Annotated in this window: 37 protein-coding genes and 2 pseudogenes (1 of these 39 running past the window's edge); 26 read left to right on the forward strand and 13 right to left on the reverse strand. The window is 52.0% G+C overall.

What is annotated here, in order from left to right:
• The 6 genes from ACLJRU_RS15050 to ACLJRU_RS15075 all read left to right on the forward strand — a co-directional run.
• Positions 1 to 494 carry the end of a nicotinamide mononucleotide deamidase-related protein YfaY gene (locus ACLJRU_RS15050; protein WP_000935689.1) on the forward strand. 703 nt of this gene lie to the left of the window's left edge, so only the last 494 of its 1,197 coding nucleotides appear in the window; its start codon lies beyond the left edge, outside the window; it ends in the stop codon at positions 492 to 494.
• A gap of 249 nt (positions 495 to 743) precedes the next feature.
• Positions 744 to 1,526 (forward strand): IclR family transcriptional regulator, encoded by a 783-nt coding sequence (locus ACLJRU_RS15055; RefSeq protein ID WP_023235090.1) that lies wholly within the window; start codon positions 744 to 746, stop codon positions 1,524 to 1,526.
• A 13-nt stretch (positions 1,527 to 1,539) separates the two neighbouring features.
• Positions 1,540 to 2,745, forward strand: coding sequence for an L-rhamnonate dehydratase (rhmD, locus tag ACLJRU_RS15060; protein WP_001530644.1), 1,206 nt, complete (start codon positions 1,540 to 1,542; stop codon positions 2,743 to 2,745).
• A gap of 55 nt (positions 2,746 to 2,800) precedes the next feature.
• Positions 2,801 to 4,090: an MFS transporter gene (locus ACLJRU_RS15065; protein WP_001540494.1), complete on the forward strand. Its 1,290-nt coding sequence runs from the start codon at positions 2,801 to 2,803 to the stop codon at positions 4,088 to 4,090.
• 25 nt (positions 4,091 to 4,115) lie between these two features.
• Positions 4,116 to 4,919, forward strand: a complete 804-nt coding sequence (gene yfaU, locus ACLJRU_RS15070) for a 2-keto-3-deoxy-L-rhamnonate aldolase (RefSeq protein WP_023235089.1) — start codon at positions 4,116 to 4,118, stop codon at positions 4,917 to 4,919.
• A gap of 5 nt (positions 4,920 to 4,924) precedes the next feature.
• On the forward strand, positions 4,925 to 5,101 hold the full coding sequence (locus ACLJRU_RS15075) for a hypothetical protein (protein ID WP_001112764.1): 177 nt from the start codon (positions 4,925 to 4,927) through the stop codon (positions 5,099 to 5,101).
• Between the two features lie 109 nt (positions 5,102 to 5,210).
• Here the strand turns inward: ACLJRU_RS15075 and sseL are convergent, their stop codons facing one another.
• From sseL to glpA, 4 genes are all read right to left on the reverse strand, one after another.
• The gene (sseL, locus tag ACLJRU_RS15080) at positions 5,211 to 6,233 is read right to left on the reverse strand and encodes an SPI-2 type III secretion system effector deubiquitinase SseL (protein ID WP_038394022.1); all 1,023 of its coding nucleotides are present in this window, start codon (positions 6,231 to 6,233) and stop codon (positions 5,211 to 5,213) included.
• A gap of 425 nt (positions 6,234 to 6,658) precedes the next feature.
• Positions 6,659 to 7,849 (reverse strand): anaerobic glycerol-3-phosphate dehydrogenase subunit GlpC, encoded by a 1,191-nt coding sequence (glpC, locus tag ACLJRU_RS15085; protein ID WP_001285726.1) that lies wholly within the window; start codon positions 7,847 to 7,849, stop codon positions 6,659 to 6,661.
• The gene (gene glpB / locus ACLJRU_RS15090; RefSeq protein ID WP_000667145.1) at positions 7,846 to 9,105 is read right to left on the reverse strand and encodes a glycerol-3-phosphate dehydrogenase subunit GlpB; all 1,260 of its coding nucleotides are present in this window, start codon (positions 9,103 to 9,105) and stop codon (positions 7,846 to 7,848) included. Before glpB ends, glpC begins: the two co-directional genes overlap by 4 nt.
• The gene (glpA, locus tag ACLJRU_RS15095) at positions 9,095 to 10,723 is read right to left on the reverse strand and encodes an anaerobic glycerol-3-phosphate dehydrogenase subunit A (RefSeq protein ID WP_023235087.1); all 1,629 of its coding nucleotides are present in this window, start codon (positions 10,721 to 10,723) and stop codon (positions 9,095 to 9,097) included. Before glpA ends, glpB begins: the two co-directional genes overlap by 11 nt.
• Before the next feature lie 272 nt (positions 10,724 to 10,995).
• Between glpA and glpT the strand changes: the two genes are divergently transcribed.
• Both glpT and glpQ read left to right on the forward strand, forming a co-directional pair.
• Positions 10,996 to 12,354, forward strand: a complete 1,359-nt coding sequence (gene glpT, locus ACLJRU_RS15100) for a glycerol-3-phosphate transporter (protein ID WP_000948739.1) — start codon at positions 10,996 to 10,998, stop codon at positions 12,352 to 12,354.
• A 4-nt stretch (positions 12,355 to 12,358) separates the two neighbouring features.
• Positions 12,359 to 13,429 carry a glycerophosphodiester phosphodiesterase gene (glpQ, locus tag ACLJRU_RS15105; protein ID WP_001195118.1) on the forward strand — a complete coding sequence of 357 codons (1,071 nt, stop codon included), beginning with the start codon at positions 12,359 to 12,361 and terminating at the stop codon, positions 13,427 to 13,429.
• A 115-nt stretch (positions 13,430 to 13,544) separates the two neighbouring features.
• Here the strand turns inward: glpQ and ACLJRU_RS15110 are convergent, their stop codons facing one another.
• Positions 13,545 to 14,423 carry a LysR family transcriptional regulator gene (locus ACLJRU_RS15110; protein ID WP_001540489.1) on the reverse strand — a complete coding sequence of 293 codons (879 nt, stop codon included), beginning with the start codon at positions 14,421 to 14,423 and terminating at the stop codon, positions 13,545 to 13,547.
• Positions 14,424 to 14,584: 161 nt separating this feature from the next.
• Here ACLJRU_RS15110 and ACLJRU_RS15115 point away from each other — a divergent pair, with 161 nt between their 5' ends.
• On the forward strand, positions 14,585 to 15,775 hold the full coding sequence (locus ACLJRU_RS15115) for an MFS transporter (RefSeq protein ID WP_023235086.1): 1,191 nt from the start codon (positions 14,585 to 14,587) through the stop codon (positions 15,773 to 15,775).
• A 1-nt stretch (position 15,776) separates the two neighbouring features.
• Here ACLJRU_RS15115 and yfaE read toward each other — a convergent pair whose 3' ends face one another.
• From yfaE to ACLJRU_RS15140, 5 genes are all read right to left on the reverse strand, one after another.
• Positions 15,777 to 16,031 carry a ferredoxin-like diferric-tyrosyl radical cofactor maintenance protein YfaE gene (gene yfaE, locus ACLJRU_RS15120; RefSeq protein WP_000533921.1) on the reverse strand — a complete coding sequence of 85 codons (255 nt, stop codon included), beginning with the start codon at positions 16,029 to 16,031 and terminating at the stop codon, positions 15,777 to 15,779.
• On the reverse strand, positions 16,031 to 17,161 hold the full coding sequence (gene nrdB / locus ACLJRU_RS15125; protein ID WP_000332026.1) for a class Ia ribonucleoside-diphosphate reductase subunit beta: 1,131 nt from the start codon (positions 17,159 to 17,161) through the stop codon (positions 16,031 to 16,033). The genes yfaE and nrdB overlap by 1 nt, the downstream gene beginning before the upstream one ends.
• A 112-nt stretch (positions 17,162 to 17,273) precedes the next feature.
• Entirely contained in the window at positions 17,274 to 19,559 is a 2,286-nt protein-coding gene (nrdA, locus tag ACLJRU_RS15130; protein WP_001076494.1) for a class 1a ribonucleoside-diphosphate reductase subunit alpha, read from the reverse strand.
• Between the two features lie 355 nt (positions 19,560 to 19,914).
• Positions 19,915 to 20,643 carry a bifunctional 2-polyprenyl-6-hydroxyphenol methylase/3-demethylubiquinol 3-O-methyltransferase UbiG gene (ubiG, locus tag ACLJRU_RS15135; RefSeq protein ID WP_001091008.1) on the reverse strand — a complete coding sequence of 243 codons (729 nt, stop codon included), beginning with the start codon at positions 20,641 to 20,643 and terminating at the stop codon, positions 19,915 to 19,917.
• Positions 20,644 to 20,725: 82 nt separating this feature from the next.
• Positions 20,726 to 21,610 (reverse strand): GntR family transcriptional regulator, encoded by an 885-nt coding sequence (locus ACLJRU_RS15140; protein WP_000944714.1) that lies wholly within the window; start codon positions 21,608 to 21,610, stop codon positions 20,726 to 20,728.
• Between the two features lie 178 nt (positions 21,611 to 21,788).
• Here ACLJRU_RS15140 and ACLJRU_RS15145 point away from each other — a divergent pair.
• From ACLJRU_RS15145 to rcsC, 4 genes and pseudogenes are all read left to right on the forward strand, one after another.
• Positions 21,789 to 22,984 (forward strand): annotated as a pseudogene (locus ACLJRU_RS15145) (MFS transporter).
• Positions 22,985 to 22,998: 14 nt separating this feature from the next.
• A complete protein-coding gene (locus ACLJRU_RS15150; protein ID WP_023235085.1) occupies positions 22,999 to 24,201 on the forward strand; it encodes a mandelate racemase/muconate lactonizing enzyme family protein in 1,203 nt (400 codons plus the stop codon).
• A 409-nt stretch (positions 24,202 to 24,610) separates the two neighbouring features.
• On the forward strand, positions 24,611 to 27,247 hold the full coding sequence (gyrA, locus tag ACLJRU_RS15155) for a DNA topoisomerase (ATP-hydrolyzing) subunit A (protein ID WP_038993193.1): 2,637 nt from the start codon (positions 24,611 to 24,613) through the stop codon (positions 27,245 to 27,247).
• Positions 27,248 to 27,364: 117 nt separating this feature from the next.
• A complete protein-coding gene (gene rcsC, locus ACLJRU_RS15160; RefSeq protein WP_000876086.1) occupies positions 27,365 to 30,211 on the forward strand; it encodes a two-component system sensor histidine kinase RcsC in 2,847 nt (948 codons plus the stop codon).
• Between the two features lie 101 nt (positions 30,212 to 30,312).
• Here the strand turns inward: rcsC and rcsB are convergent, their stop codons facing one another.
• Together rcsB and rcsD are read right to left on the reverse strand one after the other, a co-directional pair.
• Positions 30,313 to 30,963, reverse strand: coding sequence for a response regulator transcription factor RcsB (rcsB, locus tag ACLJRU_RS15165; protein WP_001061919.1), 651 nt, complete (start codon positions 30,961 to 30,963; stop codon positions 30,313 to 30,315).
• Between the two features lie 16 nt (positions 30,964 to 30,979).
• On the reverse strand, positions 30,980 to 33,649 hold the full coding sequence (gene rcsD, locus ACLJRU_RS15170) for a phosphotransferase RcsD (protein WP_038394020.1): 2,670 nt from the start codon (positions 33,647 to 33,649) through the stop codon (positions 30,980 to 30,982).
• Between the two features lie 728 nt (positions 33,650 to 34,377).
• Between rcsD and ACLJRU_RS15175 the strand changes: the two genes are divergently transcribed.
• From ACLJRU_RS15175 to ACLJRU_RS15195, 5 genes are all read left to right on the forward strand, one after another.
• Positions 34,378 to 35,514: a porin OmpC gene (locus tag ACLJRU_RS15175; protein ID WP_000865521.1), complete on the forward strand. Its 1,137-nt coding sequence runs from the start codon at positions 34,378 to 34,380 to the stop codon at positions 35,512 to 35,514.
• 114 nt (positions 35,515 to 35,628) lie between these two features.
• Positions 35,629 to 36,681, forward strand: coding sequence for an FAD:protein FMN transferase ApbE (gene apbE / locus ACLJRU_RS15180; RefSeq protein WP_000784293.1), 1,053 nt, complete (start codon positions 35,629 to 35,631; stop codon positions 36,679 to 36,681).
• Between the two features lie 80 nt (positions 36,682 to 36,761).
• Positions 36,762 to 37,823: a bifunctional DNA-binding transcriptional regulator/O6-methylguanine-DNA methyltransferase Ada gene (ada, locus tag ACLJRU_RS15185; protein WP_031606614.1), complete on the forward strand. Its 1,062-nt coding sequence runs from the start codon at positions 36,762 to 36,764 to the stop codon at positions 37,821 to 37,823.
• Between the two features lie 2 nt (positions 37,824 to 37,825).
• Positions 37,826 to 38,476, forward strand: coding sequence for a DNA oxidative demethylase AlkB (gene alkB / locus ACLJRU_RS15190; RefSeq protein ID WP_000884990.1), 651 nt, complete (start codon positions 37,826 to 37,828; stop codon positions 38,474 to 38,476).
• 75 nt (positions 38,477 to 38,551) lie between these two features.
• The gene (locus tag ACLJRU_RS15195) at positions 38,552 to 40,195 is read left to right on the forward strand and encodes a multidrug ABC transporter permease/ATP-binding protein (protein WP_023235081.1); all 1,644 of its coding nucleotides are present in this window, start codon (positions 38,552 to 38,554) and stop codon (positions 40,193 to 40,195) included.
• 208 nt (positions 40,196 to 40,403) lie between these two features.
• On the opposite strand, the gene eco is transcribed toward ACLJRU_RS15195, so the two are convergent.
• Positions 40,404 to 40,898: a serine protease inhibitor ecotin gene (gene eco / locus ACLJRU_RS15200; RefSeq protein ID WP_023235080.1), complete on the reverse strand. Its 495-nt coding sequence runs from the start codon at positions 40,896 to 40,898 to the stop codon at positions 40,404 to 40,406.
• Between the two features lie 413 nt (positions 40,899 to 41,311).
• On the opposite strand from eco, the gene napF reads away from it, so the two are divergent.
• The 8 genes and pseudogenes from napF to ACLJRU_RS15240 form a co-directional block, all read left to right on the forward strand.
• Positions 41,312 to 41,803 carry a ferredoxin-type protein NapF gene (gene napF / locus ACLJRU_RS15205; protein WP_000228074.1) on the forward strand — a complete coding sequence of 164 codons (492 nt, stop codon included), beginning with the start codon at positions 41,312 to 41,314 and terminating at the stop codon, positions 41,801 to 41,803.
• On the forward strand, positions 41,793 to 42,056 hold the full coding sequence (napD, locus tag ACLJRU_RS15210) for a chaperone NapD (protein ID WP_001260058.1): 264 nt from the start codon (positions 41,793 to 41,795) through the stop codon (positions 42,054 to 42,056). Before napF ends, napD begins: the two co-directional genes overlap by 11 nt.
• On the forward strand, positions 42,053 to 44,539 hold the full coding sequence (gene napA / locus ACLJRU_RS15215) for a nitrate reductase catalytic subunit NapA (protein ID WP_000778097.1): 2,487 nt from the start codon (positions 42,053 to 42,055) through the stop codon (positions 44,537 to 44,539). The genes napD and napA overlap by 4 nt, the downstream gene beginning before the upstream one ends.
• A 6-nt stretch (positions 44,540 to 44,545) precedes the next feature.
• Positions 44,546 to 45,241, forward strand: coding sequence for a ferredoxin-type protein NapG (gene napG, locus ACLJRU_RS15220; protein WP_000091679.1), 696 nt, complete (start codon positions 44,546 to 44,548; stop codon positions 45,239 to 45,241).
• A complete protein-coding gene (gene napH / locus ACLJRU_RS15225) occupies positions 45,228 to 46,097 on the forward strand; it encodes a quinol dehydrogenase ferredoxin subunit NapH (RefSeq protein ID WP_000013537.1) in 870 nt (289 codons plus the stop codon). The genes napG and napH overlap by 14 nt, the downstream gene beginning before the upstream one ends.
• Before the next feature lie 115 nt (positions 46,098 to 46,212).
• Positions 46,213 to 46,662 carry a nitrate reductase cytochrome c-type subunit gene (napB, locus tag ACLJRU_RS15230; RefSeq protein ID WP_000835182.1) on the forward strand — a complete coding sequence of 150 codons (450 nt, stop codon included), beginning with the start codon at positions 46,213 to 46,215 and terminating at the stop codon, positions 46,660 to 46,662.
• 9 nt (positions 46,663 to 46,671) lie between these two features.
• The gene (napC, locus tag ACLJRU_RS15235; protein WP_000431778.1) at positions 46,672 to 47,274 is read left to right on the forward strand and encodes a cytochrome c-type protein NapC; all 603 of its coding nucleotides are present in this window, start codon (positions 46,672 to 46,674) and stop codon (positions 47,272 to 47,274) included.
• A gap of 20 nt (positions 47,275 to 47,294) precedes the next feature.
• Positions 47,295 to 47,371: pseudogene (locus tag ACLJRU_RS15240) on the forward strand (heme ABC transporter ATP-binding protein CcmA); the annotation flags it as partial.

A 47,371-nucleotide genomic window follows, 5' to 3' on the forward strand; every position in this document is an offset into this window, starting at 1 on the left:
TATGGCCAGAGGTCAAACGGGTTGCCGGGCAGAGTCTGATTTTTGAAGGTACGGAAAATCTGCCGGCGCAAATAGCCCGCCGCCTGCAGGAAAGGCAGTTGAGTCTGACGTTGAGCGAGCAATACACCAGCGGCTTACTGGCGCTACAGCTTTCCCGCGCCGGGGCGCCTGTTCTTGCCAGCGAAGTCGTTCCTTCTCAGGAAGAGACGCTGGCGCAAACGGCGCACTGGACGACAGAACGACGCAGCAATCATTATGCCGGTCTGGCGCTGGCCGTGTCGGGGCTGGAAAACGAACATCTTAATTTCGCGCTGGCGACGCCGGATGGCACGTATGCCTTACGCGTGCGTTTTAGCGCCAATCGGTATAGTCTGGCAATACGTCAGGAGGTCTGCGCGATGATGGCGCTAAATATGCTGCGCCGCTGGCTTAATGGCGAGGACATTATCAGCGAGCATGGCTGGATAGACGTGGTTGAATCATTGACATCATAATCCCTTTCTCTTATCTGCGATGGGAACGACATCGTGAGCCGGATAAGGCCGCTATGCCATTATCCGGCAATATTATCTGCTTTTTTGTCCAGCCAATTGTACTGAATACAAAGTAATACGTGCGTTAATTCACATTTATATGGTTAACCCTTCCACTCCGTTGGAAGGCGGATAAGCTTTGACGCGCTTCACAATTTTTTCCCTACTGACCTTTCACACTGATTCCAGTGTCTCAGACTGGAGTCCAATATGTTGGAATCAAGTAAAGTCCCGGCTCTTACTCGCGCAATCGACATCCTCAATTTGATCGCGCGTATTGGCCCATGCAGCGCGGCAATCATTATTGAAACGCTGCGTATTCCAAAAAGCACCGCGTACCTGCTGTTGAATGAATTAAAACGTCAGCGATTTATTAGCCTCGATCATCAGGATAACTACTGCCTGTGGACTAAGCTCGTTGAATTGTCGGGTCATGCGCTCAGCAAGATGGATCTGCGGGAGCTGGCGCGTCCTCGTCTAACACAACTGATGGATGAAACCGGGCTGCTGTGTCACTTGGGGATCATCGACCACGAAAATGCGTATTACATACTGAAAGTGGAATCCTCATCCACTATCAGCGTGCGCTCGCATGAGGGGAAAAGCCTCTCTCTTTATCGTTCCGGCATCGGCAAATGCCTGCTGGCATGGCAGCCGGCCGCCGTACGCAAAGCCATTATTGAACAACTGGTATGGGAGCGAGCCACGCTGACCACCATCACCGAGCCGCAACAATTGAATGATGAGCTGGAACGCATTCGCCAGCGAGGATGGAGCTTTGATAACGGGGAGGATTATCCGGATGTCCGCTGCGTTGCCGCACCGGTATTTAATGCCAGAAACGAACGGACCGCGGCAATTTCAGTGGTCGGCACGCGCCTGCAAATCAACGAAGAGAATCTAGATTATTTGGCCGGTAAAGCTATTGCCTGTGCCAAAGATATTTCACGCCTGTTGGGATGGAAAAGTCCCTTCGACTCACTCGCATCTTAAAATGGAGAATATTATGACTCTTCCTAAAATTAAACACGTTCGAGCCTGGTTTATTGGGGGCGCTACCGCAGAGAAAGGGGCTGGCGGCGGGGATTATCACGACCAGGGAGGAAATCACTGGATTGATGACCATATCGCCACTCCCATGAGCAAATATCGCGACTATGAGCAGTCTCGTCAGTCTTTTGGGATCAACGTGTTAGGGACGCTGATTGTCGAAGTAGAGGCGGAAAATGGGCAGACGGGGTTCGCCGTTTCGACAGCAGGGGAGATGGGCTGTTTTATCGTAGAAAAACATCTTAACCGGTTTATTGAAGGCAAATGCGTAAGCGATATCAAACTTATTCACGATCAGATGCTCGGCGCGACCATGTACTACTCCGGTTCCGGCGGTCTGGTGATGAACACGATTTCCTGTGTGGATCTGGCGCTGTGGGATCTGTTTGGCAAGGTGGTTGGGCTGCCGGTTTATAAATTGCTGGGCGGAGCGGTGCGCGATGAAATTCAGTTTTACGCCACCGGCGCACGCCCGGATCTGGCTAAAGAAATGGGCTTTATCGGCGGTAAAATGCCGACTCACTGGGGGCCGCACGATGGTGATGCGGGGATCCGTAAAGATGCCGCGATGGTGGCGGATATGCGTGAAAAGTGCGGGCCGGATTTCTGGCTGATGCTCGACTGCTGGATGAGTCAGGATGTGAACTATGCGACTAAACTGGCTCACGCCTGTGCGCCATTTAATCTCAAATGGATTGAAGAGTGTCTGCCGCCGCAGCAGTATGAAGGCTATCGCGAATTAAAACGCAACGCGCCTGCAGGGATGATGGTTACCAGCGGCGAACACCATGGTACGCTGCAATCCTTCCGCACTCTGGCAGAAACCGGCATTGATATTATGCAGCCGGATGTTGGTTGGTGCGGCGGATTAACCACGCTGGTTGAGATCGCCGCGCTTGCCAAATCGCGCGGGCAACTGGTGGTGCCGCACGGTTCGTCTGTCTATTCGCACCATGCAGTTATTACTTTCACTAATACCCCTTTCAGCGAGTTCCTGATGACCAGCCCGGACTGTTCCACCCTGCGTCCGCAATTTGACCCGATTCTCCTGGATGAGCCGGTGCCGGTGAATGGACGCATCCATAAATCAGTGCTGGATAAGCCGGGCTTCGGCGTCGAGCTTAACCGTGACTGTCACTTGAAACGCCCTTATAGCCACTAATAACTCGTGCGTTGCCTTTGTACGGCAACGCCCTTATCCTGTTGAGGATATTGCTATGAGCATCACTTTACTTGACGGCGTAGTGAAGAAAAACCGCGCACGTTTAATTCCTTTTATGTTGGCACTGTATGTTCTGGCGTTTCTGGATCGTTCAAATATTGGTTTTGCCAAAGAGACCTATCAGATAGATACCGGGCTAAGTAATGAAGCCTACGCGCTAGGGGCCGGTATTTTCTTTGTGGTTTACGCTTTCCTTGGCGTACCGGCTAACCTGCTGATGCGCAAATTTGGCGCAAGAACCTGGATCGGCACGACTACCCTGCTGTGGGGCTTTCTCTCTGCTGCGATGGCCTGGGCGGATAGTGAAGCAAAATTTCTGATAATCCGCACGCTATTGGGCGCGGCGGAGGCTGGATTTTTCCCCGGCATGATCTATCTAACTTCACAATGGTTCCCGCAGCGTAACCGTGCCAGCATTATGGGGCTATTTTATATGGGGGCGCCGCTGGCGTTAACGTTGGGTTCGCCGCTCTCCGGCGCTCTGCTGGAGATGCATGGTTTTATGGGGCACCCGGGATGGTTCTGGATGTTCGTTATCGAAGGCCTACTGGCGATTGGCGCAGGGATATTCACCTTTTTCTGGCTTGATGACACTCCGCAGCAGGCGCGTTTTCTTAGCCTGGAAGAAAAGAACGCGCTTATCAGGCAACTGGCGAGCGAAGAAGAAAAAAAGGTCACGTCAAGGCTTGCGGATGCGCTGCGTAATGGACGCGTCTGGCAACTGGCTATTATTTATCTGACGATTCAGGTGGCGGTATACGGACTCATCTTTTTCCTGCCGACCCAGGTTGCCGCGCTATTGGGCACTAAAGTGGGCTTTACCGCTTCGGTGGTAACAGCGGTTCCCTGGGTGGCGGCTTTGCTTGGCACATGGCTTATTCCTCGCTACTCCGACCGTACCGGCGATCGCCGTAACGTTGTGGCAGTGACGCTACTGGCTGCGGGCATTGGCATTGGCCTGTCAGGTCTGGTTTCTCCGGTGCTCGCTATTCTGGCGCTCTGTGTTGCAGCAGTAGGATTTATTGCCGTTCAGCCCGTATTCTGGACCATGCCAACGCAGCTACTTTCCGGTACGGCTCTGGCGGCAGGAATTGGTTTCGTTAATCTGTTTGGCGCTGTGGGCGGTTTTATTGCCCCAATTCTGCGCGTAAAAGCGGAAACGTTGTTTGCCAGCGATGCGGCGGGCCTGCTGACGCTGGCCGGAGTCGCCATCATTGGCTCATTAATTATCTTCACGCTGAGCGTTAATCGTCCGGTGGCGCAATCCGGCGCTGCGCATCATTAATCTTATCTACGTTGTAAGGATCGCTATGAACGCATTGTTATCAAATCCTTTTAAAGAAGGATTACGTAAAAGGGATACGCAAATTGGTTTGTGGCTCAGTTCAACCACCTCTTATATGGCGGAGATTGCGGCGACGTCGGGTTATGACTGGTTGTTAATAGATGGCGAGCACGCGCCTAATACGGTGCAGGACTTGTATCATCAGTTACAGGCCATCGCCCCATACGCCAGCCAGCCGGTGATTCGCCCGATCGAGGGAAGTAAAGCGCTCATTAAACAGGTACTGGACATCGGGGCGCAAACGCTACTGATCCCGATGGTTGACACCGCAGAACAGGCGCGCCAGGTCGTTTCCGCTACCCGATACCCGCCGTTGGGGCAACGAGGCGTTGGCGCGAGCGTGGCGCGTGCGGCGCGCTGGGGGAGAATCGACAACTATATGGCACAGGCCAATGAGTCGCTCTGCCTGTTGGTGCAGGTTGAAAGCAAAGTGGCGCTGGAAAACCTTGACGCGATTCTGGAGGTTGAAGGCATTGATGGCGTCTTTATCGGTCCGGCAGATCTCTCTGCTTCATTGGGTTACCCCGATAATGCCGGACACCCGGAAGTGCAGCGGATCATTGAAGCGTGTATTTATCGTATTCGCGCCGCCGGAAAAGCGGCGGGTTTTTTGGCGGTCGATCCGGCAATGGCGCAGAAATGTCTGGCGTGGGGCGCGAATTTTGTCGCGGTCGGGGTAGATACGATGCTCTACACCGAGGCGCTGGACAGCAGGTTGGCGATGTTTAAATCTGTTCAGTCAGTAAGCACGGCAAAACGTAGTTATTGAGAAAAATGCCGGATGGCACGTATGCCTTACGCATGCGTCTTAGCGCCTATCGGTATAGTCTGGCAATACGTCAGGAGGTTTGTGCGGTGATGGCGCTAAATATGCTGCGCCGTTGGCTTAATGGCGAGGACATTACCAGCGAGCATGGCTGGATAGACGTGGTTGAATCATTGACGGCATAGAACTTTTAGTGGGAAGGCTTGGCCTTCCCATCCTTATATACTTATAAATTCTTGGCAGAGCATCATTTCAGGATAAGAGCCTAATGGGATAGGCTCTAAGTACTCACCATTACTGGAGACTGTATTCATATATTTGCCGCCGGGTTTGGGTGTTAAATAGTGCTTGTTCTTCTACTGAAAGCGTTAAGAATTTTTCCGCAAATTCTCGTAGTGTGGTAACAGGATCGTTTTGTCCGGCATTCGATAAGAGTTGAATTGTATGGTAACAAAATAGACCACAGCCGTTGGGTACATTGTTCTGTAAATTCATTTCAATAAAATTAACCTCATCGCTTTCTGATATGCCTGCAATTTTTGCTGCTTCTATAATCTCTTGCTTAGTATTTTCATTTAAATTATAATAAGTATTAAATATAAGGCATTTTATTTTTTCTGCAAGTTTATAAAATAAACATATAAGCCAGTGATCTCCTGTATTTATCAGAAAGACTTCATTTTCAGATAATCCTGATTGAGCCATCTTTTCAAGTAGCTGAGTGCTTAATATATTTTCTTTGGTGGTAGGATGAATCAGCCCAATAGGATAGTTTACCGAGAGAAAAGGTGATTCTTGAACCAGACCTTGCGTTGCAGCTGCCAGCTCATCTGACGACAACATTCGCGCACTACACCAAAGATTTTCAACTCCTACCTGTTCTTGATCTGTCTGAGCGAACTGGTCGCCCATAATTTTATGTGCTATTCCTATTTTTTTAGAAAGGTCGGTTGTCGCGGAACCGGCCATATAAAGTAATCTGGAAGGGGCATGTAGCTTTTTCCACTCAGTGTTATTTTTTGTTATATCGTTATTGGCGATTTGATGTAATACAAGGCAAGCCTGATTGATTTTTTTGTCTATATCTGGTGATCCCGATCTTTTTCCGCTAAAGAGATCAAAAAGTAATTTCTCAACTTTATGTCCCAGGTCATCGTTGCGTAACGCAAGATTGCATAACAGATCAATACAATTCTGATTACCGTTCTCTACTTCGCCAATCAACAACGCAAGCACCTCATCGCTCACATCTTCTGAATATAAACTGTGAAATTGCGGTGTGCTCAATCGGTAAAGTGAATTTACACATATATTCATTTTGCTCTGTTTCCTGGTAGGTGAAAGTAACGAATATGATGTCATATATAATTATTTGTAAAAATATTATTGTTAGTGGGAGATATATTAAATCAGGCATAGACCTGATTTTATTATTATTCACATAACACTCAATTATTATTGGAGATATTCAGTTATCCCCCTCTTTAAAGGAGGCTGGTAACGCGGCGATACAAAAGATATTGCTCTATAAACAGTAACGTCGTTATCTGTCATGCCACCGTGGGTTAGCGGTCATGGTTAACCAAATAGGGCAGGTTATTGCAAAGAGACATCCGCGTTTATACCCAAAATAATCCGTAGCCAACACATAAGCAACTTGAAGTATGAAGGGTATATGTCTGATGGAAAATCGTCCCTGGTGAGTAGGGTAATAGCGCCGGAGGGGCTCCGGCGCTTTTTACTTAGCCGAGCGCCTGGGCCAGTAGCGTAATGGGGTGTTCGCAGCGTTTGCTTGTAGACATCTCAATTTGCCACTTACAGGTTTCACAATCGGTGACGACAATGTCGGCGCCGCTCTCTTCAATCTGGCGGAACAGCGGCGCGCCGATGGACTGTGATGTCGGATAGTTTTCCTTTTTAAATCCATACGTACCGGCAATGCCGCAGCACTGTGAATCAAGTACCGTCAATTCAAGCCCCGGAATTTGCCGCAACAGTTCAAGCGTGTAAAGCGTCCAGCCCATTTTTTCCATATGACACGGCGTATGGTAGACCACTTTCAGCGGCAAAGGATTAAGCGGCAGCGTTTTCCCGGCATCCAGTTTGCGCCATAGCCAGCGGGTGGCCAGCTCGATATGTTCGCGCAGCCCGGCGTTGTCCACGTCCAGCACTTCAGGATATTCATCGCGCAACGCAAACGTACAGGTGGATGACGTGGCGATGACCGGAATACCTTTGACGGCAATCGCCTCGCGTAGCGACTCCACATTGCTGATAGCCTGTTTGCGAGCTTTATCCGTAAAACCGTTAGCGATCAGCGGTACGCCGCAACACTTCTCTTTACTCAGTAACTGTACGCCAGTACCCATTGCGTTCAGCACCTTAATCAGATCTTTTCCGAGCTGCGGATGGTTGTAATTCACAAAACAGCCATGGAAAAAGGCGACCTGATCTTTGTATTTAGCCTGCTGCGCCGCCACGCTACGATACCAGCGGCGGAAGGTGCCGAAAGAGTATTTTGGTAAGGTGCGGCGATGATCGATTTTGAGCGCGTAATCAAGCAACTGGCGCACTGGCTTTAATGCGGTGGCGGTATTGACCACCGGCGCGAACGGCGTTGAAACGCTGCCCATCAGATCGGTATGGCTGAGAATAAAATTACGCAATGACGGGCGCGTCGTATCGTATTTCGCGCGGGCGCGCTGGATGATATCGCCAATCTTCACGTCCGACGGACAGGCGACCTCACACCGTTTGCAGTTAATGCAATATTTCAGCGCCTCATCATACAGTGCGCCGTCTTTCAGACGCAGGCGCTCGCCATCCGGTCCGGCCTGTTTAGGGCCAGGGTAGCCAGGATTAACGCGGCTGACCGGGCACGCGGTGGTGCACACCGTACATTTAATACAACTTTCAAAACGTGTGTCGCTCATTGCTGTTCTCCTGCACGCTCAGCGATATGGTGCGCGGCCTGGAGGGCGCTGACTGCGCAGACACCGCCGCCGCATCCCTCAGCTATAGGATCGAATCCCGCCAGCACAGAACCTATTGCATACAGATTTTCTACCGTGTTGCCCGCAAGGGAGGGGCGGAAGGCGTCATCCGTCACGACGCCAAACTGCTGCCAGGGCTGTGGGTCGAAGAAATGTTGTTGATACCATTCGGCGCGGGTGGCCGTTTGCTGTACGTCGAGCCCTAAAATAGGTTCGCGGATCCCTTCGCGCTCGGCAACCAGACCGCTACTAAAGAAGCTACCGCTGGCAAGTACGGCAAAACGCGGGCGCAGTGGGATATCAGCATGGTTGCGGGTCCATATTTCGCTCACGATACCGTGACGGCAGGTGACTTTCTTCACTTCATCGCCCGGCATCCAGATGCCGCCCTGACGGACAAACTGGCGCTGGAGCTGATTGTGCAGACGAATACCGAGCACCGATGGCGGCAGCGTCGGCAGCAGCGTGAGCGCGCAGGGCAGACGTTCGTTAAGCCAGCGCCACAGCGTATCGTTCGCTAGCCCGAAACAGGCGGGCATGATGATCATGTCGCAGTTTGTCGCTATTGGCGACAGCGCGTCGTACAGCAGTGGCCATTTTTCTTCGTTATCAAGCAGACGCGCAATATTGACCGCGCGAAATTCCGTCGGGTTATCACGCAGTACGTCCAGTTCCGGAAGGTCGATTTCTGCGGTTTCCACGTTGAGGTCGCGTTGGCGCAGCGACGCTGCCGCAAGGTGCGCCTGGAAATCCAGTAATCCGCTAACGCCGACGACGCAAATTCGCTGTGCGGATAACGGCCAGACCGGTACTTCCGGCGAGCTAAGCCAGGTTGAACGCAATGTGCCAAGCGGCGTGACACGCTGGTGCGCCTGCTGTACGTCGCCGTATAACTGCGCGCCGCTGGCGTTAAGTAGCGTTTGCGCCTGTTGCGCCAGCGTAAGGACTTTTTGCGCGCCCAAACGCGAATAAGGATGTTCAGGCGCCTGGCGGCACAGCGCATCAAGCCCGGCGGTAATGTCGGTCACCGGTTGGCCGTCGGGCAGGGCGCTGAGTAGATCCAGCGAGCCGGAGGAAAAATGCAGCGCGCTTTGTCCGCGGGTGACGATGGCGCAGCGTAATCCATGCTGCTGGAGTTGCAGTCCGCATAGCAAACCGGCGAGACCGCCGCCCATAATAACCGTATCAAATTTCATCCTGGTGCTCCTTCTCCAGACCGCATAATCCCTGATAAACCCAGCGCGTGAATTCGCTTTCGCGCAGCGCGTCTCCCCAGGCGACAGGTTGTACGCCTTTCCAGCGCTCATTCAGAAATTCAGAGAGTTGCGTAATAGATTGCGCCGCGGTCGTCACATTAAAACGCTGCAATAGCCCGGCTGCGCGGCAGGCGCATAGCTCGCCCTGGCAAGTGCCCATCCCTACGCGGGTGCGACGGCGCAGATCCAGCAGGCTATTCACGGTTAAGTTTTCGACGGCATACTGCACTTCCCCCGCCGTGACGGCCTCGCATTCACAGACCAGGCTACGGTGTTGGCGGCCTTCACTCAGCCACCCCGGCGTGCGATCGCCATGCCGATAAACCGCCGATCCGCGTAGCGGCGCGGGAAGCGAGATAATGCGTTTCAGCGTATGTTCTGTAGACTCTTTTGAGCCAGGCAACGGCGTATCCGCCGTGATGCAGGGGCGAGTATTGCCCAACTTGCGGCACACGGCATCGGTCGCCCATTCCGCCATCAGGCGGTAAGTCATTAGCTTCCCGCCGGTAATGGTAATGAAGCCTTCAAGCCCGTCGCGCTCGGCGTGGTCGAACAACACAATACCGCGGCTGACGTTACGACCACTGGGATCGTCATCGCTGGCCACCAGCGGGCGGACGCCGGAATACGCGCGCAGAATACGCGTCTTCGCCATGACAGGGGCCAGTTTTTCCCCTTCACGCAGCAGGATATCGACTTCATCTGCGGTGACGCGGTTGTTGTCTATCTCATTGTAATCAATATGGGTAGAGGTGGTGCCGATCAGTGAAATCGTATCGCCAGGTACCAGAATGTCGGCATCCGATGGTTTCCGGCAGCGGTTAATGACATGCTGGTTGATCCGATGGTCCATGATCAACAGCGAGCCTTTCGCCGGGAACATGCGAATACTCAGGTCGGCGTATTCGGCGATCCGTTGCCCCCAGATACCTGCCGCATTGACCACCACCGGCGCGTGAAGCGTCTGGGTTTCGCCAGTGAGATGGTTGCGCACATGGACGCCGCAGACCGTTGCGCCTTCACGAATGAGCCCGGTCACTTCATGCGCCGTTAACACGATTGCGCCATGTTCTCTGGCATCCAGCATATTGGCGGCGGTAAGGCGGAAAGGGTCCACGGTGCCATCCGGCACTTTTACCGCACCGATGAGCGCAGGGTTAACGGAAGATTCGATGATGCGAGCCTGCTGCGGATCGATGGCTTCAGCGCGAATGCCCGCCGCTTCACAGGCGCGAATAAAGGTGGCCTGAAACGCAAGATCATCTTCCGGCAACGTAATAAACAGACCATCCGTCGGTTCGACGCAATGGCGGGCGATCCGTTTTAAAATCTGGTTTTCACTAATGCACTCGCGCGCGGATTCCGCGTCGGTAACCGCATAACGAGCGCCGCTGTGCAGCAGTCCGTGGTTACGCCCGGTCGCGCCGGTCGCTATATCATGCCGTTCCACCAGAATGACACGTAAACCGCGCAGCGCGCAGTCGCGGGCGATCCCTGCGCCTGTTGCTCCACCGCCAATGATAATCACGTCACTTGCTTGCGAGTCGCGAGTTTTCATTGTTTTTCCTCACAGTTCGTTTTTTATCATTTAGCCATACAAATCATATGGAATGTTTGATTTCGCGCATAATCGCTCACTATTCGAAAATGAAACGTGATTTCGTGCGCCTTTCTGAACATTGGTCATAAAACTGTAACAATATGTGCTGTAATTCACATTAACGTGACGTATCTTTACTTAACATCGCGGCCACACTGGGAGCAGCGGGGTTGTTTGAACAAACTGCGGTGTTTACCTCTAAATAAAATACGGGCCACGGAGGCTACAATATGTTGAGTATTTTTAAACCAGCGCCGCATAAAGCGCGCTTGCCAGCGGCGGAGATTGATCCGACCTATCGCCGATTACGCTGGCAGATTTTCCTGGGGATATTCTTTGGCTATGCCGCGTATTATCTGGTGCGCAAGAACTTTGCCCTCGCGATGCCCTACCTGGTAGAACAGGGTTTTTCACGCGGCGATCTGGGCTTTGCGCTGTCCGGGATTTCCATCGCTTATGGTTTTTCGAAATTTATAATGGGTTCGGTGTCCGATCGCTCGAATCCGCGCGTTTTTCTGCCGGCAGGGTTGATTCTGGCCGCAGCAGTCATGTTGTTTATGGGCTTTGTGCCTTGGGCGACATCCAGCATCGCCGTGATGTTTGTGCTGTTGTTCCTTTGCGGCTGGTTCCAGGGGATGGGGTGGCCGCCGTGCGGACGTACGATGGTTCACTGGTGGTCGCAGAAAGAACGCGGCGGCATTGTGTCGGTCTGGAACTGTGCGCATAACGTCGGCGGCGGGATCCCGCCACTGCTGTTCCTGCTGGGGATGGCGTGGTTTAACGACTGGAAAGCGGCGCTCTATATGCCAGCCTTTGGCGCGATTGTGGTGGCGCTGTTCGCTTTCGCAATGATGCGCGATACGCCGCAATCCTGCGGTCTGCCGCCTATCGAAGAGTATAAAAACGACTATCCGGACGACTACAACGAAAAAGCGGAAGAAGAGCTGACTGCGAAGCAGATCTTCATGCAGTACGTACTGCCAAACAAACTGTTGTGGTACATCGCTATCGCCAACGTGTTCGTCTACCTGCTGCGCTACGGTATCCTCGACTGGTCGCCGACCTACCTGAAAGAAGTGAAGCATTTCGCACTGGATAAATCCTCCTGGGCCTACTTCCTGTATGAATACGCGGGTATTCCGGGCACGCTGCTGTGTGGCTGGATGTCGGATAAAGTTTTCCGCGGCAACCGTGGCGCGACGGGCGTATTCTTTATGACCCTGGTCACTATCGCGACCATCGTTTACTGGATGAACCCGGCAGGCAACCCGAACGTTGATATGGCTTGTATGATTATCATCGGCTTCCTGATCTACGGCCCGGTAATGTTGATCGGTCTGCACGCGCTGGAGCTGGCGCCGAAAAAAGCGGCGGGTACGGCGGCGGGCTTTACCGGTCTGTTTGGTTACCTGGGCGGTTCTGTCGCTGCAAGCGCCATTGTGGGTTATACCGTTGACTTCTTCGGTTGGGATGGCGGCTTTATGGTGATGATTGGCGGCAGCATTCTGGCGGTAATCCTGCTGGTGGTCGTGATGATTGGCGAAAAACGCCATCATGATGAGCTGCAGTTAAAACGCAACGGAGGCTAATAACATGCAAACCACACTGAAAAACCTTAGCGTGGCGTTAATGTTGGCAGGAATGACCATCGGAAGCGGCGCCGTGGCGGCTGAAAAAGTCGTTATCGCCCACCGTGGCGCCAGCGGTTATCTGCCGGAGCATACGCTACCGGCGAAAGCGATGGCGTATGCGCAAGGGGCAGATTATCTGGAACAGGATTTAGTGATGACAAAGGACGACCATCTGGTCGTCCTCCATGACCACTACCTTGACCGGGTGACTGACGTCGCTGACCGTTTTCCGGACCGGGCGCGTAAAGATGGGCGCTATTACGCTATCGATTTTACGCTGGATGAAATTAAATCCCTGAAGTTTACCGAAGGGTTTGATATTGAAAACGGCAAAAAAGTACAAACTTATCCGGGCCGTTTCCCGATGGGAAAATCTGATTTCCGCGTTCATACCTTTGAAGAGGAAATTGAATTCGTTCAGGGATTAAATCACTCTACCGGTAAAAATATCGGTATTTATCCGGAAATTAAAACACCGTGGTTCCATCATCAGGAAGGGAAAGATATTGCCGCGAAAACGCTGGAAGTGCTGAAGAAGTATGGTTACACCGGCAAGCAGGACAATGTCTATTTGCAGTGTTTTGATGTCGCTGAGCTGAAACGTATTAAGAATGAACTGGAACCCAAAATGGGGATGGATCTCAATCTGGTTCAACTTATTGCGTATACCGACTGGAATGAAACACAGCAGAAACAGCCGGACGGTCGTTGGGTAAATTACAACTACGACTGGATGTTTAAGCCGGGCGCTATGAAGCAGGTGGCGGAATATGCGGACGGTATTGGTCCGGATTACCATATGCTGGTCGCGGAAGGCTCAACGAAAGGGAATATCAAGCTGACTGGAATGGTGCAAGACGCGCATCAGAATAAGATGGTAGTGCATCCTTACACTGTGCGTGCCGATCAATTGCCGGACTATGCCACAGACGTCAATCAGTTGTACGACATCCTGTATAACAAGGCGGGCGTCGACGGGCTGTTCACTGACTTCCCGGATAAGGCGGTCATGTTCCTGCAAAAAAATGACTAAAGGTTTGACATAGTCGAAGTGACGCGCCGGATGAGGGCATAAACGCCTCATCCGACCTGGCGCAACGTTTGCCAGAGTAAGTCTGGTAAACACAATGCCATCAGGCGGGGTTGTTTTATAGCAACCCCTCATCGGTCAGTGTTTCCATACATTTTTGTAATAAAAATAGCGGACTTCCTTCTACCGGCGGTTTTTTTGCTAACAGGGAAATTTGTCGATAAAAGGTGGGTTCCAGCGCCACGGAGCATAATTTTCCTGTCGTGGCTTTTAAGGTTAATTCTGGCAATAAGGCGATACCTAATCCCTGGCGAATAAAATTCAGCGCAGTATCGGGATGGTTAAATTCATATTTAAATATCGGCTCAATACCCTTTTCTTTAAACAACGCCATAATGCTTAATTCATAACGACCTTTACTGACAATAAGTGGTTCGTCCATCAGTTCTTCGACCGTTACTGTACTATTGGCCGCCAGGGGATGATTTTCAGGCACCACTACGGTGAATTTATCCCGGTAAATGGGGACGCAATACATACCGTTGACCGGAAAAGGAACGAAACCGGCATCAATACTTCCGTCCTGCAGCGAATCAATAATAGCCGTACTGTTCTCTTCATAGGGGATAATTTTTACATTTGGATGATGGCTTTCAAAATAGCGAATGACGCCGGGTAAAATGCAGGCGCAGGCGCTGGGAAAACAGCCAATCCGTAGCGTACGGGCCGGGTTCTTTTTTTCTTGTTCGGCAATCTCTTTTACCGCGTTGACGTCGCGCTGGATCGCGCGTAAGTGCCTGACGATGCGGCTACCGGCGGCGGTAAGCTCAATCTCTTTACGACGCTCACGAATCAATATGTCAACGCCGAGCTCCTCCTCAAGCGCGGAGATGGCCTGGCTGACGGCGGATTGCGTCATGTATAGCCGTTTGCTGGCCTCGGTAAATCCGCCGTACTCCAATACGGCAAGCAGGGCGTGGATTTGGGTTAGTGTCATTAGTAAAACCTAATCAATATAATTAAAACGATTAATTTTTCTAATAGAGTGCGCTTGTTTATACTGTGATTCTATCGAATACATCACATTTTGACGCACCTGATAGGTGTTCAGTTGAGCTGAGCGTTGCCTGCGTGCGCCATCTGAGCGGGTCGTTAAGAATGAAAGAAAAATTATGGACGAAGGATTTTTGGGCAATCACCATAGTAAGTTTTATTATCTTTTTTGTTTTTTATGTACTGCTAACTTTATTACCCATTTATATCGTTGACCGCCTGCATGCTTCTGCAGATAAGGCCGGGCTGTTAGTGACATGTTTCCTGGCCGCGGCAATTGTTATTCGGCCATTTGCCGGACAATGGGTGGGAAAATATTCGAATAAAAAGATTCTGGTGCTCTCTTCTCTGGCTTTTTTGGTGATTACCGCGCTGTATCCGGTTTGCCATTCTATCGAGTCGCTGCTCTTTATCCGCGTACTTCATGGGATTACGTTTGGTGTTATTACCACGGTAAAAGGAACTATTTCAGCGCGGTTAATTCCGGCCTCCCGATGTGGAGAGGGCATCAGCTTTTTCTCTTTAGCGATGGGCCTAGCGATGGTCGTAGGACCGTGGATCGGTTTGAATATGGCCCGCTGGGACGCGTTCACTGCCGCATTCTGGCTTTGTTCCGCTGTAGCGGCGTTAGGGATTGTGTTTTCCCTGATTGTGACGGTCCCTCCGGTAATTCGTCATGCCGATGGTTCGAAACCGAATCTGGGTTTTGCCGCGATGTTTGACCGCGCCGCCCTGCCTTTTGCGCTGGTCACCTTTTTTATGACTTTCTCCTATGCCGGCGTATCGGCTTTCCTGGCGCTGTATGCGCGTGAGCTGGATTTAATGGCGGCGGCCAGTAATTTCCTGCTGTGCTACGCGATTTTCCTGATGATATGCCGTACTTTCACCGGGAATATTTGTGATAAAAAAGGGCCGAAATATGTTATTTTCCCATGCCTGTTGGCTTTTACCATCGGTCTGGTGGCGTTGGGTTACACCAATGGCAGCATCATAATGATTATTTCCGGCGGTCTCATCGGTATCGGCTACGGTTCGGTCACGCCGGTTTTCCAGACGCAAATTATCAGCTCGGTTGAACCGCATAAAATCGGCGTGGCGAATTCACTGTTCTTTAACGCGATGGATGCCGGAATGGCGATTGGCGCCTTTATCATGGGAATGATGGTTGAGTCGGTTGGCTATCGTATGATTTATGTCGCTGGCGCGGTGCTGGTGGTACTCGCTGGCGCACTGTATGCCGTGCAGATGAAAAAACGTGGCGTGATGCCTTTGGTTTCCACCAGCGAGTTGCACTGAGTTACATCTCGATTTCGATATCGCCTTTTGCCCTGCAGCAGCAGGGCAAAATCTCTCCCGGCTGGATAAACGCTAAAGGTTCCGTAATCCAGTCAACCTGACCGGCAACCAGTCGGGTACGGCAGGAGCCGCAATAACCTTCGCGGCACTGATACTCCACCTCAACGTTATGCGATTCCAGCGCGGCCAGCAGAGAAGGGTGTTCATCCTGGCACAGCAGCTGTGTGCCAGTGATACGCAGCGTGACGCGTCCCATCAGAGCTGGAAATTACTCAGATCGTCGGTATCGACTTCCGAATCGATTTGTCCGACCAGATAAGAGCTAACTTCCACCTCCTGTGGCGCGACCTGAACGTTATCGGACACCAGCCAGGTATTGATCCACGGGATTGGGTTGGAGCGGGTCTGGAACGGCAGATCCAGCCCTACCGCCTGCATACGAATATTAGTAATATATTCAACGTATTGACACAGGATGTCTTTATTCAGGCCGATCATCGAACCGTCGCGGAACAGATAGTCCGCCCACTCTTTTTCCTGCTGCGCCGCCTGCACGAACAGGTCATAACATTCCTGTTTACACTCTTCGGCGATTTCCGCCATCTCCGGGTCGTCCACGCCGCTACGCAACAGGTTCAGCATATGTTGCGTGCCGGTCAGATGCAGAGCTTCGTCACGGGCGATCAGACGGATAATTTTGGCGTTGCCTTCCATCAGTTCACGCTCGGCAAATGCGAAAGAGCAGGCGAAGCTGACGTAGAAGCGGATGGCTTCCAGCGCGTTCACGCTCATCAGGCACAGATACAGTTTTTTCTTCAGCTCACGCAGATTCACGACAACCGTTTTGCCATTAACGGTATGGGTGCCTTCACCGAGCAGATGCCAGTAGCTGGTCATCTCAATAAGTTCGTCGTAGTAGGCGGAGATCCCTTCGGCGCGCTTCTGAATTTGCTCATTGGTCACGATATCGTCAAACACGACCGCCGGATCGTTGACGATGTTACGAATAATGTGGGTGTAGGATCGTGAGTGAATCGTCTCAGAAAACGCCCAGGTCTCTACCCACGTCTCCAGCTCCGGGATGGAAATGAGCGGCAGCAGGGCGACGTTCGGGCTACGTCCCTGAATGGAATCCAGCAGCGTCTGGTATTTGAGGTTGCTGATGAAGATATGTTTTTCGTGCTCCGGCAACGCCTGATAATCGATACGATCGCGGGAGACGTCGACCTCTTCCGGACGCCAGAAGAAAGAGAGCTGTTTTTCGATCAGTTTTTCGAAGATGTCATATTTCTGCTGGTCATAGCGTGCAACGTTGACCGGCTGGCCAAAGAACATGGGTTCCTTGAGCTGATCGTTTTTCGTCTGTGAAAAAGTGGTGTATGCCATTGAAGTGAATCCTTTATGGGATGAGCGCCGGATGGCGGCGCAAGCGCCTTATCCGGCCTACAAACCGTACAATCGTAGGCCGGGTAAGCATAGCGCTACCCGGCACTATTCATCAGATCTTACAAGCGCCGCTTTCGCAGCCATCGTCCTGAATAGAAGGCGCCAAATCGTCCTGCGCATCTTCCGCGCCGTCGCGGGTATTTTGATAGTACAGAGTTTTCACGCCAAACTTATACGCGGTGAGCAAATCTTTCAGCAGTTGCTGCATCGGCACTTTTCCTGACGGGAAACGTGACGGATCGTAGTTGGTATTGGCGGAAATCGACTGATCGATAAACTTCTGCATGATACCCACCAGTTGCAGATAACCGTCGTTGTTCGGCATCTCCCACAACAGTTCGTAAGCGTCTTTCAGATGCTCATAATCCGGCACGACCTGACGCAAAATACCGTCTTTCGAGGCCTTGATGCTGACGTAGCCGCGCGGCGGCTCAATGCCGTTGGTGGCGTTGGAGATCTGGGACGACGTTTCCGACGGCATTAGCGCCGATAGCGTGGAGTTACGCAGACCGTGGGTTTTGATCGACTCACGCAGCTGTTCCCAGTCGTAGTGCAGCGGTTCGTTGACGATCGCATCCAGATCTTTTTTGTAGGTGTCGATCGGCAAAATGCCTTTTGCATAGGTGGTTTCGTTGAACCATGGGCAGGCGCCTTGCTCTTTCGCCAGTTCGTTGGACGCTTTAAGCAGATAGTACTGAATGGCTTCGAAGGTTTTATGCGTCAGATTATTGGCGCTGCCGTCGGAATAACGTTTACCGTTTTTCGCCAGCCAGTAGGCGAAGTTAATCACGCCAATGCCCAGCGTACGACGGCCCATTGCGCCGCGTTTGGCAGCCGGAATCGGGTAATCCTGATAATCGAGCAGAGCATCCAAAGCGCGTACTGCCAGAATAGCCAGTTCTTCCAGCTCGTCCAGAGTTTTAATGGCGCCCAGGTTGAATGCAGACAACGTACACAACGCAATTTCGCCGTTTTCATCGTTGACATCGTTCAGCGGTTTGGTCGGCAGGGCAATCTCCAGACATAGGTTAGACTGGCGTACCGGGGCGACAACCGGATCGAACGGACTGTGAGTATTGCAGTGGTCAACGTTCTGGATATAGATACGACCGGTAGAGGCGCGTTCCTGCATCATCAGCGAGAACAGTTCGACCGCTTTCACACGCTGTTTGCGGATGCTGTCGTCGTTTTCATATTTCACGTACAGGCGTTCGAATTCGTCCTGGTCGGCGAAGAACGCATCGTATAGCCCGGGTACATCGGACGGACTGAACAGCGTAATGTCGCCGCCCTTCAGCAGGCGGGTGTACATCAGTTTGTTGATCTGTACGCCGTAGTCCATGTGACGTACGCGGTTACCTTCCACGCCACGGTTGTTTTTCAGTACCAGCAGGCTTTCCACTTCCAGGTGCCACATCGGGTAGAACAGTGTCGCCGCGCCGCCGCGCACGCCGCCCTGCGAGCAGGATTTCACCGCCGTCTGGAAGTGCTTGTAGAACGGAATACAGCCGGTGTGGAACGCTTCGCCGCCACGAATCGGGCTACCCAGCGCACGAATGCGTCCCGCGTTGATGCCGATACCGGCGCGCTGAGAAACGTATTTCACAATCGCGCTGGAGGTGGCGTTGATGGAATCCAGACTGTCGCCACACTCGATCAGTACGCAGGAGCTGAACTGACGGGTCGGGGTACGCACGCCGGACATGATGGGCGTCGGCAGCGAGATTTTGAACGTAGAGACCGCATCGTAAAAACGTTTTACATAGTCAAGACGCGTTTCACGCGGGTAGTTCGAGAACAGGCAGGCTGCTACCAGAATGTAGAGGAACTGCGCGCTTTCATAGATTTCACCGGTCACGCGGTTTTGCACCAGATATTTCCCTTCCAGCTGCTTAACGGCAGCGTAGGAGAAGGTCATATCGCGATCGTGAACGATAAACGAATCCATCTGCTTGAACTCTTCTTCCGTGTAGTCTTCCAGCAGATGATTGTCGTATTTGCCAAGCTCAACCATTTTTACCACATGGTGGTAAAGTGCGGGCGGCTCAAACTGGCCGAAGGCTTTCTTACGCAGGTGGAAAATCGCCAGACGCGCAGCCAGGTATTGATAATCCGGCGCATCGCGAGAGATCAGGTCTGCGGCAGCCTTAATGATAGTTTCATGGATATCGGAGGTCTTAATCCCATCATAAAACTGAATATGCGAGCGTAGCTCGACCTGAGAAACCGATACGTTATTCAGTCCTTCTGCCGCCCAATCAAGCACGCGATGAATTTTGTCGAGATTGATGCGCTCAGTACGGCCGTCACGCTTTGTCACCAGCAGACTCTGATTCATGTGGTTTTCTACCTGTTTACCTGTCCGTGAAAGAAAAATATCCCCCCGCTTATCCACAACGCCACGTTGTGACTAACTCTGTGGATAAATACTATATATAGGGGGTAATCGATAAGTGAAACGCTATATGGTGAGTATTCTAGTAGGGATTCTTTTGAGTACAAGAGTTGATTTTGGCGTTAAATTGCGGTTGCAAAAGCGTAAGAATCGCTAAATGCGCGTCTGATAAGGCCTGGAGAGGATGTCAACAATTCATAAAAAAAAATCAAAATTTGATCGAATGCTGATTTCTTCATCGAAGAGAAAGGTTGCGCCCGATGATCTAACGCAACCCTTATAGGAAAATTCTTTGATGTCAGGCTTTTTTAGCGCGGGTATGCAACATGTAGTTAACGTCTACTCCGGGACCGAGTTTGAAAGTATTGGTTATCGGGTTGTAGTGCAGTCCGGTGATATGTTGCTCTTTCAGGACGGTTTCATCTACCCAGCTTAACAGTTCAGCAGGCTTAATGAATTTCTTCACGTCGTGCGTGCCTTTTGGCACCATGCGCAGAATATACTCAGCGCCGACGACCGCCATCAGCCAGGATTTCCCATTGCGGTTCAACGTTGAGAAGAACACCTCGCCGCCGGGTTTAACCAGTTGGGCGCAGGCGTGGACGACCGATTGCGGATCGGGAACGTGCTCCAGCATTTCCATACAGGTGACGACGTCGTATTGCTGGGCGTGTTTTGCCGCATGTTCCTCAACCGTCTCCTGCATGTACTCTACCTCGATGCCGCTTTCCAGCGCATGCAGTTTGGCGACCTGCAAAGGCTCAAAGCCCATATCCAGCCCGGTGACGGTTGCGCCTTCGCGCGCCATGCTCTCCGCCAGAATACCGCCGCCGCAGCCGACGTCGAGCACCTTTTTACCAAACAGGCCGCCTGAGCGCTCAGTAATGTAGCCAAGGCGTAGGGGGTTGATACGATGCAATGGCTTGAATTCGCCCTCCAGATCCCACCAGCGCGACGCGACGGCTTCGAATTTGGCGATTTCATTATGGTCAACGTTGTGAGCTACCGACGGTTTTTCAGTGTTCATGAGTACATGAGATTCCGCTATTGATCTATCGGGGCAGTATAGCAGGTGCAAAGTCGCTGCGTTATATCTACTGCCGTCTTTATTACGCTTTCAGCGCAAGAAGTTTTCTTGCGCGTTCTGTAAAACCGCTACCGATGTGGTGCGTGATAAAATTACAGACGCCCTCGACGTTGTTGTTTTTTAACATATCCAAAATAGTGGCATGTCCACGGTTAGAGCTGGTGATATATTCAGCGGTAAAATCCAGTCTGTAGCGAATTGCCAATAAACGTGCTGAGATCAACAGGTGTGCTTGTGAAATGTATTTATTATCGGCATATTTCACAAAAACATAATGAAAATCATGATCCAGTTTGAGGTAAGCTTGCGTATCGCGCTCTGCATTAATTTTTGCTGACTTCGATAAAATATTGCTTAATTCGACTATGACATTGTTAGCATTTTTCTCCATCGCTTCACGAATTGCGCCCTGTTCAAGGATAACCCTCATTTTGATGAGATCATTGATATCCTCGTCGGTGACAGAAAAAACAAATGTCCCACTGCGGGGAATGATGTTGACCAGGTTTTCATTATAGCTCAGCCAAATAAAAGCTTCACGAATTGGTGTTTTACTTACCATCAGAATATTTGATAGTTCATTTTCACTGATCGCTTGCCCAAGATCGAAATCGCCATGGATAATCATCTCCCTTATTTTCTCTTTAATCACCTGGGTGATGGATTTGGGTATTTCAATTGATATGTGACTAAAATCACGCTTTAATCTATTTTTCATTTTCTTCTCCTCCATGGTTAAACCCGGCTCCATTGTAATTAATTTATTCAAAATTAACGGATCTAATATATCAGATATAAGAAAATTTACATACTTTATTGTTGTTATTGTATATTTCATTAAGTTTGCTTGCTGATATATCAGATATGACACATTAGCTTTTGAATTGTATTGTTTTTTACGTAACATCAATTCCGGTCAATACCCTTATTCATTGAATCATAAAAGGTGATGCAAAATGAGTAGTCCACAAGAAAATTTATACGATACAATTCGTATTGTAAAAAGGAAAATCATTCCTTTGGCCTTTATTCTTTACTTTTTTAACTATATGGATCGTGTCAATATTGGGTTTGCTGCATTACGCATGAATGAATCTCTCGGTATTACGCCTGAGGATTTCGCTAATATTTCTTCTATATTCTTCATATCATATTTAATCTTTCAAATTCCGAGTAGCATTGGCTTGCAAAAGCTTGGCGCAAGAAAATGGATTAGTTCCATTATTATCGGCTGGGGAGCGGTAACAGGGCTGATTTTTTTGCTAAAGATACTCAACATATTTTGCTGGCTCGCATTTTTTTGGGGGTATTTGAAGCTGGCTTTTTCCCGGGCATGGTTTATTATCTTGCATGCTGGTTCCCGGCTCGTGAACGCGGAAAAGTCAATAGTTTCTTCATGTTATCTATTGCTGTTGCATCGGTATTGGCTGCACCGATGTCTGGTTGGATCATCGAGCATTTGAATACCCCGGATTATGAAGGCTGGCGCTGGCTTTTTGCTATTGAAGGTATCCCTACCGTATTCCTTGGCATCCTGACATTTTATTTACTGCCTGACAGTCCAGAAAAGGCTAAATGGCTTACGCCACAGCAGATATCGGCCTTAGTTAATAAATTACGTACTGACAATGAAACCGCAGCTGCATTAAATAAAAATACCAACTCATCCTTTCTTTCCGTAATCAAAAATCCAGTTTTGCTTCAGCTTTCTTTCGCCTACATGTTGATTCAGGCGGCTGCTCTGGCGGCAAACTACTGGTTGCCGGGGTTGGTGAAGGGATTTTCAGCTGATTTTACGGATACTGACGTTGGTTTAATCATGAGTATTCCGTTTATTTTCGCTATGTTCAGCATGCCCTGGTGGGGCTGGCATTCCGATAAAAAGAATGAACGAAAATGGCATGCTGCATTACCCATGTTTCTGGCAGGCTGTGGTTTTCTGATGATTGCTCTTGTCCCCTCAATGTCGCTGAGAATGCTGGGGCTAACGTTCTATGGTGTTGGGATCCTCAGCTATTACGGACCTTACTGGGCGCTGCCTTCTGCATTATTGTCGCCGTCAGGGTTGGCTATCAGCATTGCGTTTATTAACTCATGTTCAAGTCTTGGCGGATTCCTGATTAATAAATCACTGGGATTCGTTTCTACTCATTATGGTGCGACAGGAATATTTATTGTAGAGGCAATACTTTGCTTCGCTGCGGTAGCCGTTTTGGCGTTAATGAAAATTGATGTGAAAAAAGAAAAAAGCCAACAAACAAATGTTGTATCACGAACCTGATAAATGGAGAAATTATGAAAATTACGTCTATTGAAGTTTTTGACTGTGAATTAAAAAAAAGAGATCAAACGATGTCCTCCTATAATCCAGTACTTATCCGGGTGAATACCGACTCAGGATTAAGTGGTATTGGCGAAGTAGGACTGGACTATGGCGCAGGCGCTAAAGCTGGCGTAGGGATCATCAGAGATCTGGCGCCATTGATTGTGGGTGAAGATCCACTAAATATCGAAAAAATTTGGGAGTTCTTTTTCAGAAAGACTTTTTGGGGGATGGGGGGCGGGAACGTTTTTTATGCCGGAATGAGCGCTATTGATATTGCTCTTTGGGATATCAAAGGTAAATATTTAGGTGTACCTGTTTATCAGCTCCTTGGCGGGAAAACTAATGAAAAATTAAGAACCTATGCTAGTCAGTTACAATTTGGTTGGGGGGATAAACGCCAGATATTAGTGACACCTGAGGAATATGCTGAGGCGGCGCGTGCGGCTCTTGACGATGGATATGATGCGATTAAAGTGGATCCACTCGAAATCGATCGTAATGGCGATGACTGTGTTTTTCAGAATAGAAATCGTAACTATTCAGGATTGTTACTGGCCGATCAATTAAAAATGGGGGAAGCGCGAATTGCCGCTATGCGTGAAGCAATGGGGGATGATGCTGATATTATCGTAGAAATCCATTCTCTTCTCGGTACAAACTCAGCTATTCAATTTGCGAAGGCGATAGAAAAGTATCGTATCTTTCTTTATAAAGAACCGATCCATCCATTAAATTCTGATAATATGCAGAAAGTTTCCCGTTCAACAACGATTCCAATCGCCACTGGCGAGCGTTCCTACACAAGATGGGGATACAGGGAATTACTGGAGAAGCAGTCTATTGCCGTAGCGCAACCTGATTTGTGTCTCTGCGGCGGAATTACCGAAGGAAAGAAAATCTGTGACTATGCTAATATTTATGACACCACTGTACAGGTGCATGTTTGCGGCGGTCCTGTTTCCACGGTAGCCGCGCTGCATATGGAAACGGCAATTCCCAACTTTATTATTCATGAACATCATACCAATGCGATGAAAGCATCTATTCGGGAACTTTGTACCCACGATTATCAGCCGGAAAATGGCTATTATATCGCGCCGGAACAGCCCGGATTGGGTCAGGAATTAAACGATGAGGTAGTGAAAGAATACCTGGCCTATGTGATTAAATAGCATCTGGTGATACTGATTATGGTTTATGCCTCCCGGCATATCCCCTAAATAATTCGAGTTGCAGGATAAAATGGTTAACCGTCTTGAACAGCGCTTGCGCTAACCCCGACGGGGCGAGGCCCAGGGATGGGCCGAGTAACTTGCCGCCAACGCACATGAAACTTGAAGTATGACGGGTATACACGGGAGGTATTGATTTTCCAGCCTCTTCCTGGCCAGGCCCAGATCTCCTCTGTGTCGCCTCTGAAGCCGATCGCCGATAAACGCCGAGACCACGCTTATAAATGAAGAGAGCATGCGGCACCCGAATAAAGCATTGTCTGGCTGCATTCCGTTTACCAGTACGTGGGCGAATGTGTTATAATTTGCGACCTTTGAATCCGGGATACAGTAGAGGGATAGCGGTTAGATGAGCGACCTTGCGAGAGAAATTACACCGGTCAACATTGAGGAAGAGCTGAAGAGCTCCTATCTGGATTATGCGATGTCGGTCATTGTTGGCCGTGCGCTGCCGGATGTCCGAGATGGCCTGAAGCCGGTACACCGTCGCGTACTTTACGCCATGAACGTATTGGGCAATGACTGGAACAAAGCCTATAAAAAATCTGCCCGTGTCGTTGGTGACGTAATCGGTAAATACCATCCCCACGGCGATTACGCAGTGTATGACACCATCGTTCGTATGGCGCAGCCATTCTCGCTGCGTTACATGCTGGTGGATGGTCAGGGTAACTTCGGTTCTATTGACGGCGACTCCGCGGCGGCAATGCGTTATACGGAGATCCGTCTGGCGAAAATCGCCCACGAACTGATGGCCGATCTCGAAAAAGAGACGGTGGATTTCGTGGATAACTATGACGGTACGGAAAAAATTCCGGACGTCATGCCGACCAAAATTCCGAATCTGCTGGTGAACGGTTCTTCCGGTATCGCAGTAGGTATGGCGACGAATATCCCGCCGCACAACCTGACGGAAGTGATTAACGGCTGCCTGGCGTATATCGACAACGAAGACATCAGCATTGAAGGGCTGATGGAACATATTCCGGGGCCGGACTTCCCGACCGCCGCGATCATCAACGGTCGTCGTGGTATCGAAGAGGCCTACCGTACCGGTCGTGGCAAAGTGTACATTCGCGCCCGCGCGGAAGTTGAAGCTGACGCGAAAACGGGCCGTGAAACCATCATCGTCCATGAAATTCCCTATCAGGTGAACAAAGCGCGCCTGATCGAGAAAATCGCCGAGCTGGTGAAAGATAAACGCGTGGAAGGCATCAGCGCGCTGCGTGACGAATCCGATAAAGACGGGATGCGCATCGTGATTGAAGTGAAACGCGATGCGGTGGGTGAGGTGGTGCTTAATAATCTCTACTCCCAGACCCAGCTACAGGTTTCCTTCGGTATTAACATGGTGGCGCTGCATCATGGCCAGCCGAAGATCATGAACCTGAAAGATATTATTTCAGCGTTCGTGCGCCACCGCCGTGAAGTGGTGACGCGTCGGACTATTTTTGAACTGCGTAAAGCCCGTGACCGCGCGCATATCCTTGAAGCTCTGGCGATTGCGCTGGCCAACATCGATCCGATTATCGAACTGATTCGCCGTGCGCCAACGCCGGCGGAAGCGAAAGCGGCGCTGATTTCGCGTCCGTGGGATCTGGGCAACGTTGCTGCGATGCTGGAGCGCGCCGGTGACGACGCCGCGCGTCCGGAATGGCTGGAGCCAGAATTTGGCGTGCGTGACGGTCAGTACTACCTGACTGAACAGCAGGCGCAGGCGATTCTGGATCTGCGTTTGCAGAAACTGACCGGCCTGGAGCATGAAAAACTGCTCGACGAATACAAAGAGTTGCTGGAGCAGATTGCTGAACTGCTGCACATTCTGGGCAGCGCCGATCGCCTGATGGAAGTGATTCGCGAAGAGATGGAGTTAATTCGCGATCAGTTCGGCGATGAGCGTCGTACCGAAATCACCGCCAACAGCGCCGATATTAATATCGAAGATCTGATTAGCCAGGAAGATGTTGTCGTGACGCTGTCTCACCAGGGTTACGTCAAATATCAACCGCTGACAGATTACGAAGCGCAACGTCGTGGTGGGAAAGGTAAATCTGCCGCGCGTATTAAAGAAGAAGACTTTATCGACCGTCTGCTGGTGGCCAACACCCATGACACCATCCTCTGCTTCTCCAGCCGGGGCCGTCTGTACTGGATGAAGGTCTATCAGTTGCCGGAAGCCAGCCGTGGCGCGCGCGGTCGTCCGATCGTTAACCTGCTGCCGCTGGAAGCCAACGAACGTATCACCGCGATTCTGCCGGTTCGTGAATACGAAGAGGGCGTCAACGTATTTATGGCGACCGCCAGCGGTACCGTGAAGAAAACGGCGCTGACCGAATTCAGCCGTCCGCGTTCCGCCGGTATTATCGCGGTGAACCTCAACGACGGCGACGAGCTGATTGGCGTTGACCTGACTTCTGGTTCTGACGAAGTCATGCTGTTCTCGGCCGCGGGTAAAGTGGTGCGTTTCAAAGAAGACGCCGTCCGTGCGATGGGGCGTACCGCGACCGGTGTGCGCGGTATTAAGCTGGCGGGAGACGATAAAGTAGTTTCTCTGATCATCCCACGCGGCGAAGGCGCTATTCTGACCGTAACGCAAAACGGCTACGGGAAGCGTACCGCAGCGGACGAGTACCCGACCAAGTCTCGTGCGACGCAGGGCGTTATCTCTATCAAAGTGACCGAGCGCAACGGTTCCGTTGTCGGTGCGGTACAGGTAGACGATTGCGACCAGATCATGATGATCACGGATGCCGGTACTCTGGTGCGTACCCGAGTGTCTGAGATCAGCGTAGTGGGACGTAATACCCAGGGCGTTATCCTTATCCGCACGGCGGAAGACGAAAACGTGGTGGGTCTGCAACGCGTTGCTGAACCGGTAGATGACGAAGAACTCGACGCTATCGACGGCAGCGTGGCGGAAGGGGATGAGGATATCGCCCCGGAAGCGGAAAGCGATGACGACGTTGCGGATGACGCTGACGAGTAATGTTATTGCTGTGCGAGGGCCGGATATCCGGCCCTTTTTCTTTGCCGTTGCGGGCTACGTCATTTACCGCTACCTTAGTCACACTCTATTTACATCCTGAGGCGGAGCTTCGCCCCTTTGAAATACCTTGCTTCCTTTCGAACTACGCTGAAAGTCTCGCGCTACTTATTCAGAGCGTTAGCGTTACTCATTTGGCTCTTAATCGCCTTTGTTTCGGTGTTTTACATCGTCAATGCCCTGCACCAGCGGGAATCTGAAATTCGTCAGGAGTTCAACCTTAGCTCCGATCAGGCGCAGCGTTTTATCCAGCGCACGTCGGACGTGATGAAAGAGCTCAAATATATCGCCGAGAACCGTTTAACGGCGGAAAACGGCGTCATGTCGTCGCGTGCGCGTGATGACAAAATGGTGGTGCCGGACTTTGAACCGCTATTCGCCGACTCAGACTGTGCGGCGATGGGCTCCGCCTGGCGCGGTTCGCTGGAGTCGCTGGCCTGGTTTATGCGTTACTGGCGCGACAACTTTTCAGCGGCGTATGATCTTAACCGCGTTTTCCTGATTGGCAGCGATAACCTCTGTATGGCGAATTTCGGCCTGCGTGAAATGCCCGTGGAGCGCGATGATGCGTTAAAAGCGTTACATGAGCGGATTATGAAATACCGCAACGCGCCGCAGGAAGAAAGTGGGAATAACCTTTTCTGGATAAGCCAGGGCGCGCGTCAGGGCGTGGGCTACTTTTATGCGCTGACGCCGGTGTATCTGGCCAACCGTCTGCAGGCGCTGCTGGGCGTCGAGCAGTCCATCCGCATGGAAAATTTTTTCACGCCGGGCAGTTTGCCGATGGGCGTCACTATTATTGATGAGAACGGCCATTCGCTGATTTCGTTGACCGGTCCTGACGGCAATATTAAAGCGGAGCCGCGCTGGATGCAGGAGCGTTCCTGGTTTGGTTATACGCCAGGTTTTCGCGAACTGGTACTCAAAAAAAGCCTGCCGCCATCCTCGCTCAGTATTGTCTATTCTGTGCCTGTAGATTTAGTCCTGGAGCGTATTCGTATTCTTATCCTGAACGCTATCCTGCTGAACGTGCTGGTGGGCGCAGGGCTGTTTACGCTTGCGCGGATGTATGAGCGGCGAATTTTCATTCCGGCGGAGAGCGATGCCCAGCGTCTGGAAGAGCATGAACAGTTCAACCGTAAAATCGTCGCCTCCGCGCCGGTGGGGATCTGTATTCTGCGCACTATTGATGGTGTCAATATTCTGAGTAACGAACTGGCGCACACCTACCTGAACATGCTCACGCATGAAGACAGACAGCGCCTGACGCAAATCATTTGCGGCCAGCAGGTTAACTTCGTTGATGTATTGACCAGCAATAATACCAATTTGCAAATTAGCTTCGTCCATTCCCGCTATCGCAATGAAAACGTCGCGATTTGCGTGTTGGTAGATGTGAGTACGCGCGTCAAAATGGAAGAGTCGCTGCAAGAGATGGCGCAGGCGGCGGAGCAGGCAAGCCAGTCTAAATCCATGTTCCTTGCGACGGTCAGCCATGAATTGCGCACACCGCTGTACGGTATCATTGGCAATCTCGATCTGCTGCAAACCAAAGAGCTGCCAAAAGGCGTGGAACGTCTGGTCACGGCGATGAATAACTCCTCCAGTCTGTTGCTGAAAATTATCAGCGACATTCTCGACTTCTCGAAAATTGAGTCGGAACAGCTAAAGATTGAGCCGCGCGAATTTTCACCGCGAGAGGTGATGAACCATATCACCGCCAATTATCTGCCGTTGGTGGTGCGTAAGCAGCTCGGTCTGTATTGTTTTATTGAGCCTGACGTGCCGGTATCGCTGAACGGCGACCCGATGCGTTTACAGCAGGTTATTTCAAACCTGTTGAGCAACGCCATTAAGTTTACCGATATTGGCTGCATCGTGCTGCATGTGCGCTGTGATGGGGATTATCTCAGCATTCGCGTGCGGGATACCGGCGTCGGTATTCCGGCAAAAGAGGTGGTTCGCCTGTTCGATCCCTTCTTCCAGGTGGGAACCGGCGTACAGCGTAACTTTCAGGGGACCGGTCTGGGGCTGGCGATTTGCGAAAAATTGATCAGCATGATGGACGGCGATATTTCCGTCGATTCGGAGCCTGGCATGGGAAGCCAGTTTACGCTGCGCATCCCGCTTTATGGCGCGCAATACCCTGTGAAAAAGAGCGTGGAAGGACTCGCCGGAACCTGCTGTTGGCTGGCGGTGCGCAATACTTCTTTGTGCCAGTTTATTGAGACCAGTCTGGCGCGTAGCGGCGTTCATACGCAGCGTTATGAAGGGCAAGAACCCGCCGCGGACGATATTTTGATTGTCGATGACGCGCTGGAGCATACCTGGCAGGGAAGGGCGGCGGTCGTCTTTTGCCGCCGTCATATCGGGATTCCGTTGGAAAGAGCGCCGGGCGAGTGGGTGCATAGTGTGGCGTCGGTGCATGAGTTGCCCGCACTGTTGGCGCGTATTTATAGTATTGAGCTGGATAGTGAAGCGCTTTCCAGCGCATTGCCGACGACGGATAAAACTGCAGATTCAAATGACGACATGATGATTCTGGTCGTTGACGATCATCCGATCAATCGCCGCTTGCTGGCCGATCAACTGGGATCGCTGGGGTATCAGTGTAAGACAGCCAATGATGGCGTGGACGCTCTGAATGTGCTGAGTAAAAATGCTATCGATATTGTTCTGAGCGATGTGAACATGCCGAACATGGACGGCTATCGCCTGACGCAGCGTATCCGTCAGCTTGGGCTGACGCTGCCGGTCGTCGGCGTGACGGCGAACGCGCTGGCGGAAGAGAAACAACGTTGCCTGGAGTCCGGTATGGACAGCTGTTTGTCGAAGCCTGTGACGCTGGATGTGTTGAAACAGACGCTGGCGGTGTATGCCGAACGAGTACGTAAAACGCGGGCATAAAAAATGCCGGATGGCGGCGTCGCCTGTCCGGCCTGCAAAAGATGAGTCGACTGGTAGGCCTGATAAGCGTAGCGCCATCAGGCTGGGTAACGTAAAGCGATTTATTCTTTGTCTGTCGGACTCAGGGTGACGGAAGAGAGATAGTTGAGCAGCGCGATATCATTCTCTACGCCCAGTTTCATCATCGCCGATTTCTTCTGGCTGCTGATGGTCTTAATGCTGCGGTTGAGCTTCTTGGCGATTTCGGTGACCAGGAAGCCCTCGGCGAACAGGCGTAATACTTCGCTCTCTTTTGGCGACAGGCGCTTATCGCCGTAACCGCCTGCGCTGATTTTCTCCAGCAGACGAGAAACGCTTTCTGGGGTGAATTTTTTGCCTTTTTGCAGCGCGGCCAGCGCCTTAGGCAGATCGGTTGGCGCACCCTGCTTGAGTACGATCCCTTCAATATCAAGATCCAACACGGCGCTCAGGATCGCCGGATTGTTGTTCATGGTCAGAACGATAATAGACAGGCTCGGAAAATGACGCTTGATGTACTTGATCAAGGTGATCCCATCGCCGTATTTATCTCCCGGCATGGAGAGGTCAGTGATCAACACATGCGCATCTAATTTCGGCAGGTTGTTGATCAATGCTGTGGAATCTTCAAATTCGCCGACAACATTCACCCACTCGATTTGTTCAAGTGATTTGCGAATACCGAACAGTACAATCGGGTGGTCATCGGCAATAATTACGTTCATATTGTTCATGTATTGGGCTACCTTGCTACAGCAAGCTTTTGACGTAGGCGTCAATGTCGCTGATATATTTTTCTATACCTGGAGCATCTTTCTCACGAATCAGATGTTCCAGCGTTTCACATAACTGCTTGCCGGGTACCAGATTAAGCATGGCAAACACCCCTTTCAGGCGGTGGGCCGTTTGGGCCAGCGCAGCGAAATCGCTGGTTGCCGCCTCAGTATACAACCTCTTAACATCATCCGGTACTGTGTCTACAAATAGCGCATAATAGCCGCTGGCATGAAGCTCGGCATTTTCATCTCCGCCGAGCGGGGAGGCGGGAATTTCTTCCTGCGCCAGCTGCTCTTCGATAAGTTGTAGTACAGCTTCCTGCATAGCATTGCTCATATTAAAGTTGACGCGCAACTGACCCGGGCCAATTTTCCGCACGCCTGACTCATCATCGCTTAAAAGCAAGCCCGAGGCAGTAAGATTAGACGGATTATCCGTTAAAAAGAGATCATATTCTTGACTTATCTGCCTTTCATCCGGCGTGATGCAGGTGGCGCCCCAGTTTTCTAACTGACGCAGCACAATCGCGCGAACCTCGTTGGACGTCACATCGACCATCACGCTCACGTCGTCCAGCAGGCGCTCTTCGACCTGAGTATGCTGATCGTGAGGAAGCATTTTGACATGAACGGTATAGCGCGTGCCCAGCGTTTCTCGCGCTTTAATGTTGAGATGACCGCCCAGTTTGCGCGCCAGTTGATTGCACAGCCAGAAGGTGAGCGGATTCGCTTTGCCGTAACGATCGCCCTGCGTTTCATTCATATACGGGAAATGCAGATTATCAATCTCGTTTAACGTTACACCTTCGCCCGTATCCAGAATACGGAAAGTCAGACGCTCCGCGATAGATTCATCCTGCTCGACTTCAAGCGTAATTTTACCCATAGCAGTCGTCGTGACGGCATACTGAATCAACAGCAGCAAAATCCGGCGCAGGGCGTCGCGATCGCCCCAGCGTTCATCGTTGCCGCTAAGATGGTTATTAATCAGCAGTTGCAGCCCTTTACGCTTAATGGCGGGCAGCACTTCCGGCACGACTTCGTCAATAAGATCCTGCAGGGAGAACAGCGTTGCTTCGCTCTTCCATGCGTCATTTTCCAGCATATTCGCCAGTTGGATTTCATCGATCATACGTACCAATACATCCGCCTGATCCGCCAGTTTCAGGCTTTCCGGCGTGGTGACTGCCGCGGCGTTAACCGCCAGTTGGCGTACAGGCTCTTTAAGCGTGTTGCTGATATTTTGCATAAAGGCGGCGCGACCCTGCTGATTCTTCTCATACAAACGCTGCGCCTGTTTGAGCTTCTTATTCACCAGCACTTCCCGGTCCTGATCGCGAATAATAAAGATCTGCGTGCGGGGAGCGATCTGGCTGCGAAACAGACGGATCTCATACAGTTCGTTATTAATTGTCGCCTGAATCACGCCCTGATGCTGTTCCGCCATGCTGGTAATATTTTGCAGGTTAAGATGCGGCAACAGATGATCGGCGATTTTATTGCTGATCACGGTGCGGTTGCCTTCCTGATCGTAGACCAGCAGACCCAGCGGCAGCAGAGAAACGATCTCTTCATTAATGGCGCGTAAGACGCGAAGCTCATTATTCGCCGCGTTGCTGGATGTCGATTCCGTCGACCGTCCCGGCTGATGACGGAACGTGGCGTAGCCAAATAACGCCAACGCCAGCAGCCCGATGTTCAGCAGTAAAGGCAGCAAAATATTTTGCAACGTATCAAGCAAAAGCGTACCGAACGGTACCTGCCAGATCAGGCGCATTCCGGTAGAGTTAAGCGCTGAGGAGATCTCAATTTTTGAACCGTTAAAGCTAATCGTGACGCTATCAGGCGCTTCCTTTTCACTGCTTCGCCCCGTCGCCTGGGTTGCGTCAGGCTCTATCCGAAAACTGTCCAGCGGCATTCCCGGCGGGATTAAATCATTAATGGGCAGATCAAACGCCACCACGGTTGCCAGATGTCCTGGCTGATTGAAGGTCGTGCGCAGCGTAAAATAGTGACCGTTTTGCCAGGCCAGTTTTCGCAATGAGGAGAAACTTTCGCGCTCATCCAGCGCATTCGCCTGCTGCAACATCTCTGCCCGGCGGGAATCGACGATATTGCCAATAGTGGACTCTTTAAAGCCGGAAGAGAGATCTTTCAACGGTAGGGTAGAGATAAGAATCAGGCTGTTATCCTGTCCGTTGAGGTAATACATTGACCACGGCACGTTTTCCGCGCCCCACAGCGTATCCAGATAAGTTGACATACGCTGCGTCATTTCCAGCGTGGCGCTGTCATGGGAACCGAAAATCAGCGCTTCAGTTTTACGTCGCGGCTTTTCAAGATAATACACATCCTGCTTCAGACGCGTTTCCTGAAGTCCTTCACCTGTCGATGGCGTAGTGGTCGCGGCGATGTTGTCATAAATTTGCCAGGTAACATACCGCCAGGTGTCCACGCGTTTATGAATAGCGTGGGTGATATCGACAATTTGATAGCTTTTGTCTTTCAACCAGGCGTTGACGGCGCTCTGTACCATAACGCCCATCGTTACCAGCAGCACAATGATCAGCAATAAGAAGAAACGGGTAATGCTTCCCGGTAGAAGGGAGAATCGGGTAGAGACCGTTGTGTCAGACTGACTCATTTATGTTTACGACCTGTAAAAGCAACGCTGAAGGTGAAGGGCAGTATAAAGGGTAATGAATGAATTTCCAGACTCTTACGTCATGCCGGGCAACTTAACACGCGTTCCGTCGGCGGGACGGGAAAAGCGTACAACCTTCGCAGAACGGTACAAATATAAAGACTACTTATAAATGTTTAGCACTAAATATCAAGAAATTATTTGCTAATGTCTTACGAACGGTCGAGCTGGAGAGGGTAGTGAATAACCGTGATAGTTTTAGGCAGGTAGCATAAATCAGCCAGGTGTGCCTGAAAAAGGGTAAAAAAAACCGAATGCGAAGCATCCGGTTGAAATAGGGGTAAACAGACATTCAGAAGTGAATGACGGTAATAAATAAAGTTAATGATGATAGCGGTCACTATTTTAGTTGCGAATGAAGATTCTGTTTTATCATTCAGTGCTATGAATTTCATCAATTTAACCCATTGATTTTAAAAGTCTCGTGAATATATTTTGTCTATTTGTGCTTATTTTTACTTGATTTTTGCTTTAAAAAAGTTCCGTAAACTTCATATTTTGAAACATCTATGTAGATAACTGTAACATATTAAAAGTTTTAGTATCATATTCGTGTTGGATTATTCTGTATTTTTGCGGAGAATGGACTTGCCGACTGGTTAATGAGGGTTAACCAGTAAGCAGTGGCATAAAAAAGCAATAAAGGCATATAACAGAGGGTTAATAACATGAAAGTTAAAGTACTGTCCCTCCTGGTACCAGCTCTGCTGGTGGCGGGCGCAGCGAATGCGGCTGAAATTTATAATAAAGACGGCAACAAATTAGACCTGTTTGGTAAAGTTGATGGCCTGCACTACTTCTCTGACGACAAAGGCAGCGACGGCGACCAGACCTACATGCGTATCGGCTTCAAAGGCGAAACGCAGGTTAACGATCAGCTGACCGGTTATGGCCAGTGGGAATATCAGATTCAGGGCAACCAGACTGAAGGCAGCAACGACTCCTGGACGCGTGTGGCGTTTGCGGGTCTGAAATTCGCTGACGCAGGTTCCTTCGATTATGGTCGTAACTACGGCGTAACCTATGATGTGACCTCCTGGACCGATGTTCTGCCGGAGTTCGGCGGCGACACCTACGGCGCTGACAACTTTATGCAGCAGCGTGGTAACGGCTATGCCACTTACCGTAACACCGACTTCTTCGGCCTGGTGGATGGCCTGGACTTCGCGTTGCAGTATCAGGGCAAAAATGGCAGCGTGAGCGGTGAAAACACCAACGGTCGCAGCCTGCTGAACCAGAACGGTGACGGTTACGGCGGATCGCTGACTTATGCAATCGGCGAAGGCTTCTCTGTCGGTGGCGCTATCACCACGTCTAAACGTACTGCCGATCAGAACAACACTGCTGACGAACACCTGTATGGTAACGGCGATCGCGCTACGGTCTACACCGGCGGCCTGAAATACGATGCGAACAACATCTATCTGGCAGCGCAGTATTCTCAGACCTATAACGCAACCCGTTTTGGTACCTCTAACGGCAACAATAAGTCCACCTCTTACGGTTTTGCCAACAAAGCGCAGAACTTTGAAGTGGTTGCTCAGTACCAGTTCGACTTTGGTCTGCGTCCGTCTGTGGCTTACCTGCAGTCTAAAGGTAAGGACATCAGCAACGGCTACGGCGCCAGCTATGGCGACCAGGACATCGTAAAATACGTTGATGTCGGCGCGACTTACTACTTCAACAAAAACATGTCCACCTATGTTGATTACAAAATCAACCTGCTGGATAAAAACGACTTTACCCGCGATGCGGGCATCAACACCGACGACATCGTAGCGCTGGGTCTGGTTTACCAGTTCTAATCAGCAAAAGATGTTGCTAAAGGGCCTGCGGGCCCTTTTTTCATGCCTTATTCCGGCGTACAAATACGACGTTTTGATATACGCTTGCGTCCATTCGAATGAGGATAAACAGCGATGAAAATGACTTTTTGCCGGGCCGTGTGTCTGGCGGCGGCTTTTTTACTTATGGGCTGCGATGAGGCTCCCGAAACGGCAACTGCGTCACCTGCCGCTCAGGTGCTGGAAGGTAAAACGATGGGGACCCTCTGGCGGGTGAGCGTGGTTGGTATCGATGCGAAACGTGCCGCAGAGTTACAGACTAAAATCCAGACTCAGCTTGATGCTGATGATTGGTTGCTTTCTACCTATAAAAATGACTCCGCGCTGATGCGTTTTAACCATTCACGCAGTCTTGCGCCCTGGCCGGTCAGCGAAGCCATGGCGGATATCGTGACCTCGGCGCTGCGTATTGGCGCGAAGACGGATGGCGCGATGGATATCACCGTGGGCCCGCTGGTCAATCTGTGGGGGTTTGGGCCGGATCGGCAGCCGCTGCATATCCCAACGCCAGCACAAATCGATGCGGCAAAAGCGAAAACAGGCCTACAACATTTGCAGGTTATCGACAGGGCTGGACATCAGTTTTTGCAAAAAGATCTGCCGGATCTTTATGTTGATCTCTCCACGGTCGGGGAGGGCTATGCGGCGGATCATCTGGCGCGACTGATGGAGCAGGAGGGCATTGCGCGTTATCTGGTCTCGGTGGGCGGCGCATTAAGCAGCCGCGGGATGAATGCGCAGGGGCTGCCGTGGCGCGTCGCGATTCAGAAGCCGACCGACCGGGAAAACGCGGTGCAGGCGATTGTGGATATCAACGGGCATGGCATCAGCACCTCCGGCAGCTACCGCAACTATTATGAGCTGGATGGCAAGCGTATCTCGCACGTTATCGATCCGCAAACGGGGCGCCCCATTGAACACAATCTGGTATCGGTTACGGTCATCGCGCCAACGGCGCTGGAAGCGGACGGCTGGGACACCGGCCTGATGGTGCTTGGTACGCAAAAGGCGCAAGAGGTCGTGCGGCGAGAAGGGCTGGCGGTCTTTATGATCATGAAAGAAGGTGAAGGCTTTAAAACCTGGATGTCGCCACAGTTCAAAACGTTCCTGGTGAGCGATAAGAATTAAAACGCAAGATTACGGGTTTTTGTGGGCGGATTTACGGACACACTGCATGTAAGCAAGCACTATGCTTAATGAAGGAGTCTATGATGAAAAAAGCGTTACTTACCGATGATGAATGCTGGCTGCGGGTGCAGGCGCGCGATGCCAGCGCGGATGGGCGTTTCGTTTTTGCGGTGCGAACCACCGGCGTTTTTTGCCGCCCTTCTTGTCACTCGAAGCGGGCGTTACGTAAAAATGTTCGCTTTTTTGCCAACGCGCAGCAGGCGCTGGACGCCGGTTTTCGCCCCTGCAAGCGCTGTCAGCCGGATAATGCGTGCGCGCAGCAACGGCGGTTGGATAAGATTGCCTGCGCCTGCCGTTTACTTGAGCAGGAGACGCCGGTAACGCTGGCGTCTCTGGCGCAGGCGGTGGCGATGAGCCCGTTTCATCTGCACCGTTTGTTTAAAGCGAGCACCGGAATGACGCCGAAAGGGTGGCAGCAGGCGTGGCGCGCCCGGCGGCTGCGTGAGGCGTTGGCGAAAGGAGAGCAGATCACGGCGGCTATTTACCGCGCCGGCTTCCCGGATAGCAGTAGCTACTACCGTCATGCCGACCAGACGCTGGGCATGACGGCAAAACAGTTTCGCAAAGGCGGCGATAATGTCTCCGTTCGCTATGCGCTGACGGACTGGGTTTACGGACGGTGCCTGGTGGCGGAGAGCGAGCGGGGGATTTGCGCGATTCTCCCCGGTGATAGCGACGAGGCGCTACTGGCTGAATTACACACCCTTTTCCCGGCGGCCCGCCACGCACCTGCTGACGCGCCTTTTCAGCAACGGGTGCGGCAGGTTGTCGCGGCTATCAACACACGCGATGTGCTGCTCTCGTTGCCGCTGGATATCCAGGGAACCGCGTTTCAACAGCAGGTCTGGCAGGCGTTATGCGCGATTCCCTGCGGCGAAACCGTAAGCTATCAACAGCTTGCCGCGACTATCGGCAAACCCACGGCAGTACGCGCGGTCGCCAGCGCGTGCGGCGCGAATAAACTGGCGATGGTGATCCCGTGTCATCGGGTCGTGCGTCGCGATGGCGCGCTCTCCGGTTATCGTTGGGGCGTGCGTCGAAAAGCGCAGCTATTAAAGCGAGAAGCACAAAAAGAGGAGTAGCAATGCTGGATCTATTTGCTGATGAAGCGCCCTGGCAAGAGCCCCTGGCGCCTGGCGCGGTGGTGTTGCGCCGCTTTGCGTTTCGCGCGGCTCAGTCGCTATTAGACGATATCGGGTTTGTCGCCAGTCAGTCTCCGTTTCGTCAGATGGTGACGCCGGGCGGCTACACCATGTCGGTGGCGATGACCAACTGCGGCGCGTTAGGGTGGACTACCGATCGTCACGGTTATTGTTATGCCGTGCGCGATCCGTTGACCGATAAACCCTGGCCTGCGCTGCCGTTATCGTTTGCCAGCGTATGTCGTCAGGCGGCAATCGCGGCAGGGTATGCGAGCTTCCAACCGGACGCCTGCCTGATCAATCGCTACGCGCCCGGCGCAAAACTGTCGCTGCATCAGGATAAAGACGAGCCGGATCTGCGCGCGCCTATTGTCTCAGTTTCGTTGGGGGTGCCGGCGGTTTTTCAGTTTGGCGGCCTGCGTCGCAGCGACCCGATCCAGCGGATCTTACTGGAGCATGGCGATATCGTGGTCTGGGGCGGCGAGTCCCGGCTGTTTTATCATGGTATCCAGCCGCTTAAAGCGGGCTTTCATCCCATGACCGGTGAATTTCGTTACAATCTCACCTTCCGTCAGGCAGCTGAAAAAGAATAAAAATAAGAATTATTATTGCTGTGCAGGTGGAGTTAGTTAAACTGCGGGCTGTTATTATCGGTCCGGGTTGTATGCATGGAACTTCTTATTCTTGTCTGGCGGCAGTACCGCTGGCCATTTATTAGCGTGATGGCGCTGAGCCTCGTCAGCGCGGCGCTGGGGATTGGCCTGATCGCGTTTATCAATCAGCGCCTGATTGAAACGGTGGACACCACCGTCATGGTGCTGCCGGAATTTCTCGGCCTGCTCCTGTTGCTAATGGTCGTCACATTAGGTTCCCAACTGGCGCTTACCACTCTGGGACACCATTTCGTTTACCGCCTGCGTAGCGAATTTATCAAGCGCATTCTGGATACGCACGTTGAACGCATTGAGCAACTGGGCAGCGCCTCTTTACTGGCCGGTCTGACCAGCGATATTCGCAATATTACTATCGCCTTTGTGCGTCTGCCTGAGCTGGTGCAGGGCATTATCCTCACCGTCGGCTCGGCGGCGTATCTGGCGATGCTATCGACAAAAATGCTGCTGGTTACGGCTATCTGGATGGCGGTCACTATCTGGGGCGGATTCGTGCTGGTGGCGCGGGTTTACCAGCATATGGCGACCCTGCGCGAGACCGAAGATAAGCTGTACAACGACTATCAGACGGTGCTGGAAGGACGCAAAGAGCTGACGCTAAACCGCGAGCGTGCGGAGCAGATTTTTCAGCAATGCTATACCCCGGACGCCAAAGAGTACCGTCATCACATTATCCGTGCCGATACTTTTCATCTGAGCGCCGTCAACTGGTCGAATATCATGATGCTGGGGGCGATAGGCCTGGTCTTCTGGATGGCGAATAGTCTCGGCTGGGCGGATACCAACGTCGCGGCGACCTATTCACTGACGTTGCTGTTCCTGCGCACGCCGCTGCTGTCTGCGGTGGGGGCGTTGCCAACCCTACTGACCGCCCAGGTGGCGTTTAATAAACTGAATAAATTCGCGCTCGCCCCGTATAAGCCTGATTTTCCACAGCCGAAAGCCTTTCCCGACTGGAAGACGCTGGAGCTACGCAACGTGGTTTTCCACTATCAGGATAACGCGTTTTCCGTGGGGCCCATCAACCTGACGATTCACCGCGGCGAACTGCTGTTTTTAATTGGCGGCAACGGTAGCGGGAAATCGACGCTGGCCATGTTATTGACCGGTTTATACCAGCCGCAATCGGGAACGATTTTACTTGACGGTCAACCTATTGCCGCCGGGCAGCCGGAAGATTATCGCAAACTGTTTTCTGCGGTGTTCACCGATGTGTGGTTATTCGACCGCCTGCTGGGGCCGCAGGGGAAACCCGCCAATCCCGCGCTGGTCGAAAAGTGGCTTGAGCACCTGAAAATGACGCACAAGCTGGAGCTAAACGACGGGCGCATCTTGAATCTTAAACTGTCGAAAGGGCAAAAAAAGCGCATTGCACTGCTGCTGGCGCTGGCGGAAGAGCGCGATATTATTTTGCTGGATGAGTGGGCCGCCGATCAGGACCCGCATTTCCGCCGGGAGTTTTATCAGGTACTGTTGCCGTTAATGCAGGAAATGGGCAAAACCATTTTCGCCATCAGCCATGATGATCACTATTTTATTCACGCCGATCGTCTGCTTGAAATGCGTAACGGGCAGTTAACCGAACTCACCGGCGACGAACGTGACGCCGCTTCGCGTGATGCGGTTGCGCGTACTGCGTAATGGATTATGGCGCCGGATAAACCGCCTGATGGCAGCCCTACGTCCGCACGCGGGTAGGCCTGATAAGATGCCACGCGTCGCCACCAGGCATCGGGGTATTTTTTGCGGCGGGCGAGCGGGTTTCCAGACGTGTTTTAAAAAGAACCCCGGAGCGCTGCGTGAGTCGGCGTGTTCAGATGCCCGGTAAGTGTGACCGGGCAGCGTAACATCATCGCGCGACGGCGTTCTGTACGTTAGCGTCCGCTTTCCAGATGCGGTATTTCACGTCCACATTCGCCGGGGTATACACCACGATCGGCAGCTTGCTGTTGTAGCGCACCATCCCGTCTTCACCCAGCCAGGCGGTGACGAATTTTTGCTCTTTCTTACCGTCAGGGCAGGCCATCATGGTTGATACCGGAGAGGTGACGTTATCAAAGACATAATAGTCGTAGCCCCAGCCTTCCAGCGTTTTTGTTTCCAGCGTGCCGCCGAGGCGATGCTGGTTACAATCCACATTCAGCGTTTGACCAATCAACAGTTCCACTTTGAGGGTAGATTCATCCTGCTGAGGGGTAAGGGTTATCACTTGCCGCTTCATTCCTTTTTCCGCCTGCGGATAGGGGGCGATTTTTTCCAGCGGCTGGGCGGTATCGCCATTGTTAGCCCAGGCAGAGGTGCTGGCGAGGGCGGCGAAGACGACGGCAGGGACAAACATCTTCATTTGATTGTTCACAGTATTTCCTTTCTGCTGTTTTCGGTATTCACTGACAACAGATTAACACATTCATATTATCTATTAATCTGTATTTACTCATATTTTCAAGATTATTAATAAAATAGCGTCTTTTTATATAGTGGAATATTCTGATATTAATAATGTAAATGAAATTATCAGCTATTGGTGGTTTTCGTTATATAAATATCTATATAACTCATTGAAATGTGAGAAAAAGCACGTTTACGGGTCTTTACCCGGCACTCTTTTGATCCGGCAACAGCATTTACCTCTATCGGGGTATGCATCTCTTACACATCCTGAAATATCTTATTTACAAAAATAACTACTCATAAATTGTACGGTTTTTATTGGCATTCACTCCCTATGGAAGCGTGTCGTTATGGAAGGGCGATATCATGGTTGATTTATCCCGTCGAAGCATGTTGACCGGCAGTTGGCGCAACGCCAGCAATGGGATTCTTCCGCCGTGGGCCAGAGAAACGACCTATTTTCTCGCACATTGTCTGCGTTGCGACGCTTGCATCCAGGCGTGTGAGACCGACATCCTGCAGCGAGGGGCGGGGGGATATCCGAGCGTAGATTTCAAACGGGGCGAGTGCAGCTTTTGTTATGCCTGTGCGCAGGCCTGTACTGAATCGCTTTTTCTTCCGCGCCACACCAGGGCCTGGGATCTGGTTTTTACGCTCACGGAAAACTGCCTCGCCAGGCAATCGGTTGAATGCCATCGTTGCCAGGACAGTTGTGAACCTATGGCCATTACCTTTCGTCCCACGCTATCCGGCATTTACCAGCCGCAGCTTGACCCGCAGGCCTGTAACGGATGCGGGGCGTGTGTGGCTATCTGTCCCGTGTCAGCCATCAAAGCGGAGAACCACCATGCGCACTAACTGGCAGGTCTGTAGCCTGGTCGTGCAGGCCAAAAGTCAGAACATCGCCGCCATTGGCACACAGTTGAACACGTTGCCGGGTTGCGAAGTCGCGTTAAGCGACGTTGAAAGCGGGCAACTGATCGTGGTGGCGGAAGCAGACCAGAGTGAAACGCTGATGCAAACAATTGAGTCAGTACGCAATGTCGAGGGCGTACTGGCGGTGTCGCTGGTTTATCACCAGCAGGATGAGCAAGGTGAGGAAACACCATGAAACTCAGTCGTCGTAGCTTTATGAAAGCTAACGCCGTTGCGGCCGCTGCGGCGGCTGCCGGTCTGAGCGTGCCGGGCGTCGCCCGCGCCGTTGTCGGGCAGCAGGAAGCCATCAAATGGGATAAAGCGCCGTGCCGTTTTTGCGGAACGGGTTGCGGTGTGTTGGTGGGAACGCAGCAGGGCCGTGTGGTCGCCTGCCAGGGCGACCCCGACGCGCCGGTCAACCGTGGTCTGAACTGCATTAAAGGCTACTTCCTGCCCAAAATCATGTACGGTAAAGATCGTCTGACGCAGCCGATGCTGCGCATGAAAGACGGCAGCTATCACAAAGACGGCGAGTTTACGCCGGTGAGCTGGGAACAGGCCTTCGATGTGATGGAAGAGAAGTTTAAAACCTCCCTGAAAGAGAAAGGACCAGAAGCGATCGGCATGTTTGGATCGGGTCAATGGACCATCTGGGAAGGCTATGCCGCCGCGAAACTGTTCAAGGCTGGTTTCCGCTCTAACAACATTGACCCGAACGCGCGTCACTGCATGGCCTCGGCGGTGGTGGGCTTTATGCGCACCTTTGGCATGGATGAACCGATGGGCTGCTACGACGATATTGAGCAGGCCGATGCGTTTGTGCTGTGGGGGTCCAACATGGCGGAGATGCACCCGATTTTATGGTCGCGCATCACTAACCGCCGTTTGTCCGACCCGAACGTGAAGGTTGCTGTCCTCTCCACCTTCCAGCACCGCAGCTTTGAACTGGCGGACAACGGTATTGTCTTTACCCCGCAAAGCGATCTGGTGATCCTTAACTATATCGCGAATTACATTATTCAGAACAACGCTGTAAATCAGGATTTCTTCACAAAGCATGTGAATCTGCGTAAAGGGGCGACGGATATCGGCTACGGCTTACGCCCGACGCACCCGCTGGAAAAAGCGGCGAAGAATCCGGGCTCCGACGCTTCCGAGCCGATGAGCTTCGACGAGTATAAAGCTTTCGTGGCGGAATATACGCTGGACAAGACTGCTGAAATGACCGGCGTGCCGAAAGATCAACTGGAACAGTTGGCGCAGCTCTACGCCGATCCGAATAAGCGCGTGATCTCTTACTGGACGATGGGTTTTAACCAGCATACCCGCGGCGTGTGGGCGAATAACCTGGTTTACAACCTCCATCTGCTGACCGGAAAAATCTCCCAGCCTGGCTGCGGTCCTTTCTCGCTGACCGGCCAGCCTTCCGCCTGCGGTACGGCGCGTGAAGTGGGAACCTTCTCACACCGTCTGCCCGCAGACATGGTCGTGACGAACGAAAAACACCGTGATATCTGCGAAAAACACTGGCAGATCCCCGCTGGCACTATTCCGGCAAAAGTGGGTTTACATGCGGTGGCGCAGGATCGCGCGTTGAAAGACGGCAAGCTGAACGTCTACTGGGTAATGTGTAATAACAATATGCAGGCCGGGCCGAACATCAATGAAGATCGGATGCCGGGCTGGCGCGATCCGCGTAACTTTATCATTGTCTCCGATCCTTACCCGACGGTGAGCGCGCTGTCTGCTGATCTGATCCTGCCGACCGCCATGTGGGTTGAGAAAGAAGGCGCTTACGGCAACGCCGAACGCCGCACGCAGTTCTGGCGTCAGCAAATTAAAGCGCCGGGCGAAGCCAAATCCGACCTCTGGCAACTGGTGCAGTTTTCCCGTCGTTTTAAAACCGAGGAGGTCTGGCCGGAGGCGTTGTTGGCTCAGAAGCCGGAGCTGCGCGGTAAAACTCTGTATGACGTTCTGTTCGCCACGCCGGCGGTCAGCAAATTCCCGCTGAGCGAGCTGAAAGAGGATCAGTTAAACGATGAGTCTCGTGAGCTGGGCTTCTATCTGCAAAAAGGGCTGTTTGAAGAATACGCCTGGTTTGGACGTGGCCACGGTCACGATCTGGCGCCGTTCGACGATTACCACAACGCGCGCGGTCTGCGCTGGCCGGTCGTCGAAGGCAAAGAGACGCAATGGCGTTACAGCGAAGGCAACGACCCGTATGTAAAAGCGGGGGAAGGGTACAAATTCTACGGTAAACCGGATGGCAAAGCGGTGATCTTCGCGCTGCCATTTGAACCCGCGGCGGAGTCGCCGGACAACGAGTACGATCTGTGGCTTTCCACCGGTCGCGTGCTGGAACACTGGCATACCGGCAGTATGACGCGCCGCGTGCCTGAATTGCATCGCGCCTTCCCGGAAGCGGTGGTCTTTATTCACCCGCTGGATGCGAAAGCGCGCGATCTACGTCGTGGGGATAAGGTTAAAGTGTCGTCCCGCCGCGGCGAAGTGATTTCGATTGTCGAAACGCGTGGACGTAACCGTCCGCCGCAGGGACTGGTGTATATGCCGTTCTTCGATGCCGCTCAGCTAGTGAACAACCTGACGCTGGATGCAACGGACCCGCTCTCTAAAGAGACGGACTTCAAGAAGTGCGCCGTTAAGCTGGCGAAGGTGTAACGCGTTATGTCCCGTACAGCGAAACCCCAAAATGGCCGCCGCCGCTTTCTGCGTGATGTTGTGCGCACTGCGGGCGGGCTGGCGGCGGTTGGCGTGGCGCTGGGCTTGCAACAGCAAACCGCGCGCGCAACGGGCGTGCGGCTGCGTCCGCCTGGCGCGCTGAATGAAAATGTCTTCGCCAGCGCCTGTGTGCGCTGCGGGCAGTGCGTTCAGGCGTGTCCATACGACACGCTAAAACTGGCGACGCTGGCCTCCGGGCTATCGGCAGGCACGCCCTATTTCGTCGCTCGCGACATCCCCTGCGAAATGTGTGAAGACATTCCGTGCGCCAAAGTCTGCCCCAGCGGGGCGCTGAATAAAGATATCGCCTCCATTGATGACTCGCGCATGGGGCTGGCGGTGCTGCTGGATCAGGAAAACTGCCTCAACTTTCAGGGGCTGCGCTGCGACGTTTGTTACCGCGAATGCCCGAAAATCGATGAGGCCATCACGCTGGAACTGGATCGCAACATGCGCACCGGCAAACATGCGCGCTTTCTGCCCACCGTACACAGCGACGCCTGTACCGGCTGCGGCAAATGCGAAAAAGTCTGCGTACTGGAGCAACCAGCGATAAAAGTGTTGCCGTTGTCATTGGCGAAAGGGGAGTTAGGACACCATTACCGCTTCGGCTGGCTGGAGGGGAAAGATGGCAAATCGTAAACGCGACGCCGGGCGAGAAGCGCGGGCGAAAAAAGGCTGGTGGCGTAGCCACCGCTGGCTGGTGTTACGCCGTATCAGCCAGTTTATGGTGCTGGGGATGTTTCTCAGCGGCCCGTGGCTGGGCTTTTGGGTTTTGCATGGCAACTACAGCAGTAGTTTGCTGTTCGATACCCTCCCGTTGACCGATCCGCTGATTACCCTGGAAAGTCTCGCCAGTGGACATCTTCCCGCTACCGTGGTGCTGACGGGAGCAGTGATTATCGCTGTGCTGTATGCGCTGGCGGGAAAGCGATTATTTTGCAGTTGGGTTTGCCCGCTAAACCCCGTTACCGATTTGGCTAACTGGATGCGCAGGAAATTTGACCTGAACCAGTCTGCGACGATTCCACGCCATATACGGTACGTCCTTCTGGTGGTGGTGTTAATCGGTTCGGCGTTGACCGGCACGCTGCTGTGGGAATGGATTAATCCCGTGTCGCTGTTAGGTCGTAGTCTGATTATGGGATTTAGTAGCGGCGCGTTGCTGATTATTGCTTTGTTTTTATTTGATTTATTAGTCGTTGAGCACGGTTGGTGCGGCCATATTTGCCCGATGGGCGCGCTGTATGGCGTGCTGGGCAGTAAAGGCGTAGTGACCGTGACGGCCAAAAAACGTGAGAAATGTAATCGCTGTATGGATTGTTTTCATGTTTGCCCGGAACCGCATGTGCTACGTGCGCCGGTGCTGGATGAGCAAAGCCCGGCGCAGGTCACTCACCGCGACTGCATGACCTGCGGTCGCTGCGTGGATGTCTGTTCTGAGGATGTTTTTACAATAACGATACGCAACATCATTCGGGATGCATCGCGGCGGTAAGCGAGGAAATCTCCAGGAGCATAGATAACGATGTGACTGGGATTTTGGAGCGCAGCCAACAAAGAGGCAGCTCGAAGGATGAAGTGTAAATGCGATGGAGTTCGGGAGCGAAACAATGAAAAGCCATGACCTGATGAAAGCGCTGTGTCAATGGATGGCCACGCTTGCCCTGGTGGTAAGTGGTGCGGTTTGGGCGGCAAACGGAGTGGATCTGAGCCAGTCGCCGGAAGTATCCGGGACGCAGGAAGGGGCGATTCGTATGCCGAAAGAGCAGGAGCGTATGCCGCTAAATTACGTCAACCAGCCGCCGATGATCCCGCACAGCGTCGAGGGCTACCAGGTGACGACCAATACCAACCGCTGTCTGCAATGCCACGGCGTGGAAAGTTATCGTACGACGGGCGCGCCGCGTATCAGTCCGACGCACTTTATGGACAGCGACGGTAAAGTGTCGGGCAACGTCGCGCCGCGTCGTTATTTCTGCCTGCAGTGCCACGTACCGCAGTCTGATACCGCGCCGATTATCGACAATACCTTTACCCCCTCGCAAGGTTACGGGAAATAAGAGGTCATTATGGAAAATTCTAACCGTAAACCCGGCTGGATAAAGCGCGTCTGGCGATGGTGGCGCAGCCCCAGCCGCCTGGCGCTGGGGACGCTGCTGTTAATCGGTTTTATCGGCGGCATCATCTTCTGGGGCGGCTTCAATACCGGAATGGAAAAGGCTAACACCGAAGAGTTTTGTATTAGCTGCCATGAAATGCGCAACACGGTGTATGAGGAGTATATGGAAACCGTCCACTACAACAACCGTAGCGGCGTTCGTGCCACCTGTCCTGACTGCCATGTGCCGCATGAGTGGGGGCCGAAGATGATCCGTAAGATCAAAGCCAGTAAAGAGCTGTACGCGAAGGTATTTGGGCTGATAGATACACCGCAGAAATTTGAAGCTCATCGCCTGACAATGGCACAAAATGAGTGGCGGCGCATGAAAGACAACAACTCGCAGGAATGCCGTAACTGCCACAATTTCGACTTTATGGATCTGACCGCGCAAAAAGGCGTCGCGGCGAAAATGCACGATCAGGCGGTAAAAGATGGACAGACCTGTATCGATTGCCACAAAGGGATCGCGCATAAACTGCCGGATATGCGTGATGTTAAACCAGGTTTCTGACAGGACGTTGATGAGTGGGAATGCTTGAAGCCAGAGATCTGTACTGCGAGCGGGACGAGAGGACGCTGTTTCGCGGGCTGTCGTTCACCGTGGACGC

This window comes from Salmonella sp. SAL00653 (genome assembly GCF_046552515.1).
GTDB classification, from domain to species: domain Bacteria; phylum Pseudomonadota; class Gammaproteobacteria; order Enterobacterales; family Enterobacteriaceae; genus Salmonella; species Salmonella enterica.

What these genes read in the sequence shown, in the direction of transcription:
- ACLJRU_RS15055 (WP_023235090.1), top strand. Translation starts at nt 744, where the DNA reads ATGTTGGAATCAAGTAAAGTCCCGGCTCTTACTCGCGCAATCGACATC.
- rhmD (WP_001530644.1), top strand. Translation starts at nt 1,540, where the DNA reads ATGACTCTTCCTAAAATTAAACACGTTCGAGCCTGGTTTATTGGGGGC.
- ACLJRU_RS15065 (WP_001540494.1), top strand. Translation starts at nt 2,801, where the DNA reads ATGAGCATCACTTTACTTGACGGCGTAGTGAAGAAAAACCGCGCACGT.
- yfaU (WP_023235089.1), top strand. Translation starts at nt 4,116, where the DNA reads ATGAACGCATTGTTATCAAATCCTTTTAAAGAAGGATTACGTAAAAGG.
- ACLJRU_RS15075 (WP_001112764.1), top strand. Translation starts at nt 4,925, where the DNA reads ATGCCGGATGGCACGTATGCCTTACGCATGCGTCTTAGCGCCTATCGG.
- sseL (WP_038394022.1), bottom strand. Translation starts at nt 6,233, where the DNA reads ATGAATATATGTGTAAATTCACTTTACCGATTGAGCACACCGCAATTT.
- glpC (WP_001285726.1), bottom strand. Translation starts at nt 7,849, where the DNA reads ATGAGCGACACACGTTTTGAAAGTTGTATTAAATGTACGGTGTGCACC.
- glpB (WP_000667145.1), bottom strand. Translation starts at nt 9,105, where the DNA reads ATGAAATTTGATACGGTTATTATGGGCGGCGGTCTCGCCGGTTTGCTA.
- glpA (WP_023235087.1), bottom strand. Translation starts at nt 10,723, where the DNA reads ATGAAAACTCGCGACTCGCAAGCAAGTGACGTGATTATCATTGGCGGT.
- glpT (WP_000948739.1), top strand. Translation starts at nt 10,996, where the DNA reads ATGTTGAGTATTTTTAAACCAGCGCCGCATAAAGCGCGCTTGCCAGCG.
- glpQ (WP_001195118.1), top strand. Translation starts at nt 12,359, where the DNA reads ATGCAAACCACACTGAAAAACCTTAGCGTGGCGTTAATGTTGGCAGGA.
- ACLJRU_RS15110 (WP_001540489.1), bottom strand. Translation starts at nt 14,423, where the DNA reads ATGACACTAACCCAAATCCACGCCCTGCTTGCCGTATTGGAGTACGGC.
- ACLJRU_RS15115 (WP_023235086.1), top strand. Translation starts at nt 14,585, where the DNA reads ATGAAAGAAAAATTATGGACGAAGGATTTTTGGGCAATCACCATAGTA.
- yfaE (WP_000533921.1), bottom strand. Translation starts at nt 16,031, where the DNA reads ATGGGACGCGTCACGCTGCGTATCACTGGCACACAGCTGCTGTGCCAG.
- nrdB (WP_000332026.1), bottom strand. Translation starts at nt 17,161, where the DNA reads ATGGCATACACCACTTTTTCACAGACGAAAAACGATCAGCTCAAGGAA.
- nrdA (WP_001076494.1), bottom strand. Translation starts at nt 19,559, where the DNA reads ATGAATCAGAGTCTGCTGGTGACAAAGCGTGACGGCCGTACTGAGCGC.
- ubiG (WP_001091008.1), bottom strand. Translation starts at nt 20,643, where the DNA reads ATGAACACTGAAAAACCGTCGGTAGCTCACAACGTTGACCATAATGAA.
- ACLJRU_RS15140 (WP_000944714.1), bottom strand. Translation starts at nt 21,610, where the DNA reads ATGTTACGTAAAAAACAATACAATTCAAAAGCTAATGTGTCATATCTG.
- ACLJRU_RS15150 (WP_023235085.1), top strand. Translation starts at nt 22,999, where the DNA reads ATGAAAATTACGTCTATTGAAGTTTTTGACTGTGAATTAAAAAAAAGA.
- gyrA (WP_038993193.1), top strand. Translation starts at nt 24,611, where the DNA reads ATGAGCGACCTTGCGAGAGAAATTACACCGGTCAACATTGAGGAAGAG.
- rcsB (WP_001061919.1), bottom strand. Translation starts at nt 30,963, where the DNA reads ATGAACAATATGAACGTAATTATTGCCGATGACCACCCGATTGTACTG.
- rcsD (WP_038394020.1), bottom strand. Translation starts at nt 33,649, where the DNA reads ATGAGTCAGTCTGACACAACGGTCTCTACCCGATTCTCCCTTCTACCG.
- ACLJRU_RS15175 (WP_000865521.1), top strand. Translation starts at nt 34,378, where the DNA reads ATGAAAGTTAAAGTACTGTCCCTCCTGGTACCAGCTCTGCTGGTGGCG.
- apbE (WP_000784293.1), top strand. Translation starts at nt 35,629, where the DNA reads ATGAAAATGACTTTTTGCCGGGCCGTGTGTCTGGCGGCGGCTTTTTTA.
- ada (WP_031606614.1), top strand. Translation starts at nt 36,762, where the DNA reads ATGATGAAAAAAGCGTTACTTACCGATGATGAATGCTGGCTGCGGGTG.
- alkB (WP_000884990.1), top strand. Translation starts at nt 37,826, where the DNA reads ATGCTGGATCTATTTGCTGATGAAGCGCCCTGGCAAGAGCCCCTGGCG.
- ACLJRU_RS15195 (WP_023235081.1), top strand. Translation starts at nt 38,552, where the DNA reads ATGGAACTTCTTATTCTTGTCTGGCGGCAGTACCGCTGGCCATTTATT.
- eco (WP_023235080.1), bottom strand. Translation starts at nt 40,898, where the DNA reads ATGAAGATGTTTGTCCCTGCCGTCGTCTTCGCCGCCCTCGCCAGCACC.
- napF (WP_000228074.1), top strand. Translation starts at nt 41,312, where the DNA reads ATGGTTGATTTATCCCGTCGAAGCATGTTGACCGGCAGTTGGCGCAAC.
- napD (WP_001260058.1), top strand. Translation starts at nt 41,793, where the DNA reads ATGCGCACTAACTGGCAGGTCTGTAGCCTGGTCGTGCAGGCCAAAAGT.
- napA (WP_000778097.1), top strand. Translation starts at nt 42,053, where the DNA reads ATGAAACTCAGTCGTCGTAGCTTTATGAAAGCTAACGCCGTTGCGGCC.
- napG (WP_000091679.1), top strand. Translation starts at nt 44,546, where the DNA reads ATGTCCCGTACAGCGAAACCCCAAAATGGCCGCCGCCGCTTTCTGCGT.
- napH (WP_000013537.1), top strand. Translation starts at nt 45,228, where the DNA reads ATGGCAAATCGTAAACGCGACGCCGGGCGAGAAGCGCGGGCGAAAAAA.
- napB (WP_000835182.1), top strand. Translation starts at nt 46,213, where the DNA reads ATGAAAAGCCATGACCTGATGAAAGCGCTGTGTCAATGGATGGCCACG.
- napC (WP_000431778.1), top strand. Translation starts at nt 46,672, where the DNA reads ATGGAAAATTCTAACCGTAAACCCGGCTGGATAAAGCGCGTCTGGCGA.